This window comes from Agaricicola taiwanensis, assembly GCF_014635245.1.
In the GTDB taxonomy this organism is placed as follows: Bacteria; Pseudomonadota; Alphaproteobacteria; order Rhizobiales; family Methylopilaceae; genus Agaricicola; species Agaricicola taiwanensis.
Genome location: NZ_BMCP01000001.1, coordinates 1466073 through 1521795, shown reverse-complemented (window position 1 = coordinate 1521795; position 55723 = coordinate 1466073). Strand labels below are relative to the sequence as shown.

General features: G+C 60.9%; 57 protein-coding genes and 1 tRNA gene (2 of these 58 only partly in view). 22 read left to right on the top strand and 36 right to left on the bottom strand.

From position 1 onward, the window contains the following. Nucleotides 1-589: the 3' portion of a DMT family transporter gene (locus tag IEV58_RS07365; RefSeq protein WP_188409005.1), read on the top strand. It extends 275 nt beyond the left edge of the window; the window shows 589 of its 864 coding nt (coding positions 276-864); its start codon lies off the left edge, out of view; it ends in the stop codon at nt 587-589. A 51-nt stretch (nt 590-640) separates the two neighbouring features. After that, nucleotides 641-1036 (top strand): VOC family protein, encoded by a 396-nt coding sequence (locus IEV58_RS07360; protein WP_188409004.1) that lies wholly within the window; start codon nt 641-643, stop codon nt 1034-1036. 146 nt (nt 1037-1182) lie between these two features. Here IEV58_RS07360 and IEV58_RS07355 read toward each other — a convergent pair whose 3' ends face one another. Together IEV58_RS07355 and IEV58_RS07350 are read right to left on the bottom strand one after the other, a co-directional pair. Further along, on the bottom strand, nt 1183-2262 hold the full coding sequence (locus tag IEV58_RS07355; protein ID WP_188409003.1) for an alkene reductase: 1080 nt from the start codon (nt 2260-2262) through the stop codon (nt 1183-1185). Nucleotides 2263-2302: 40 nt separating this feature from the next. Then, nucleotides 2303-2950, bottom strand: a complete 648-nt coding sequence (locus IEV58_RS07350; protein WP_188409002.1) for a DsbA family oxidoreductase — start codon at nt 2948-2950, stop codon at nt 2303-2305. A 145-nt stretch (nt 2951-3095) separates the two neighbouring features. Here IEV58_RS07350 and IEV58_RS07345 point away from each other — a divergent pair, with 145 nt between their 5' ends. Then, nucleotides 3096-3428, top strand: a complete 333-nt coding sequence (locus tag IEV58_RS07345; RefSeq protein WP_188409001.1) for a four-helix bundle copper-binding protein — start codon at nt 3096-3098, stop codon at nt 3426-3428. Nucleotides 3429-3496: 68 nt separating this feature from the next. After that, a complete protein-coding gene (locus IEV58_RS07340; RefSeq protein ID WP_188409000.1) occupies nt 3497-4189 on the top strand; it encodes a protein-L-isoaspartate(D-aspartate) O-methyltransferase in 693 nt (230 codons plus the stop codon). 156 nt (nt 4190-4345) lie between these two features. On the opposite strand, the gene IEV58_RS07335 is transcribed toward IEV58_RS07340, so the two are convergent. Beyond that, complete coding sequence (locus IEV58_RS07335; protein ID WP_188408999.1) at nt 4346-4948, bottom strand: GntR family transcriptional regulator; 603 nt, start codon at nt 4946-4948, stop codon at nt 4346-4348. Between the two features lie 253 nt (nt 4949-5201). Beyond that, a complete protein-coding gene (locus IEV58_RS07330; protein WP_188408998.1) occupies nt 5202-6632 on the bottom strand; it encodes an amidohydrolase family protein in 1431 nt (476 codons plus the stop codon). Nucleotides 6633-6961: 329 nt separating this feature from the next. Here IEV58_RS07330 and IEV58_RS07325 point away from each other — a divergent pair, with 329 nt between their 5' ends. The 5 genes from IEV58_RS07325 (at nt 6962) to IEV58_RS07305 (ending at nt 12780) form a co-directional block, all read left to right on the top strand. Continuing rightward, nucleotides 6962-7861 carry an oxygen-binding di-iron domain-containing protein gene (locus IEV58_RS07325; RefSeq protein ID WP_188408997.1) on the top strand — a complete coding sequence of 300 codons (900 nt, stop codon included), beginning with the start codon at nt 6962-6964 and terminating at the stop codon, nt 7859-7861. Between the two features lie 16 nt (nt 7862-7877). After that, on the top strand, nt 7878-8720 hold the full coding sequence (locus IEV58_RS07320) for an oxygen-binding di-iron domain-containing protein (RefSeq protein WP_188408996.1): 843 nt from the start codon (nt 7878-7880) through the stop codon (nt 8718-8720). Nucleotides 8721-8835: 115 nt separating this feature from the next. Next, nucleotides 8836-9906 carry an ABC transporter ATP-binding protein gene (locus IEV58_RS07315; RefSeq protein WP_188408995.1) on the top strand — a complete coding sequence of 357 codons (1071 nt, stop codon included), beginning with the start codon at nt 8836-8838 and terminating at the stop codon, nt 9904-9906. Between the two features lies 1 nt (nt 9907). After that, complete coding sequence (locus IEV58_RS07310) at nt 9908-11668, top strand: ABC transporter permease (RefSeq protein WP_188408994.1); 1761 nt, start codon at nt 9908-9910, stop codon at nt 11666-11668. After that, on the top strand, nt 11665-12780 hold the full coding sequence (locus IEV58_RS07305; RefSeq protein ID WP_188408993.1) for an ABC transporter substrate-binding protein: 1116 nt from the start codon (nt 11665-11667) through the stop codon (nt 12778-12780). The genes IEV58_RS07310 and IEV58_RS07305 overlap by 4 nt, the downstream gene beginning before the upstream one ends. Before the next feature lie 204 nt (nt 12781-12984). Here IEV58_RS07305 and IEV58_RS18330 read toward each other — a convergent pair whose 3' ends face one another. After that, nucleotides 12985-13119, bottom strand: a complete 135-nt coding sequence (locus IEV58_RS18330; protein WP_268235569.1) for a hypothetical protein — start codon at nt 13117-13119, stop codon at nt 12985-12987. On the opposite strand from IEV58_RS18330, the gene IEV58_RS07300 reads away from it, so the two are divergent. Continuing rightward, nucleotides 13070-14308, top strand: a complete 1239-nt coding sequence (locus tag IEV58_RS07300) for an MFS transporter (protein WP_229729264.1) — start codon at nt 13070-13072, stop codon at nt 14306-14308. The two genes, IEV58_RS18330 and IEV58_RS07300, sit on opposite strands and share 50 nt — an antisense overlap. Nucleotides 14309-14359: 51 nt before the next feature. Here the strand turns inward: IEV58_RS07300 and IEV58_RS07295 are convergent, their stop codons facing one another. From IEV58_RS07295 to IEV58_RS07265, 6 genes are all read right to left on the bottom strand, one after another. After that, nucleotides 14360-15355 carry an asparaginase gene (locus IEV58_RS07295; RefSeq protein WP_188408991.1) on the bottom strand — a complete coding sequence of 332 codons (996 nt, stop codon included), beginning with the start codon at nt 15353-15355 and terminating at the stop codon, nt 14360-14362. 36 nt (nt 15356-15391) lie between these two features. After that, nucleotides 15392-16918: a tripartite tricarboxylate transporter permease gene (locus IEV58_RS07290; protein ID WP_188408990.1), complete on the bottom strand. Its 1527-nt coding sequence runs from the start codon at nt 16916-16918 to the stop codon at nt 15392-15394. A gap of 14 nt (nt 16919-16932) precedes the next feature. After that, entirely contained in the window at nt 16933-17403 is a 471-nt protein-coding gene (locus tag IEV58_RS07285) for a tripartite tricarboxylate transporter TctB family protein (protein ID WP_188408989.1), read from the bottom strand. Further along, nucleotides 17400-18392 carry a Bug family tripartite tricarboxylate transporter substrate binding protein gene (locus IEV58_RS07280; RefSeq protein WP_188408988.1) on the bottom strand — a complete coding sequence of 331 codons (993 nt, stop codon included), beginning with the start codon at nt 18390-18392 and terminating at the stop codon, nt 17400-17402. Before IEV58_RS07280 ends, IEV58_RS07285 begins: the two co-directional genes overlap by 4 nt. Before the next feature lie 426 nt (nt 18393-18818). Then, nucleotides 18819-19211 (bottom strand): hypothetical protein, encoded by a 393-nt coding sequence (locus tag IEV58_RS07270; RefSeq protein ID WP_188408986.1) that lies wholly within the window; start codon nt 19209-19211, stop codon nt 18819-18821. A 125-nt stretch (nt 19212-19336) separates the two neighbouring features. Next, complete coding sequence (locus IEV58_RS07265) at nt 19337-19843, bottom strand: AAC(3)-I family aminoglycoside N-acetyltransferase (protein WP_188408985.1); 507 nt, start codon at nt 19841-19843, stop codon at nt 19337-19339. A gap of 120 nt (nt 19844-19963) precedes the next feature. Between IEV58_RS07265 and IEV58_RS07260 the strand changes: the two genes are divergently transcribed. Next, nucleotides 19964-20284, top strand: coding sequence for a LysR substrate-binding domain-containing protein (locus IEV58_RS07260; protein WP_229729231.1), 321 nt, complete (start codon nt 19964-19966; stop codon nt 20282-20284). Between the two features lie 187 nt (nt 20285-20471). Here IEV58_RS07260 and IEV58_RS07255 read toward each other — a convergent pair whose 3' ends face one another. The 4 genes from IEV58_RS07255 to IEV58_RS07240 are packed head-to-tail and all read right to left on the bottom strand — an operon-like array spanning nt 20472 to nt 24921. Further along, nucleotides 20472-21533, bottom strand: a complete 1062-nt coding sequence (locus IEV58_RS07255; RefSeq protein WP_229729230.1) for a radical SAM/SPASM domain-containing protein — start codon at nt 21531-21533, stop codon at nt 20472-20474. Next, nucleotides 21511-21897, bottom strand: a complete 387-nt coding sequence (locus tag IEV58_RS07250; RefSeq protein ID WP_229729229.1) for a hypothetical protein — start codon at nt 21895-21897, stop codon at nt 21511-21513. Before IEV58_RS07250 ends, IEV58_RS07255 begins: the two co-directional genes overlap by 23 nt. A 1-nt stretch (nt 21898) precedes the next feature. Continuing rightward, nucleotides 21899-22264 (bottom strand): hypothetical protein, encoded by a 366-nt coding sequence (locus IEV58_RS07245; protein WP_188408982.1) that lies wholly within the window; start codon nt 22262-22264, stop codon nt 21899-21901. Next, nucleotides 22261-24921 carry an SMEK domain-containing protein gene (locus tag IEV58_RS07240; protein WP_188408981.1) on the bottom strand — a complete coding sequence of 887 codons (2661 nt, stop codon included), beginning with the start codon at nt 24919-24921 and terminating at the stop codon, nt 22261-22263. The genes IEV58_RS07245 and IEV58_RS07240 overlap by 4 nt, the downstream gene beginning before the upstream one ends. Nucleotides 24922-25275: 354 nt before the next feature. Here IEV58_RS07240 and trhO point away from each other — a divergent pair, with 354 nt between their 5' ends. Continuing rightward, nucleotides 25276-26172 carry an oxygen-dependent tRNA uridine(34) hydroxylase TrhO gene (gene trhO / locus IEV58_RS07235; protein ID WP_188408980.1) on the top strand — a complete coding sequence of 299 codons (897 nt, stop codon included), beginning with the start codon at nt 25276-25278 and terminating at the stop codon, nt 26170-26172. Between the two features lie 322 nt (nt 26173-26494). Continuing rightward, nucleotides 26495-26845: a EutQ-related cupin domain-containing protein gene (locus tag IEV58_RS07230; protein ID WP_188408979.1), complete on the top strand. Its 351-nt coding sequence runs from the start codon at nt 26495-26497 to the stop codon at nt 26843-26845. 69 nt (nt 26846-26914) lie between these two features. Here IEV58_RS07230 and IEV58_RS07225 read toward each other — a convergent pair whose 3' ends face one another. From IEV58_RS07225 to guaB, 6 genes are read right to left on the bottom strand one after another with little or no spacing between them, the layout of a single operon-like run. After that, complete coding sequence (locus IEV58_RS07225; RefSeq protein ID WP_188408978.1) at nt 26915-27259, bottom strand: DUF2322 family protein; 345 nt, start codon at nt 27257-27259, stop codon at nt 26915-26917. Nucleotides 27260-27264: 5 nt separating this feature from the next. Further along, nucleotides 27265-28827, bottom strand: coding sequence for a glutamine-hydrolyzing GMP synthase (gene guaA / locus IEV58_RS07220; RefSeq protein ID WP_188408977.1), 1563 nt, complete (start codon nt 28825-28827; stop codon nt 27265-27267). Between the two features lie 41 nt (nt 28828-28868). Then, nucleotides 28869-29567, bottom strand: a complete 699-nt coding sequence (locus IEV58_RS07215; RefSeq protein WP_188408976.1) for a 5'-methylthioadenosine/S-adenosylhomocysteine nucleosidase — start codon at nt 29565-29567, stop codon at nt 28869-28871. Continuing rightward, nucleotides 29567-30862 (bottom strand): RsmB/NOP family class I SAM-dependent RNA methyltransferase, encoded by a 1296-nt coding sequence (locus IEV58_RS07210; RefSeq protein ID WP_188408975.1) that lies wholly within the window; start codon nt 30860-30862, stop codon nt 29567-29569. The genes IEV58_RS07215 and IEV58_RS07210 overlap by 1 nt, the downstream gene beginning before the upstream one ends. Next, nucleotides 30862-31284 carry an MAPEG family protein gene (locus IEV58_RS07205; RefSeq protein WP_188408974.1) on the bottom strand — a complete coding sequence of 141 codons (423 nt, stop codon included), beginning with the start codon at nt 31282-31284 and terminating at the stop codon, nt 30862-30864. The genes IEV58_RS07210 and IEV58_RS07205 overlap by 1 nt, the downstream gene beginning before the upstream one ends. 36 nt (nt 31285-31320) lie before the next feature. Beyond that, a complete protein-coding gene (guaB, locus tag IEV58_RS07200; protein ID WP_188408973.1) occupies nt 31321-32817 on the bottom strand; it encodes an IMP dehydrogenase in 1497 nt (498 codons plus the stop codon). Between the two features lie 307 nt (nt 32818-33124). Between guaB and IEV58_RS07195 the strand changes: the two genes are divergently transcribed. Further along, nucleotides 33125-33892, top strand: a complete 768-nt coding sequence (locus IEV58_RS07195; protein WP_188408972.1) for a lytic transglycosylase domain-containing protein — start codon at nt 33125-33127, stop codon at nt 33890-33892. Nucleotides 33893-34004: 112 nt separating this feature from the next. On the opposite strand, the gene IEV58_RS07190 is transcribed toward IEV58_RS07195, so the two are convergent. The 4 genes from IEV58_RS07190 to IEV58_RS18215 all read right to left on the bottom strand — a co-directional run bounded on the left by IEV58_RS07190 (nt 34005) and on the right by IEV58_RS18215 (nt 37966). Continuing rightward, nucleotides 34005-35510: a sensor domain-containing diguanylate cyclase gene (locus IEV58_RS07190; protein WP_188408971.1), complete on the bottom strand. Its 1506-nt coding sequence runs from the start codon at nt 35508-35510 to the stop codon at nt 34005-34007. Between the two features lie 34 nt (nt 35511-35544). Beyond that, nucleotides 35545-36249 (bottom strand): RlmE family RNA methyltransferase, encoded by a 705-nt coding sequence (locus IEV58_RS07185; protein ID WP_188408970.1) that lies wholly within the window; start codon nt 36247-36249, stop codon nt 35545-35547. Next, nucleotides 36246-37361, bottom strand: a complete 1116-nt coding sequence (locus IEV58_RS07180; RefSeq protein WP_229729227.1) for a Ppx/GppA phosphatase family protein — start codon at nt 37359-37361, stop codon at nt 36246-36248. The genes IEV58_RS07185 and IEV58_RS07180 overlap by 4 nt, the downstream gene beginning before the upstream one ends. A gap of 107 nt (nt 37362-37468) precedes the next feature. After that, complete coding sequence (locus tag IEV58_RS18215) at nt 37469-37966, bottom strand: response regulator (protein WP_229729226.1); 498 nt, start codon at nt 37964-37966, stop codon at nt 37469-37471. A 206-nt stretch (nt 37967-38172) separates the two neighbouring features. On the opposite strand from IEV58_RS18215, the gene IEV58_RS07175 reads away from it, so the two are divergent. The 4 genes from IEV58_RS07175 (at nt 38173) to IEV58_RS07160 (ending at nt 40205) form a co-directional block, all read left to right on the top strand. Continuing rightward, a tRNA-Gln gene (locus IEV58_RS07175) sits at nt 38173-38246 on the top strand. Between the two features lie 111 nt (nt 38247-38357). Beyond that, nucleotides 38358-38585 carry a DUF6538 domain-containing protein gene (locus IEV58_RS07170; protein WP_188408969.1) on the top strand — a complete coding sequence of 76 codons (228 nt, stop codon included), beginning with the start codon at nt 38358-38360 and terminating at the stop codon, nt 38583-38585. Nucleotides 38586-38656: 71 nt separating this feature from the next. Continuing rightward, a complete protein-coding gene (locus tag IEV58_RS07165; RefSeq protein WP_188408968.1) occupies nt 38657-39037 on the top strand; it encodes a RidA family protein in 381 nt (126 codons plus the stop codon). A gap of 211 nt (nt 39038-39248) precedes the next feature. Continuing rightward, nucleotides 39249-40205, top strand: coding sequence for a LysR substrate-binding domain-containing protein (locus IEV58_RS07160; protein ID WP_188408967.1), 957 nt, complete (start codon nt 39249-39251; stop codon nt 40203-40205). A gap of 38 nt (nt 40206-40243) precedes the next feature. Here IEV58_RS07160 and IEV58_RS07155 read toward each other — a convergent pair whose 3' ends face one another. The 10 genes from IEV58_RS07155 to IEV58_RS07110 are packed head-to-tail and all read right to left on the bottom strand — an operon-like array spanning nt 40244 to nt 50908. After that, complete coding sequence (locus IEV58_RS07155; protein ID WP_188408966.1) at nt 40244-41746, bottom strand: tripartite tricarboxylate transporter permease; 1503 nt, start codon at nt 41744-41746, stop codon at nt 40244-40246. Beyond that, nucleotides 41746-42189 carry a tripartite tricarboxylate transporter TctB family protein gene (locus IEV58_RS07150; protein WP_188408965.1) on the bottom strand — a complete coding sequence of 148 codons (444 nt, stop codon included), beginning with the start codon at nt 42187-42189 and terminating at the stop codon, nt 41746-41748. Before IEV58_RS07150 ends, IEV58_RS07155 begins: the two co-directional genes overlap by 1 nt. 48 nt (nt 42190-42237) lie before the next feature. Beyond that, nucleotides 42238-44856, bottom strand: coding sequence for an aconitate hydratase AcnA (acnA, locus tag IEV58_RS07145; protein ID WP_188409115.1), 2619 nt, complete (start codon nt 44854-44856; stop codon nt 42238-42240). Nucleotides 44857-44879: 23 nt separating this feature from the next. Then, the gene (locus tag IEV58_RS07140; RefSeq protein WP_188408964.1) at nt 44880-45851 is read right to left on the bottom strand and encodes a Bug family tripartite tricarboxylate transporter substrate binding protein; all 972 of its coding nucleotides are present in this window, start codon (nt 45849-45851) and stop codon (nt 44880-44882) included. Nucleotides 45852-45885: 34 nt separating this feature from the next. Further along, nucleotides 45886-47058, bottom strand: coding sequence for a mandelate racemase/muconate lactonizing enzyme family protein (locus IEV58_RS07135; protein ID WP_188408963.1), 1173 nt, complete (start codon nt 47056-47058; stop codon nt 45886-45888). Further along, a complete protein-coding gene (locus IEV58_RS07130) occupies nt 47055-47375 on the bottom strand; it encodes a hypothetical protein (protein WP_188408962.1) in 321 nt (106 codons plus the stop codon). Before IEV58_RS07130 ends, IEV58_RS07135 begins: the two co-directional genes overlap by 4 nt. Next, entirely contained in the window at nt 47362-47745 is a 384-nt protein-coding gene (locus IEV58_RS07125) for a hypothetical protein (RefSeq protein WP_188408961.1), read from the bottom strand. The genes IEV58_RS07130 and IEV58_RS07125 overlap by 14 nt, the downstream gene beginning before the upstream one ends. Next, nucleotides 47742-48440 carry a 2Fe-2S iron-sulfur cluster-binding protein gene (locus IEV58_RS07120; protein ID WP_188408960.1) on the bottom strand — a complete coding sequence of 233 codons (699 nt, stop codon included), beginning with the start codon at nt 48438-48440 and terminating at the stop codon, nt 47742-47744. Before IEV58_RS07120 ends, IEV58_RS07125 begins: the two co-directional genes overlap by 4 nt. Then, entirely contained in the window at nt 48437-50212 is a 1776-nt protein-coding gene (locus tag IEV58_RS07115) for an FAD-binding protein (protein WP_188408959.1), read from the bottom strand. Before IEV58_RS07115 ends, IEV58_RS07120 begins: the two co-directional genes overlap by 4 nt. A 9-nt stretch (nt 50213-50221) precedes the next feature. Next, the gene (locus tag IEV58_RS07110) at nt 50222-50908 is read right to left on the bottom strand and encodes a 4-carboxy-4-hydroxy-2-oxoadipate aldolase/oxaloacetate decarboxylase (RefSeq protein WP_188408958.1); all 687 of its coding nucleotides are present in this window, start codon (nt 50906-50908) and stop codon (nt 50222-50224) included. Nucleotides 50909-51243: 335 nt separating this feature from the next. On the opposite strand from IEV58_RS07110, the gene IEV58_RS07105 reads away from it, so the two are divergent. The 3 genes from IEV58_RS07105 (at nt 51244) to IEV58_RS07095 (ending at nt 53830) form a co-directional block, all read left to right on the top strand. After that, complete coding sequence (locus IEV58_RS07105) at nt 51244-51699, top strand: DUF3302 domain-containing protein (RefSeq protein ID WP_188408957.1); 456 nt, start codon at nt 51244-51246, stop codon at nt 51697-51699. 2 nt (nt 51700-51701) lie between these two features. Next, complete coding sequence (locus tag IEV58_RS07100; RefSeq protein ID WP_188408956.1) at nt 51702-52937, top strand: HlyD family secretion protein; 1236 nt, start codon at nt 51702-51704, stop codon at nt 52935-52937. Between the two features lie 170 nt (nt 52938-53107). After that, the gene (locus tag IEV58_RS07095) at nt 53108-53830 is read left to right on the top strand and encodes an isochorismatase family protein (RefSeq protein WP_188408955.1); all 723 of its coding nucleotides are present in this window, start codon (nt 53108-53110) and stop codon (nt 53828-53830) included. Between the two features lie 39 nt (nt 53831-53869). Here the strand turns inward: IEV58_RS07095 and IEV58_RS07090 are convergent, their stop codons facing one another. Then, the gene (locus tag IEV58_RS07090; RefSeq protein WP_188408954.1) at nt 53870-54931 is read right to left on the bottom strand and encodes an ABC transporter substrate-binding protein; all 1062 of its coding nucleotides are present in this window, start codon (nt 54929-54931) and stop codon (nt 53870-53872) included. A gap of 467 nt (nt 54932-55398) precedes the next feature. On the opposite strand from IEV58_RS07090, the gene exbB reads away from it, so the two are divergent. Next, nucleotides 55399-55723, top strand: partial view of a tonB-system energizer ExbB gene (exbB, locus tag IEV58_RS07085; protein ID WP_188408953.1) — the 5' end (the start) only. The gene runs 689 nt beyond the window's last position; only the first 325 of its 1014 coding nucleotides appear in the window; the start codon lies at nt 55399-55401; the stop codon falls past the right edge of the window.

Here is a 55723-nt window from a genome sequence, read left to right as displayed (position 1 = left end):
GGCAACGCTCAGCTCGGCCCAACCCCTGATCGTGACTTTTCTCGCCTGGCCGCTCCTGTCGCGCCGGCCCGCTCCCGTCCAGATCGCAGCCGCTTTCGCAGGCATGATCGGCGTTGCGCTGCTCGTACTTGATCCGAATGCGCGGCCCGATTTCATGGGCGCGCTTGCCGCTCTCGGCGCATCGGCCTCCATGGCTGTCGGCACGGTACTGACCGAACGATGGGGTCGCATGGGGACCGCCCTGCAGCTGGCAGCCTGGCAGCTGACATTGGGCGGTGCGCTTCTCATCCCGGTCGCCCTCGCCATGGAGGGGCTGCCGCCCGTCCCCGAACCGCAGAACCTTCTCGGAATGACTTACCTCGTTCTGGTCGGGACGGCTCTTGCCTATTGGCTGTGGGTGCGGGGGATTTCACGGCTCGGAGCCAACGTCGCCTTTCTCGGCCTGATCAGCCCGATCGTCGCCACCCTGCTCGGCGCGGCGATGCTGGGTGAATTTCTGACTGTCTTGCAGGCTTTGGGCATCGCTCTGGCTCTCGGCTCATGTTTCGTTGGAACGATGTTCGCCAAGCGCCCGCGCCCATCGAAGTAATTTTATCTGACGATCGATCAACGATGTTAAACCGCAGATGGGGGAGACGAGATGTTTGCTTATGCGATGCTTGGGACCAATGATCTTCCGAAGGCGCTCCGGTTCTATGACGCACTAATGGCGCTGCTCGGACAGGAACGATGCTGGACCGGAGAAAATGAGGCGTCCTGGGGCGCCCTCGACGCGCAGGGTGTTGGCTTTTGCGTCACGCGTCCCTTCGATGGCGAGGCCGCACGTGTCGGCAACGGAGTGATGCTCGCCTTCAAGACGCCGACGGCCGAACTGGTGAAGACCCTTCATGAGACGGCGCTTGAGATGGGCGGCACGAGCGAGGGAGCGCCAGGACTGCGTCCCCACTACGGAGATGGATTTTACGTCGCCTATGCCCGCGATCCTGATGGCAACAAGATCGCCTTTGTCTGCTATGACGCAACGGAAGGCGCTTGAAGATCTTTCGGTGTTCAGATCACGGCCACCCTTTTCTGGCGAACGGCAAGATCACAATGCGCGGGCCGGCACCTGTCCGGGTGTCGGCCGCGAAGGTCGTGAACTGAAACAGGCGGCGGCAAAATCTTAAGTTCGCCGGCCCTCTGTCACGCCATGACCGGATAATCCGTATAGCCCTCGGCGCCGCCGCCATAGAGCGTGGCTTTGTCGAGCTCGTTCAGCGACGCTTTGCGCTTCAGGCGTTCGACGAGATCCGGATTGGAGATGAAGTGCCGGCCGAAGGCGATGAGATCGGCACCGCCCGAGGCAATGGTCTCGGCCGCATTGGCGAGGTCGTAGCCGTTGTTGGCCATATAGGCATTGCTGAAGGCGCGCCGCAGCGAGGCATAGTCGAACGGAGCAATATCACGTGGGCCGCCCGTCGCCCCTTCGATCACGTGAAGATAGATGAGGCCGAGCCTGTCGAGCTCCTTCACGATGTGGTCGAACAGAGGCTGCGGATTGCTGTCGGAAATGCCGTTCGCCGGCGTCACGGGCGAGATGCGGATGCCGGTACGCTCGGGGCCGACCTCATCGGCAACAGCCTCCGCGACCTCCAGCATCAGCCGGGCACGGTTCTCGATCGAGCCGCCGTAGATATCGCTTCGCTTGTTGGCGCCATCCTTGGCGAACTGATCGAGAAGATAGCCATTGGCGCCATGGACTTCGACGCCGTCGAAGCCAGCCGCGATGGCATTGGCCGCGCCTTTGCGAAAGGCCTCGATGATGCCGGGAATTTCGTCGAGCTCCAGCGCGCGGGGCTCCGATGTTTCGACGAACTCATTGTCGACATAGGTCTTGGCCTCGGCGCGGATCGCGGAGGGCGCCACCGGCGCGCCACCCTGCGGCTGCAGCTTGGTGTGGGATATGCGGCCGACGTGCCAGAGCTGAAGGAAGATGCGGCCGCCGGCAGCATGGACGGCCTGTGTCACACTCTTCCAACCTTCCACCTGCGCATCCGAATAGATGCCGGGCGTGTCCTGATACCCCTGGCCTTGCTGGGAGACCTGCGTCGCCTCGGCAATGATCAGCCCCGCTGTGGCGCGCTGGGCATAATATTCCGCTGTGAGTGGTCCCGGCACAAAGCCCGGCTGCGCCCGATTGCGGGTGAGCGGCGCCATCACGATCCGGTTCTTGAGCGTGATCGGTCCAAGGTCAAAACTGTCGAACAGCCGTTCGTTGCTCATGGCTGAGCCTTTCTGATGGAAGACAGGAGGAGGTTGGGGATTACAGATCAGCGGCGATGCCGCGCAAGGCGCTTTCGAACGCCTCGGGCGGCTGACCGCCGGAGATCAGGTAACGTTCATTGATGACGATGGCCGGCACAGACTGAATGCCACGCGCCTGCCATAGATACTCGGCTTGCCGCACCTCTTCGGCGTAGCGGCCGGAGGACAGGACCTCACGTGCGGCCTCGCCATCGAGCCCGGCATTGGCGGCCGCCGCGACCAGCACATCATGATCGGACGGATCCAGGCCGTCAGTAAAATAGGCTTTGAACAGCCCGTGTTTCAGCTGCGGTTGCCGCTCCTGCAGCGCCGCCCAATGCAGCAGGCGGTGCGCGTCGAAGGTGTTGTAGATGCGGCTGTTCTCGTTCATCGCCATGACGAAGCCGACATCAGCCGCCCGCTCCCTGATCATCTGCCGGTTTGCCGCCGACTGCTCGGGCGAGGAGCCGTATTTCTCGCCGATATGCTCGGCGATGTTCTGCCCTTCCGGCGGCATGGCCGGGTTCAACTCAAACGGCTGGAAGATGATGTCGGCGGTGACGAGATCCGCCGTCCGGGAAAGCGCTTCTTCAAGCGATTTAAGGCCGATGATGCACCAGGGGCAGGAAACGTCGGAAACGAAATCGATTCTGATCGGTTTTGGCATCGGGTGACCCTCATTGCTGAGGCTGATGTAAGGAGGAAACTTCGGTTTCCTATACCTCTTTAGTCGTGGAGAGGCACCGGTGGAACAAGCGCGTTCGGATTGAGTTAGCCCTCACAGGCACAGTCCGACCACCCGGAGAAGCCCTATGCATCACATCGCACCCGAGATGAAAGCCTGCATCGATCAGTGTCTCGACTGCTATTCGACCTGTCTGTCGACCGCTATGGGCCATTGCCTGGAGATGGGCGGTCCACATACGGAAAAGGCCCATTTCACACTGATGATGGCCTGCGCGGAAATCTGTCGCACCTCTGCGCATTTCATGCTGATCGGAACGCCGCATCACAAGCATACCTGCGCCGAATGTGCTGAAATCTGCGCGGAATGCGCCAGCGACTGTGAACGGATCGGCGATATGGACGCCTGTGTCGACATCTGCCGACGCTGCGCGGACTCGTGCCGGAAAATGGCGGCCTGAACGGTCCCTACACGGAACGCGCTGGCGGAGAGACGCAGGAGACAGAGCGAGCAAAAGGTGGATCAGATATGCCGGATCAACCTCGCGCACGTCGGCAAATGGTGGAAGACCAGATCGCGCGGCGCGGCATCACGGATGTCCGTGTGCTGGATGCCATGCGATCCGTGCCACGGGAAGTGTTCGTCGAGCCCGGCTTTGAGGATTTTGCTTACGACGACGCGCCTCTGCCAATCGGGCACGGCCAAACCATCTCCCAACCCTATATCGTCGCATTGATGGCGGAGGCTGCGGAGATCAAACCCTCGGACCATGTCCTGGAGGTGGGTGCGGGATCCGGCTATGCGGCGGCGGTTCTCAGCCTCATGGCCAGGCAGGTCCATGCCATCGAGTGGCACAGGGGTTTGGGCGAGGCGGCTGAACGGCGGCTGCGCAAGCATGGCTTCAATAATGTCGAGTTGCGCGTCGGAGACGGCACCAGCGGCTGGCGCGAGGCTGCGCCCTTCGACGCGATCCTCGTGGCAGCCGGAGCACCTGCCGCGCCGGAGGCCCTGAAGAAGCAACTCAGGATCGGCGGACGTCTGATCATTCCAGTGGGCTCTGAGGAACGCGAACAAAGCCTGCTGAAGATCACCCGGATAGGGCCAGATGACTTTCAGCAGGATGATCTCGGCGAGGTGCGCTTTGTGCCGCTCGTCGGCGAGCAGGGTTGGGCGATCGGCAGTTCGACGCCTCTGTCTGGTTCGACAAAACGGAAGCCGTGACGCCCCTCGGGCCGCAGCATGCACGGAGCGGCCGGCGGAGACCTATCCCTTCAGGCTTTGACGCCTTTCGCCATCGGTTGGTTTCATGAGCACCAGCCACTTGCTCGGACCTCGCCTCCTTATCCGTGCCATTCCAGCGGGTAGGCAGGCAAAGCCCTAAGCCATCAGGCGCGCAGCTCCCGATGTGACGATCCTCTCGACGCATTCACGAGCGTCCTTGGGGTTCTTCGCTGCAAGCGCATCGTAAAGCCGCTGGTAATTGACCTCCAACGTCTCATCACGCGAGCTAAAGGCATAGAAAAGCCTGAAGGAAGGCGCGCACTGCAACCAGAGGCCTTCAATCACGCGCACCAGCGCCGGCATTTTCGATGCGGCGTAGACGCCGAACCGAAAGTCGCGACCAACACTCATGGTTTTTCGGAGCTCATTCGCCTTTGAAGCAGCCAGGAAGGTCGTCAGACAACGCTCAAGCTTGGCCAAATCGCGCTTCGTCGCATTCAGGGCTGCGCGTTCCGCGGCAAGACCTTCCACAGCGACACGGATATCGCACAGCTCACGATAGCGAACCGGGTCGAACAAAGGCACCCGGGCGATCTGTCCAGGAATCAGTTCAAAGGCGTGTTCTGCTGCCAGGCGCGACAGTGCTTCCCTGACAGGCGTGACGCTTGTGCCCAATGTCGCGGCCAGCGAACTCAAGGAGATCCGGTCACCCGGCCCGAACCTTCCATCCAAGAGAGACATGCGGATTTGCCGCTCCACCTGCGTGGAAAGGTTCTCCCGCGCACTTCGCTTGAGACGGTCAACGGGAACCAGCTGGATTTCACCAAGCGTACTTATATGGCCCATCAGCCCTCACCTTCTCTCCTGCAACGGAGGCAGCTCATCGAAGCAAAAGCACCAGTCACGGGCGCCATCATCACCTGGACGTTCCAGAGGCGAAGATGCGATTGCCATTGGAAGCTGCATATCTGCTACCACTCGCTAGGGTAAGAAGACCCGGTTATTTATCTGTTCAACTCAACGCACGACCGTTAATGGTTGCATCTGAAATCTTCCGATGCAGGTATTGGCCTGCTCCAGCTTTGCCCCTCATCTCCCCCTTATCGACGACGACGCTGCCCCGCAGCACCGTCAGGCAGGGCCAGACTGCCACCTCGAAATCCTCCCAGGGCGAGTAATCGCTCTCGTGCATTTCCGCTGCTTTGAGCCGCCGCCGCAACGCCGGATCCAGAACCACTATATCGGCGTCGCTGCCAGGTGCGAGAACGCCCTTTCGCGGGTAAAGGCCCAGTATCTTGGCGGCGTTGGTCGATATGAGATCGGCAAATTTCGATAAAGCATAACCCCGTCGCTCTACCATTTCCGTGTACATCACGGAAATGCGTGGCTCTACGCCAGCATTGCCGCCCGTGGTATCGTCGATGCGGGATCCCTGGAGCTTCTTCTGGAGGGAGCAGCAGAGTTCATCGGTTGCGATGGTATCGATTGTTCCATCATCCAGCCCCGTCCAGAGGGCAAGCCGGTCCCCCTCCGACTTGAGCGAGGGGTAGGTGTGATAGATCTGACCGTTTGCCCTTTTGTAGTCCTCGTCACTATACATGACATACTGATGCAATGTTTCGCCATATATCGGCAATCCATTGCCTCTGGCGCTTCGAATAGCCTCAACGCCGGTTCCGGCGCTTACATGCATCATATAAAGAGCCGTGCCCGGGGTCTGCTGTGCCAGACGAATGATGCGCCGGAACGACAGGTCTTCCGACAACGCATTGTGCACCTCGGACAAAAACTGGAAATGCGTGCGGTTCTCTCTAAAGAGCTTGTCATACATATGCATGACAATGTCGTTGTCCTCGGCATGAATGACGCCAAGTCCACCCTCACGGGATAAAACCTTGAATATCTCCCATATACTTCCGTAATCGACCATTCTTCCACGACGGCTGGGTGTTATGTCCGTGGTGAATATTTTTATCGTTGGATATCCAGCCTGTATGGCCTCCGCGACCTCTAATGGAAGGTGCGGCGGCAGCTTGCCCTCCACCATGATGTGGTAGGAATAGTCGCAATAGCATTCTCCCACCCATTCGCGATCACGCTGTTCAATAGTTTTCTGGATGGTTTGATCTGCTACGCGTCTTGCAAAATCGATAATTGTCGTCGTCCCGCCATGCAGCGCCGCGCGACTGACGACCGCGGGGGGGTCGGAAAGGCCAGCGGTGCCGTCCGGATTCGGGATAAACCAGGAACAATGGACATGCGGATCTATTCCACCGGGCAGTACGATTTTACCGGTGGCGTCTATGAAGCGAATGCAGTCGCTTTCGTTGATCGAACCTGAAGCTCCCACCGCAGCGATGGTCTCTCCCTTGATTGCAATATCGAAGGCGCCGGTTCCATGCGCGGTAACGGCACAATCAGTTCGAATTACGAGATCGAACACAACATCCTCCGACCCATGACCAGGATGTCTTAAGCCTAGCTCCAATCCGCTGCGCCAACAATCTCGTATATAGGAGACGATCTCATCTAAGGGCCACACCGCTTGCTTTTCTATGTTTAACTAACTGATTTATATGTGCAAAAAGTATGCACACTGTAAAAAGTCGGATATACGATATATCGACTGTTGACAATCTGGCGGACCTCACCAATGCTCAGTTGCAACAAAGGGGCGCGGGTTTTCTAGCCGCAGATCCAACGACTAAAGTCGGTGAGGTCGCCTGACCTACACGGCTACGACGGGGACAATAAAACCGTAGGAGATCACGTATGGATGTACGTGAGCCGGCTGCAGGGCCGTGCCAAGGTGCAGCAACCGATGTCACCGCACTGCCCGGACACAGGGGCGGCACCGAGGTATTCTCCTTTGCTGATCCGACGCTTTTCCGCCTCGGCGATACCGTGCCGCTCGACGGCAGGATCAGTTGGGCGCCGCGGATAGAGGGGCACTTCCAACCGATCAACTGCTACTTGGTAAAAGAGGGAAGTGTCGGATATCTGATCGATACCGGTGTGGCCGCTCACCGGCAAAGGATTATCGATCAGCTTCGGCGTGTAGACAGCGACATAAAAGAGATAAGCATATTCTTCACGAGAGCGGAGCTTGACTGCTCGGGCAACTTTGCAAGTCTGTATAAGACCTTCAACGTCACCGAGGTCATATCTGGCGCAATTCGAAATCCTTTCGATTCCTACGATGAACTTTCCAAGCTGTCCAACACCGAGATAAGACGTCAAAACCTGCCTTTATCAGGCGTTGAGGACATGCAGATTGGTTCGTCCTCCCGGCTGCGCTTGATCCCCGCACATATCCGGATGCTCACGACCTACTGGGCTTACGACAGCGTGTCCAAGACGCTGTTTTCTTCCGACGTGTTCGGCCACACCTCTTGCAAGGGTGAGCAGGACTCCATCATCCTGGATGAAGAGGCGGCGGATCACACAACAATCAACTCCGTCGGCGCTCACCTGTTGGAGAAATTCGGTTGGATGGCTCTCGCCGACAACAGGTATATGCGCAACTGGGTCGAGAAACTGTTCGCAGACTACGACATCGAACACATCGCTCCGACGCATGGATGCATAATATCCGGAAAGCGATCGGTGATGAAGCACTTATCATATCTGATGGATGCTCTTGACCAGATCGGTCTCAAGGAACAGCACTGATTAGCGGGAGGTGCGAATGGGTGGCGTGCATCACAACTATCCTCGAGAGATAAACGAGAACTTCGCCTGGTTAGGCGCTTGTCTTGAGACGGTTTTCCATGGCCAACAATACCATCTTCATATGGGAGTTTACCTTCTCGTTGGCCAACAAAAGACAATGCTCATCGACACCGGGACGCCAACTTACTGGCCCGCGATATCCGCACAAATCGAAACGGTAATCGGCGATCGGCCGATCGATTTTGTGTTTCCCACCCATCCGGAAATTCCTCATTCGGCTGCCCTCCCCCTGCTGCTTCGCAAGTATGAGAAAGCGCAGGTTCTGTGTGATGCCAGGGATTACCACCTCCTTTATCCTGAGTTCAGCCAAAGGATCATACATACGGAGCCTGGTGATGAGGTCGATCTTGGCGACTTGAAAGTAGAATTTCTCCCCGCCCTGATCAAAGACCTTCCGAACACGCTCTGGGCGTTCGAACATAAGCACAAGATCATGTTCGTCTCTGACGGATTCTCGTTTCTTCACCGAGGATCACGCCCGCTCGACGAGGATGCCGGTCACAAGGAGGGCGAGTGCACAATGCTGACCTCCGAGTTCGGCGAGCCGCTGAACCCGCAAAATGCGACGTATCTGCTGCAGGCGGCATTGTACTGGACCAAGTTCGTAAATGTATCAAAGCTATTTGGGCCAATAGACGAGCTGATGGAAAAGTATCAGCCAAGATATATCGCACCGGCGCATGGCAACCTCATCGATGATGGATCTGAGGTTGCCCCCGTTATACGGCAGATGCACAAAAATACCTATGATAACGCAAAAAAGAACAGACTAGAGACATCAGTCACATACGCTGTCTAGCGTTCGCCAGTACTTTTAGCGCGCCAATTGTCGTTCCGCGATCGCTGCTCGCGACCGGACGTCCGTCCTGCTCAGAGAAGGAAGAGGTGATCACGTGCGTAAGAGCTGCAACATTATGAACCTGCAGAAAAATTTCGGCAGTTTCACTGCTGTCGCTGATCTCACGCTCGACATCGATGAAGGTGAGTTCATCGTCATGCTGGGACCGAGCGGCTGCGGAAAGACGACGACGCTCCGCCTGATCGCGGGACTTGAGAAGCCGGATGCGGGATCGATCACCATCAACGGCCAGGAAATGTTCAATGGGGCGCGCAAGACCTTCGTTCCCCCGGAACGTCGCGGCATCGGCATGATGTTCCAGTCCTACGCGATCTGGCCGCACATGACCGTGTTCGAGAACGTGGCCTACCCTCTCCGGGTGCGCAGGCTCCCGAAAAGCGAGATTGAGGAGCGCGTCAAGGGCGCGCTTCGGGTCGTTGGGTTGGAAACGGCGATGGAGCGCTCCGCGACATTGCTCTCCGGCGGCCAGATGCAACGGGTGGCGCTGGCACGGGCGATTGTCTTCGAGCCGCAGTTGCTTCTCTTCGACGAGCCGCTGTCCAATCTTGATCTGAAACTGCGGGAGCGGCTGCGCCTTGAACTGAAGGATCTGGTCAGACGGACCGGCCTCACCAGCATCTATGTGACGCATGATCAGCTGGAAGCGACCGAATTGGCGGATCGGATCGTGGTGATGGATGGCGGTCATGTGGTGCAGGTCGGCACCCCCGCCGAGCTATACAGAACGCCGAAGACCCGGTTTGTCGCCGAATTCATCTCGTCGGCCAACATCTTCCCGGCGACCATCTCCTCAAAGGCGGCCGACGGTCTGCAGCAGGCATCAACGTCCTGCGGGCGCATTCTGACCGGAAGCGCCGAAAGATCCCTACCAGTCGGGCAAAACGTGGATGTCGTCATTCATCCCGAAGACTGCGAACTTTCCAAAACCGCCACCTCCGAGCGATGCGTGGAGGTCAAGATATCGACGGTCCGCTATCAGGGGACGGCGACCCGCTACTGCGTGGATTGGCAGGGCAGCCCCTTTGAGGTCGCGGCTCAAGGGACAGTCAGTGGTTTTGCAGACGGCGAGCGCGCCTATCTTCATCTGCCGCCGGTGAACGCACGCTTCATTCCAGCGGAGTTGTGAAATGTCTGTTGCAACTCGTCTTCGGACCGAGCCGGATGGGTCAACCGGAACGCTTTCCCTCCGACTGACACCGGCGAGCATTGCCCAATGGGTTCTGCTGCCCCTGTTTCTCCTCGTATTGGCCGTTCTTATCCTGCTTCCGGTTCTTGTTCTGGTGGTCGGATCTTTTCTGGCAGAGCCGCCGCGCGCATTTCAATTCGACCTGAGCACCGCCAGTCTGGCGAACTATTACGAAGTTCTCCGGGATCCGGAGTTTGCCGAGATGGTGTACAACACTATCGTTGCGGCCATTATCGGGACTGTGGGAGCGGTCCTCGTTGGCCTGAGCCTCGCCTGGGTGTCTTCCAGAACCAACACGCCGGGACGGAAATTCATCGAATATTCTGCCGTTCTTCCCATGATGGTTCCACCGCTCGTTGGCGCTTTTGCCTGGGACATATTAGGATCGCCGCAAAGCGGCATGCTGAACGTCCTGCTGAGATCGGCAGGCATCGATATGGGGTTCAGCATCTACACGATGTGGGGCATCTGCCTCGTATTCGTGATCTACTATTCCCCTTATGTCTTTCTTTTCACAAATGCCGCATTAAAGAACGCCGATGCCAGCCTTGAAGAGGCTGCCTCCATGTGCGGCGCCAGCCGGCTTCGCGTCATCCTGCAGATCACCCTGCCGCTCGTGCTGCCGGCGATTCTTTCCGCGGCGCTCATGGTTCTGGTGCTGCTGATCGAAATCTTCGCCATACCTGCGGTGTTGGCCGAGACCGCCAACATCAAGTTCATCTCCGTGCAAATCTGGAAGATGATCGGTTTCGCGCCGCCCAAGGTCAATCAAGCGTCAGCGCTCGGTGTGATGCTCATCACCATCACCGTTGTCCTAGTTCTGATCCAGCAGAAACTGACAAGCAAACAAAGCTTTGTGACGGTTTCCGGAAAAGGCTCACGGCCGCGTGTCATGGAGTTCGGCTGGACGAAGTGGATCTTCACGATCCTGTCGCTGACCTATATCTTCATCGCCGTCGTTCTTCCGCTGATTTCCCTGCTCTATGTCTCCGTCAAGGGAAGCCTCTTCTTCTCATCCGCGGAGCAGATGCTCGACACGTCGGATTTCACGACCACCTACTACTCCGACGTCCTTGCCGATCCGGTGATTTCGCATTCGATGATCAACACGCTTCTGGTCTGCGGCGGCACCGTAGGACTTGGCGTCTTTCTCTATTTCGCGGTCGCCTACCTCATTCACAAAACCAACCTCAAAGGCAGGCGGATGCTGGACATCATCTCTGTCCTGCCGGTCGCGGTCCCGGGGATGATTATCGGTCTCGGCTATCTCTGGTCCTGGATCAGCATTCCCATAGGTCTCTATGGGACGCTGATGATCATTATTCTCGCCTACATATCCCAGTTCACGCCGCAGGGCTCGCGAGCGATCGGTGCCTCCCTGGTCCAGATTCACAGGGAGCTCGAGGAGAGCTCGCGGATGTCAGGCGCGGGTTTCACCTATACGCTGCGGCGCATCGTATTTCCGCTCGCGCTTCCGGGGATCTTCGCGGCCATCACGCTGTTGCTCGTGCTGTCATTCCGCGAACTGGCGACCGCCCTATTCCTCTACACAGCTAAAACGCAGGTCTTCTCTCTGGTGATGCTGGATTTGTGGCTAAGGGGATCCACGAACTATGTCGCCGTTCTTGCAATACTACAGGTGTGCGTTCTGCTTGTAATTTATGTATTGGGCAACGCCCTCAAACATAAATACGAGAGATGAGCATTTGTTTCTTTCTCTACCCCCCTCGAACTCCGCGAGAAGGACAAGTCATGACATTCAAACGACTGCAGAAATTTACAATGACCGCCGTTCTGGCCGCGGCCCTTCCAGGTTACGGCTTTGCACAGGAGGCAGATGCTCTCAACGTTGACGGCGAGATGATCGGGACGCCCGAGCTCATGGCCGCCGCCTGCAAGGAGGGTGAAGTTGTCTACTATACCGCTCAATCCGATGGAGACGAGCGTCAGATCGTCAAGACTTTTCAAGAACGCTTTCCTTGCATAAGCGTCTCGGTGGTGTCCGCCGCGACGGGCCGGCTCTATGAGCGCGTAAAAACCGAGGCGCAGGCCAAACAGACCTTCGGCGATGTGCTGATCCTTTCCGACGAAGTGCTGGCCCAGAACCTCGTCGATGCCGGTCTCGTCCGCGACTGGACCCCGCCATCCGCCGCCAAATACGATGAAACCTTCAAGGTGGAAGGGAAATGGTACTCGGGCTCAGGTCAGTTGATGTACCCTGTCTACAACAAAAACCTGGTGAAGGGCGACGATATTCCCAAAAGCTGGAAGGATCTTGCCAATCCGAAGTTCAAGGACAAGTTCGCATTCTTCCCCATATCTGTCGGAGGCACATCATGGATGGTCTACGCCTTCCTCCTCGATCACTATGGTGAAGACTTCCTGAAGGAGCTGAATACGCAGTCTCCCAAGATGTTCACGACCTATAACACGGTGATGCTGAACGTGGCGCGCGGGGAATCCGAGATCGGCGTATCTTCGTCGGTCAATGAGTATGTCGTACGCGTCAAGCAAAAGGCGCCGGTCGTTCCGATCTATCCCGCCGAGGGCGTGCCTTTCGTGAAATTCCCGATGATGCTTTTGGAGGGCGGGCAGAACCCCAGTGCTGCCGAACTGTTCGGGAACTGGTATCTCTCCAAAGAAGGACAGACCGCTCTCGTCAACGTTCGCGGAGCAAACTCAGCGCGTCCTGACGTGGAGTCAGCCCCTGAGAACCCGCCGCTGTCGGAGGTGAAGATCTGGGGACTGTCGAATAAAGTACTGAGAGAGCGTTATGACGGCGTCATCTCTCAGGTGCAGAAAATCATCAACTGATCCTCACTCGCCATTGGTATCGGCCCTCATCTCATGCATGGGGGCCGATGCCTGCTCGACAACCGTCGCTCCGATAACCCAACGGCCCCGCCGGATATCAAGATCATCGGTGATCATGCAGCCAAGATCAGATGCGATGGGTGCCGGTTCCGCCGAAGGCCACCTTCAATCGCTCGACCAGACGGCCGCGGAGAACCCCGCCGATCACAGGCGCCATGCCATGGCAACCCTGATGACAGGGCTTGCCGCGGTGACCCTGGACACGGCAATGGTGTCCTCATCCCTGCCGATGCTTGCACGGGATTTCGGGATAGCTGCCGACACCGTCGTCTTCGCCATGAGTGCCTATCAGGCCGCCATGGTCGCGGCCCTCATTCCCCTCGCGACCCTGGCGGACAAGGTCGGACATCGCCGGATTTACATGGCGGGGATGCTTGTGTTCGTTCTCGGCGGGCTGCTTTGCGCGCTCTCTTCTTCCTTCTCGATGCTCATCATGGCCCGGGGATTCCAGGGCCTGGGCGCGGCAGGCATCATGAGCGTCAGCATCGCGCTGGTCAGGCGGGTCTATCCTGTTGCGCGGATGGGGCGTGGCATGGGCATCAATGCCCTCACGGTGTCCGCCTGCCTCTCCATAGGCCCGAGCCTTGCCATGCTGATCGAGCAACATGCGTCGTGGCACTGGCTGTTCATCTTCAATCTTATGATTGGAGTTGCAGCTTTCACAGCGGCGATGCGAACCTTGCCTGCTTCGGCGAAAGCCGCGGTTCCGATCAAACTCCGTTCGCTGCTGCTGGTCTTCTGCGCGCTTTCGATGCTGGCCATCATCGTCAGCGGCGCGATCGGCAACATCCTGCTGAACCTGACGATGGCAGCAGTTGCTTTGGGCCTTCTCGCGGCGACCGCCCGGATGGATATCCTCGAGAGCGCTCCAATCCTCGCAACCGATCTTTTCCGATGCCGATCGTTTCGCCTGTCCTCCATGACAGCGGTAATGGCCTTTGCCGTTCACGGCGTCTCGCTGGTCGCCCTACCCTTTCTGCTGCAAGAGCGCCTGGCGGGACAGCCCGAGATCGCTGGGTTGATCCTGGGGCTCTGGCCGGCTTGCATGGCGATTGCAGCCCCGGTTGCCGGGTCCTTGTCGGATCGCATTCGCCCGGCCATCATCGGAAGCGGCGGGCTCTGCATCCTGGCGCTGGGATTGGCGGCGGTGGCCCTGTCCCCGCTGGATATCACCGCCCTGGACTTTGCGTGGAGGATCGCGCTTTGCGGCCTTGGCTTCGGCCTGTTTCAATCCCCCAACCTGCGCGCCCTGATGCACAGTGCGCCGCTTGCAAGGAGCGGCGCCGCGAGCGGCATCGTCGCAGGAAGCCGCCTTCTGGGGCAGTTGAGCGGCGCTGGGCTGTGTTCCTATTTCTTCGCCGTGCAGATGAGCGGCGTTGCAATGATTTTCTGGATCAGCGTGGGACTGACCATCGTAGGCTTAATGCTGAGCCTGGCCCGGCTTGCATCCACGCCCCGCACGCGTTGAGGTCGGACAAACATCCGGCGGCTGTGCCGGCCGCCGGATGTCTCCCTTCCCTCAATGTGTTTGGAAGAGGCGCTGGATTTCGTCGGGATCGTTTGTCTTCGTCAGCGCGAGCGACAGCAGCACCCTTGCCTTCTGCGGATTGAGGTTGTCCGCTCCGACCATGGCCTTGTCTTTCAGATAGGTCCTTCGCGCGACGCGTCCGCTTCCGGCGCGGTTTGACTGCACGACGACCACGCCGCTCTTTGCAGCCTGTTCAAAGGCGATGCGCTCGACGGGCGAGGTCAGGCCGGGAGCCATGCCTGCGGAAACCAGTCCCTTAGCTCCCGCTGCGACGAAGGCATCCACCGCAACTCCGTCACAGCCGGCATAGGAATAGACGATGTCGACGCGGGGGAGTGAGGTGATGTCCTTGATGTCAAAGGCCGATGCGTGGGTGTGCGCGCGCAGAGGCTGGCGGTACCAATAGACGCCGTCTCCATCCACATGGCCGAGGAGGCCGAAGTCCCGGCTCTGGAAGGTCTGCAGCCTATATGTCGAGGTCTTGGTGGCATCGCGGGCGCTGTGGATCTCGTCGTTGAGCACCACGAGAACGCCTTTTCCGCGGGCGTCCTCGCTGCAGGCGGTGCGAACGGCCGAGACCACATTCATGCCCACGTCCGTGCTCAACGCACTGGCGGGGCGCTGGGCACCCACGACGACGACAGGCGTGTCGACCTTCAGCACGAGGTGGAGGAAGTAGGCGGTTTCCTCCAGCGTCGCGGTGCCATGGAGAATGACGAAACCATCCATCTCGGCCGCGTTCGTCTTGATGAGGTTGGCGAGCTCGATCCAGTCCTGCGGCCCGATCTTGGTGCTGCCGACAGCGCGGAACGGAAGCGGTGTCAGGTCCGCGAACTGCGCGGCCTCCGGCACCCGCTCGATGGCCTCGTCAGGCTCCATCTTCCGGCTGACTTCGGGATAGTCCAAGACCTCAAGCGAATGGGTGCCGAGCGATGATATGGTCCCGCCGGTGCCGATGATCGCGATCCGAGGTTTGGTGGTACTCATGTGTCGTCCCTTTCAGAGATGCAGCAGCGTCTAATACTAATCGGCGTTGTCGAAGGCCGGCGTCCTGATCTTGATGCCGAAAACCCGTTCCAGCAGCGCGCGTTGCAGCCCAATGGTCACGATCAGCAGGACCGCGATCCATATGCCGACGGCGATGGGGCTGGTGTAGAACACCGAGATATCGCCGAGGCTCATGAACAGGGCTTCCCGCATATGTTTTTCCATGAGCGGCCCGAGCACGAAGCCGACGACCATGGGAGCGAGCTGAAAATCGAACTTGCGCAGGATGTAGCCGACGCCACTGAGGATCAGGAGCAGGTAGACGTCGAGCATGCTGTTGCGCACGCTGTATGAACCGATCACCACCAGCACCAGGATCATGGGCAGAAAGATGTGATAGGGGATCCGCAGCAGGCTGACCCAGATGCTGATCAACGGGATGTTGAGGACGAGCAGCATCACGTTGCCGATCAGCATGGACGCGATCACGCCCCAGAAGATGTCCGGATGATTGGTCAGGAGAAGCGGGCCTGGCTCGATGCCGTGCACCATCAGGGCCGCCAACATCAGCGCGGTGGTCGCGCCGAAGGGAATGCCAAGCGCCAGCAAAGGCGCCATGCCGGAGGTGGCCGCCGCATTGTTCGCGGTCTCCGGCCCCGCAACGCCTTCAATGGCGCCCTCGCCGATTTCGTGGCGGTATTTGGATACCGATTTCTCAAGCTTGTAGCTGGCGAAGCTTGAGAGCGTCGCCGACGGCCCGGGCAGCATCCCGAAGACGAAACCGATGATCGTGCCGCGCCCATAGGGCGCCCAGGACCGGCGCATTTCCTCGCGGGTGGGAAGCATCTCGCGAAGACTGACGGGCTGCGGCTTCATCTGCCGGCGCAGCTTTTCCACCATGTCCATGATCTCGGCCACGCCGTAGAGGCCGACTACCAGCGCGACGAGTTCGATCCCCTGCCTCATGTTGTTGAAGCCGAAGGTGAAGCGGTTTTGCGCCGTGACCGGCTCCTCGCCGATGGTGCTGATGACGAGGCCCAGCGCCATGGGCAGGATGCCGGCGGCAAAAGAGCCGCCAGAAATGCGTGACAGGATGAGAAGCCCGCCCGCCGTCAGCGCGAAGAATTCCGCCGGCCCGAACAGGATGCCGAAGTCGGCCATGATCGGCGAGAACAGCATCACGCCGACGACGGAGACCGTGCCACCGATGAAGGAGCCGAGCGCGACGATGGAGAGGACACCCCCTGCCCGCCCCTTCTTCGTCAGCTTGTAACCGTCGATGCATGTCATCACCGAGGTGGATTCGCCCGGCATATTGATCAGGATCGCGGTCGTGGAGCTGCCGTACTGCGAGCCGTAGTAGATGCCGGCCATCATGATCAGGCCAGCCGTCGGATCGAGTGAGAAGGTGATCGGCAGGAGCAGGGCGACGCCGGCGACAGGTCCGAGGCCGGGCAGCACGCCGATGGCGGTCCCGAGAAAGGCCCCGATCAGCGCCGCCAGCAAATTCTGAAGAGTGAAAACAACGCTGAGCCCGAAGCCCAGACCTTCAACCGCGGTCATCTCAACAGCCTCTGTTAGAGAAAGATTCCTCTAGGCATCGGCAAGCCCAGCAAATGTACGAAAATATAATAGACCGGCACCATCATGATGACTGATCTGATGACGATCCCGACAAGCGACAGCTTCGACAGCATCTTCATGAGGACGATGCAGAACAATATGCTGGCGATGAGCTGGCCCAGCCATGAGAGGGCTATGAGATAGCCGATGAGGGCCGCGATCAGCGCCAGGAGACGCCAGAGATCATCGCCGATGGGCAGTTCCGCCGTCTCCGTCGGCTCCATCCGCCAGCCTTCCCAGACCGCGGAGATGCTGCCGATCAACAGCAGGCTCCCGGCGATCAGAGGAAAGATGGCGGCGCCGGGGCTGTTCAGGTGGCCCATGGGAAGCTGAAGCGAGAGGCTGAGATAACCGGCGGCGAGGAAAATGCCCACGCCGCCGATCACCAGATAGCTCCTGCGCTTCTGAATTGAAGCGACAGTCATTTTCCAGCCTTGGCCTCTTTCTCGTCCATCCACTTCAGGAGGCCGGTCATTTCAACCGACAGGTCCTTGAGCTCGGCCCTGGCGTCATCCGGGCCCTTCGGATCGAGCACGAAGCCGCTCTTTGCCGCGAATTCCTTCATCTCCGGCGTCTCGATCGCCTCCTTGGAGGCCGCCGCCAGCTTGTCGAGGACATCCTTGGGAAGATCCTTGGGCGCGATGATCGTGTAGCTTGCGGGGATATAGGCCGCGAAGCCCGCATCATCCGGAACCGAGATGGCATCGGGCACAGGCGGATAGTCGCCCTTGGCGAAGACCGCGAGAACCTTCAGCTTGCCGGCATTGACCTGCGCGATGGTGTTCCCGCCATAGCCGATCGCGGCCTCGATCCGGCCGCCCATGACGGCCAGAAGCGCCTCACCGCCGCCGCCCGTGAAGGGCACGGTGGCGATATCGACATCGGCGGCGCGGTTCAGCTGCTGCACGACGAGATCGGAAATGGACCGTACGCCCGACACGCCGGCGCGCAGCTTGCCCGGGTTCTTGCGGGCATCCTCCAGGAACTCCTCGAAGGTGTTCCACTTCGCATCGGCCTTCACCACAAGCATGCCGGGCACGTCTGCGAGCTTGGTGATGACCGTGTAATCGTCGGTGCTGTTGTATTCGAGGTTCTTGTTGACCATGGGCTGGTAGATCAGCGCCGCGCTGTCGCCGAGGCCGATGGTGTAGCCATCGGGAGCGGCGGTCACGACGAGGTTCGTGCCGATGGTCGCCGATCCGCCCGCCCGGTTCTCGACGTTGATATTGCCCTTGAGCGTCTTCTCCAGCTGGGCGGCAAAGGCGCGCGACAGCGGATCAGACGAGCCACCCGGATTGAAAGGAACGATGAAGGTGATATCGCGCGAGGGATAATCCTGCGCCTGGACCGGAGCGGCAACCGCCAGCGTTAGAGCCGCGGCTATTCCGGCCATGAAATATTTCTTGATGGTCATGTTTCTTCTCTCCAATTCAATTGCCCGCATTGAACAGCAATACGGCAATCGCCCCTTATTGAAGTGTTTGCTAAGCTTAGCGTATTCACGCTCACGCCCGCACGGCACCCCTCCGGCTCCGCTTTTTTATTTTAAGGAGCCAAAATTTTCCTGCATTGATCCGGAGCCTAAGCGCCCGCCGATTGCATTGTCAACAGTATATCGTATATCGGAAGGACTTATCCCTTCCCTGGCTTTTCAACGCGCACCACACCACCATAAACTGCTCAATAATGAAGAAAAAAGCGCTTCAATCGGTGTGTAAAAGAACCTGTGCCAATCAGCCATTCCGACGGATTTTGTCGGCAGGATCGACCATCATGAAGGGTATCATGATCTCTGCCGCGGCGCGCAACAAGCCCCTTGCAGCAAGGCGATTTCAGCCCGCTAGTTCGAGGAGGCGAGGCATGGGTCCAGCATGATCCGGCGCTCGCCCGCCCTGATGTAGCCGCCTGCGAACATCACCCGGTTTCCGACCTCACGGCCTTCCTTGCTGTAGGTGACGCACATCACCTGGACGCCAGGCTCATCGCACATGATGAGATAGGCCAGAACGCCGTCCCAGTGGACGGCGACCAGCGCGCCCTCGATGGCAAAGCTCACGCGGTCGTCGGTCGCAGGTGCATGATCGATCCAGTGCCTCGCCGTCTCGCAGGTTGCCGGCACCTCCGGATGCGCTTCCCCCATGGTGAAGGGGCTGTCCGGCCGCTTCCATTCCTCCGCAAGCGCCGGGGAAAGCGGCAGAGCGGCCACGGCCGCCAGCACAACGGCGGATATCATTCGGGTTCCTCCGCCCGTGGCATTCCCCCGACACCTGGCCGCCATCACGATACCCTCGCGTTTCACCGGCACCATCGAAGCCGAACATTGCGCCCAAGCTGAGGAAGGTGCCCGAGATTGGCCTTTCAGCCCTGCCGGCGCGGCGGATGCCCGCTCCCGGAGCCCTCTCCAACGGCAATGTCGTAGTGATAGACCTCTTCCCGTGTCCCCAGGCCCTCGTAGAGCGCCACCGCGGGTGCATCCGGCGGGTCGGCCTGGACGAAGATGACATAGGCTCCGCGCTCCGAGGCGATGCGCTGCAAAGCCTCGATCAACCCCGTGGCCACACCCCTGCGCCTGTGGTTCTCGGCAACCGCGAGGTCATAGATGTAGATCTCGCTGCGCTCCCGCTCGAATTTCATGAGCTCATAAGCGGCGAGGCCGCCCACGACATCGTCGCCCGATATGGCGGTGAGCGCGATGAACTGCGATCCAGCCAGCAGCCGAGCGAGATAGCCATCGGACGGAACAGCATCCTGATAGGTGGGAAGGTCGTCGAAAGCCTCGCCGAACAGCCGCAGCAGAGCCTTGAACAGCGTCAGGTCGTCTTCCGACAGCTGGTGAAATGTATATCCAGGAGCTGTGTCGGTCACGATGATCCCTCTCGTCGCGATGCCATTCTGTGACGATGTCGGCGGTGCTGTCACCTCGCTATCGGTGAGCCGAAGCGGAGAGCCTCGTCGGCCGCATCTTCCCGCGCGACCGTGGTGGTGGTGGCAAGCCCCACTCTTCCCCGCCTATCGCCAGGCGAGACGGTGCGCTCGCTGGCCGATGCCCGCCCCTGGACCGGGACGACATCAGAGGGCCGCAAAACCTTGGCCATCGAGCCCGTGCTCGCCCTCTCCTCCCTCATCATGGTGCGCGACGCCGCCCGCACCGGCCTCGGCGCCGCCCGCCTCCCCATCTCACTGGTCAGCCACGACCTTGCGGCGGGCACGCTGGCCCACTGGGGCGACATCGACGCGCCGGAGATCACCCTGTGGACGCTCTACCCCTCGCGGCGGCTGCTGAGCGCGGGTCTCGGCGTTTCTTGAGTATCTGCGGGAGGTGTTTCCGACCAGGACGGCGGAGGAGTTGGCTGGGTTTGTTGGGAGGTGAGTCTAATCGAACAGGGGCAATCTATGGGCCGATTGCAGACTGGCCGCTTGTGACAACATAGCGGTAGAAAGTGGACAACCGGATGACCATATCGTTAGCCTTGGATCGTACCGCCGACGTGGCCTATCTGTTCCCGCAAACGACCAGATCATCAAAGAGGGGACACCCGTTCATGCAGGTTGTCCTATGAGAACAGCCGCCGCAACGGTCCGATGCAAAATAGCGCCTGAACGAGCGGACATTTTCAGATCGGTGCCAGATGTCGAGAAGCGACCTATCGTCGCTCAACATGTCCCCCTCCACAAGGCCACTTTGAAAAGAGCAAGGGTACACTTTCATGTCTTCCGCGACATAAAGCGAAAAGCGGCCAGCATCGCATGCATCGACGAGCGCGGTGCTGGCGTTGGTTCGGGCAAAGACACCACTCACACAACAAGCATCGAAGCCGACCTTCAATTTGACGTCGGTGGAGGTAGCCAATTCGAAGAACTCATCGAGCCTATCGCTGTGCCGGAGCAGCTTTTCCTCGAAGACCTTCCGCCCGGAAGGCTTGTAGTTGAGGAATATCAGCGCGTTGATGCCCGTAAGAAATTCCGGAGGTTCGCGGAGCCAGTCGATCGCAGTATTGACGCTCTCGCTGTCGATGATGAAATGCACATTGGTCTTGATGCTGTTGCCAGTCAGAAGGCGAATCGTCTCTGCCGTTTCGCGATAAGGAGGGTAAGCAGACACTGCCACTGCGCCGCAATTCCTCAGCGTCGCCGCCAGTATGTCGTCCGTCAGTCCGCGCCCGTTCGTCGTGTAATTCGGCACGATGCCCTTTGACCAGGTATAGTCAAGAATCTCTATGAAATCGGGATGCTGGTTCGGGTTGCCGCCGCCGAGCGCCACTTGAAAGGTGCCCATGCCGGCAGCCTCGTCGATCACTCGCTTATAGTCAGCGAGCGCCATGTGCGACCCGTGGCGGGTCGAGGATTTGTAACAGAAAACGCAGCCTTTGTCGCACCAGTTGGTGATGGAGATATCCATCAGCTCCGGACCATGCGGAGACCAGAATGGCTCGCGTTTGCCGGGCTCAGGAACGCGCGCGAAAAAGCCGGTACGCGCATTGAAGAAGGTCGAATATCCTAGATCTTTATAGCGATTGACTCGAAGATCAGCTTCACCAGTAATTTTCATAGGCATTGATAAAGAACCTTTCGGATTCGATTTCAAAAATTTCAGTGCAAAGGGTCATCTCGGCCAGATTATTCTCGCTGCTGAACCTACCGATTGTGACAGTCTGACCCTGCTCCAAGGCCTTCTTCATACGTCCGACGACTTCGCTTGTGAGTCGCTCCCGATTATCGAGACTATCGATGTCTTCCACACTCGTTAGGCTTTCGCCCTGCTCGATCCGCTCCATCAGCTCATGGAACATGCCCTCGAACAGCGAGGCAACAGGGCTGTCCGCACCGACTCCGGCCGCGGCCAAAAAGTCCTGCTTCGATAGCATATCCCGCGCGATATAGACGAAAGAGGTCGACGAGCTGTTCGAGACAAAGTCCATCTTAACTTTCATGGCCACCCTCTAACTTCTTTATGCAGTCAACAACTCTATTCATGACATTTTCATCATAGTCTTCATCCAGCACACCGCCGGGTGACTTGATCTTCAGAATATGTGTTTTTCCAATCTCTGCTGGATCAAGGTAAATTTCGTGCGCCAACTCAAGATAATTCGCGAACGTCGGATACTCCACGCAATAATATCTCTCGTATTCTACGCGCAAATCCTCCGACCAAGAAAAAAACTGATTGTAAACCGCCGTGAAGAGCTGGGCAGCGAAGCTCGCCGGTTTAATGTGAAGAATGTCGAGGAATTCTTTCACCGAGGGAATGCGGCTCGTTGGCAGGATGAGGTCCCTGTCGCTCATTGCCCAACATCCTCCACGGACTCGATATCCGCCAGCAGAACCCGCATCGTCTCAGTCCGCGCCGGGCGGACCATTTCAACGGCGTCACGGCAATTCGTTGCGTCCATCGCCTTGCGGAACATTGTCGAAACGCGTTCCCGCTCCGACCAGTTCGCTAGGGATGATACGTGCAGGAAGAAGGCCAGCCACTCGGGATCGTATCGCGCCAGTTTCTCCTCGGCTTCTGCAACATCATGTATGAGCCCGTGGAGACGTTGCTGCCACTCATTTCTCTCGTAATCGTAGCGGCGAGCGAACATCGCGCCGACAAACTTTGCGTGGTCCGCCGTTTCCAGCCCATTGAGATGATCGCGAAGAATTGAGATATTCAACGCTTCAGTAGTATCTTGACGATGCACTAGGAACCCGGCGGCGCGGCGCAACCGCTCGGGCGCAGAACTGTCAGCCAATAGCGCTTTCACCCGCTCAACATCGTCGCGGGTCTGCACGCTTGGCGGCAAAAGGTGCACGTTCAGGCTGAAATGCTCGACGAAATCCGAACTACTCTCGCAGGCTGCGATAGCCGCAGCATAGTTCGACTTGCGAGCAAGCAGGTACACATAGCGGTAGACCCCTTCGTAGATCGGTCGTCCCGGCAGCGTGACCAATGCCGCTTTCAAGGCCCTCGTATCGCCAGTGGCATCACCGAGGACCAGCTTATAGGCGATTACGAAATCTCGGAGTTCATCATAAGTGAACGATATTGCGAGGTCTCCAAGGGTGGAGAGGCCCTCTGCCCCAATTTCTTGACGCAGTATGACGTCGTCTTCGACGAAGCGTCGAACAACCTTCTGTTCCTCGGCGGTGAAACTACGGACTGAGAGCTTCGCAAAGTCGTCTGTATCGAGCATCTCAGTAACGATGCGGTACAAGGTAGGCAGCGCCTTCACCTGCAGGTGCTGCGGGAATGATTTGATCTTCTTGAGCAGATATTGCTCGAACAAGTCGCCTTTGTAGATGTCGGCCACATAGCCAACATTACTTCCCTCATACCGCTCGCAGAATATGCGAAGAAGCAGTAGATCACTCTTAAGGAAGTTCTTCGCGAGCTTGGAAAACTGTCCCTTGATACTAAAATATGAAAAATACGACGTCAGGAGCCTATTTTTACTCCGCTCAGTCATCTTCAATCGCAGATCGTTGATGCGATGGATATGAGCCGCAAACGGCTCGTCGAGTATCGACGCATATTTCTCGTCGAAGAATTCGCTTCGGCACGTGATAATGACCTTGACCCAGTCATACTGGCAGGCGGCGTTGCAAAAAGCCTTCAGCTCGTCGCTAAATGCGTTCAAGTCTGCAACCTCGTTGATGCCGTCGATGACGATCAGGAACGGCTTGTTGGTTGCGAGGGCGACATTATTGAACAAATCCAGATACTCGTGGATCTTCGTGACATCCGGGGAGTATCGGTTGTTGGAAATGTACTCGAACAGGCGCTTACCCGGGGTGTAGCTGTTCAATTCGCGGGCGGGAATGAACAGGCAAGGAATCGCAAATGACCGGAACTGATTCTCGACTAAGTCGCAGACAAAGTTGGTTTTCCCCTGTCCCGCCATGCTGGTCACCAAGAAGATTTTCTTCCGGATCAGACCGATCAGACCAAGTGCGTCCTGCAAACGCGAGGTCAGGCCACTAGCCACACTCTCTGCCGGGAAGCGGACGATCTCCCATTCGGGCGTATTCCCATTGACTGGTTGGTACGGCTCCTCGCCTTCATCACGCCGCCATGACAACGGGCGTACCTTCGCAAGTTCGCGAGCGACTGCTTCGCCCACACGGTCCAGCCAGTCTTTCAGTTCCGCAAAGGTCGATGGCGTTTCGGTTAGCAGCGCCTGGTCGAGGTCGAGAACAAACTCGGGCTCTCGTGCAATTCTCATCCGCGAATTGAGATGGCTGTAATCGAGTCTGAGCAAATTATCCTGGATCTTGCGGTAGAAAAACAACGGATTGGCGAACAGGCGGACCTCCTCCTTGGTAGAGTGGGTCTCGACAAAGATCGAGGGGATGTATTTCCGAGACCTCTTTTCCAACTCGATTTTGTTCGTCGAAAATTTCAGGAATTTGTCCAGTTGTTCTCGAAAGCGCACGTTCCGGTCACGCTCGGCCCACCCCGACGCCAGATAGGCATCGATGCGTTCGAGATCGCTCGTGTCCAAGCGCCGAGTTTGGGAAAGGAGATCGGTGACGTCGATGATGTGCTCGGTTGGATTAAAGGGGATCGTCAGGTCTGCAATCGAGCAGGCCAGCGCGCCTGCCTTGTAGGCGGACTGCTTCTCGGTCAGGGCGAGGATGTAGACGCAGTTAAACAGCTTATCCAGATCGTGCTCGTGAAACTTCTTCAGTGTTTTCTCGACCTTGCCGCTTGAAGCGTCGGTGGTGACTTGGAAGGAGATCCGGGTAGTGCGACATCCAAGATCCACTGCCGGAAAATTCATTAGAATCTCATTTTGATTCCGCAAATCCGGGCAGGTGAACGCGACCTTCAAAACCGGGATGAGAAAGTCCTCAGCGACGGAATTGATGTCGAAGCGTCCAATCGCGTTGAGCGCCCGTATCTCGTGCGTCAACCGCCCGAAATGTTTGGCGATATTGTTGAGATGGTCGTCTCTATTCATCGTTGCCCAGTCGTGCCGTGGATATCGCAGGCTCTGCAAGCCTCGTAGCACATCTGTCCGCCTGTCACACAAATTCGTACCGCTCAAAGGCTGCGCGGACCCCGCTGTATATGGACAGATAAACTATACATGGTCTGGCGCGCTGCCCGATCACCAGCATTGGTCGGTGGCGTCGACGTATCTAGCGACTGGCAGCTTCAGGCTTCCGCGGTGGCAGGATCTCCGTCAAGAATGGGGCGCTAAAGCTGCCATGCCATATGCGCTTTCACACGCAACAGCTCTGGCAGTTTTTCTCTCCCCATTCTACTGAAGACGGAACGCATAGGTGTCGCTTCTCAACACTGAATATTGATCATGCTTGAAGTCGTTGCTCTTTATCGCTTTGTGCCACTCGACGGGCTTGAAACCTTGCGCGCCGAGTTGCTGCGCCTGTGCCGCGCCCATGGCCTGCGCGGCACGATCCTGCTTGCGCGCGAGGGCATCAATGGCACGGTGGCCGGGTCCTCCTCCGGGGTTGCGGCGCTGCTCTCGGCGCTCGAGGGAATCTGCGGGATCGCGCAGGGCGAGGTCAAGCATTCGCAGGCGGAGGAATGGCCGTTCAACCGGATGAAGGTGCGCATCCGCGAGGAGATCATCACGCTGCGGGCGCCGGAGGCTGACCCGTCCCGCCAGGCGGGGACCTATGTGGCGCCGGCGGAGTGGAACGACCTCATCGCGGCGGAGGACGTGCTCGTGCTCGACACGCGCAACCGCTACGAGACGAAGGTCGGCACCTTCGAGGGGGCGGTCGATCCCGGCATCGACAGCTTCACCGACTTCAAGGACTTCGTGGAGACGCGCCTGGACCCCGCCGTGCACCGCAAGGTGGCCATGTTCTGCACCGGCGGCATCCGCTGCGAGAAGGCCTCCAGCTACATGCTGTCGAAGGGGTTCGAAAGCGTCTTCCACCTCAAGGGCGGGATCCTGAAGTATCTGGAAGAGGTCTCGCCGCAGGACTCGCGCTGGAACGGCGAGTGCTATGTCTTCGACAAGCGCGTGGCGGTGGGGCATGGCCTCAGCCCCGGCACATGGATCGCCTGCCATGGCTGCGGCGCGCCGCTGAATGAGGCGGAGGCGCGGTCGGAGGCCTATGAGGCGGGCGTGTCCTGCCCTTACTGCATCGACGGGCTGACGGAGGAGCGGGCGCGGGATTTGCGGCAGCGGCATGCCGCTTTCGGGGCGGGGACGGCTGTTCCTGACGTGGAGGGGTGAGCGCTTTGCCTTCGCGTTGTTGCAAGGCGCGCGCCTCGGGATCGCCGTGTTGGCCGCGCCTCTCCGCAAAGGAAGGAACTCGTGGATGACAAGACCAAGTCTTGTCATGACGCGAGTGGAGGCGGTGGTGCCTCGTTCCCGGTCTTACTCCACCACAAGCACCGCTAAGGCGTGGATACCCGCCACAAGGGCGGGCATGACGCATGCGGGGGACCTGGGGCTTAAACCCATCCCATGGCCGCCTCGTGTTGAACCGGGCGCCTGCCTCGGGCGTTGATCGTTTTCCGCCCATCAAATGCGCCATGCAGGACGAGGAGTGCCCGTGAAGGTTCAGAAAATCACCATGACCGACGCTTCGTTCGAGCGCTCACCCGGACAGGATGGCGAGGTGTTCGCGGGAAACGTGATCGACCAGCGCCACGGTGGCCCGATCACCATCGGCTACGGCCGGTATGGACCAAACCAGAGCATCGACGAGACGCTGGCCGTTGACGACGTCATGGTGGTGCTGGAGGGCCGGCTTTCGATTTCGACAGAGGCCGGCACGGTCAGCGCCGGTCCGGGCGAGATCGTCTACATGCCCAAGGGCGAGCGCGTCACCATCCGCTCGCATGAGGAAGGGGCGGTCACCGCTTACGTCACCTATCCGCACTGGCAGGAAGCGCTCGCCTGAGCCGCCTCGTTTCACTCGATCGTGCAGTCACGCCATTTTCCGCGCAAGGCAGTTCCGGGTTAGCCGAGATCAGCGGCTGGCGGCGACGATCCCGATGGTGAGCGGCGCGCCGCCGGCGGCGATTTCCAGAAGCCGGTCGACGTTGGGATGCGCGCCCGGGCGGCTCTTTGCGTCCGCCGTGTGCTCGGCGAAGACGGCAAGCCCGTGCTCGGCGGCTTCGGCATTCAGCGTGCCGAAGGCGAGCTTCAGGTATTGGTAGACCGCCAGCGAGCCCTGCTTGCCCGGCTGGTTCTCGATGCTGGCGACGACAGCGCTCGCCTGGTCCATGAGGTCGATGCGCTCCACGTCATCGATCGGCGGCAGCTGGCGGAGATTGTCCTTGAAGGTCGCGCCCGGATGAATTTTTGCCTGCATGGCGTTCACTCCCACTCGATGGTGCCGGGCGGCTTTGACGTCACGTCATAGACCACGCGGTTGATGCCGCGCACCTCGTTGATGATCCGTGTCGCGGTGCGGCCGAGGAAGTTCATGTCGTAGGGGTAGAAGTCGGCCGTCATGCCGTCCACCGAGGTGACGGCGCGCAGCGCCAGAACGTGGTCGTAGGTGCGGCCGTCGCCCATGACGCCGACGCTGCGCACCGGCAGCAGCACGGCGAAGGCCTGCCAGATGACGTCGTAGAGGCCGGCCTTGCGGATCTCGTCGAGATAGATGGCATCGGCCTGGCGCAGGATGTCGAGCTTTTCGCGGGTGATGCCGCCGGGGCAGCGGATGGCGAGGCCCGGGCCGGGGAACGGGTGGCGGCCGACGAAGGCCTCGGGAAGCCCGAGCTCGCGGCCGAGCGCCCTCACCTCGTCCTTGAAGAGCTCGCGCAGCGGCTCCACCAGCTTCATGTTCATGCGCTCGGGCAGGCCGCCGACGTTGTGGTGGCTCTTGATGGTGACGGAGGGGCCACCGGTGAAGGAGACGCTCTCGATGACATCAGGATAGAGCGTGCCCTGGGCGAGGAACGCCGCGCCGCCGATCTTCTTGGCCTCGGCCTCGAAGACGTCGATGAAGAGCTTGCCGATGGTCTTGCGCTTGACCTCCGGATCGTCCACGCCCTCAAGCGCGCCGAGGAAGGTATCGGAGGCATCCACATGGACGAGCGGGATGTTGTAGTGGCCGCGGAACAGGGAGACGACCTCGTCGGCCTCGCCCTGGCGCATCAACCCGTGGTCGACGAAGACGCAGGTGAGCTGCTCGCCGATGGCCTCATGGATGAGGACGGCAGCCACGGCGCTGTCGACGCCGCCGGAAAGGCCGCAGATGACGCGGCCCTTGCCCACCTGGGCGCGGATGCGCTCGATGGCCTCCTCGCGGTAGGCGGCCATGGTCCAGTCGCCCTCGCAGCCCACGATCTCACGCACGAAGTTGCGAAGCAAGCGCGCGCCATCGGGCGTGTGCACCACTTCCGGGTGGAACTGCACGGCATAGAAGCGACGGGCCTCATCGGCGATGGCGGCGAAGGGCGCGCCCTCGGACACGGCGATGGCCTTGAAGCCCTGCGGCAGCGCGGTGACGCGGTCGCCGTGGCTCATCCAGACCTGATAGCGCTTACCCTCGTCCCAGACGCCGTCGAAGAGCTTGGAGGGCGAGACCACCTCGATCTCGGCGCGGCCGAACTCGCGGTGGTGACCCGCTTCCACGCCGCCGCCCAGCTGCTCCACCATGGTCTGCTCGCCGTAGCAGATGCCGAGCACCGGCACGTCGGCATCGAACACCGCCTGCGGCGCGCGGGGGGTGCCCATCTCCGTCACCGAGGCGGGGCCGCCGGAGAGGATGACGCCCTTAGCGCCGAATTTGGGGAAGATCTCATCGGCCTTGTTGAAGGGCACGACCTCGCAATAGACGCCCTGCTCGCGCACGCGGCGGGCGATGAGCTGCGTCACCTGCGAGCCGAAATCGATGATGAGAATGCGATCGTGGGATTGGGGCGCGGTCATGGGGTCTCGGGGGCTTTCGGGCGTTGGCGTGTTCTGCGGGCTCAGGCGGGGCGGGTCAAGCCATCCGTTCGGGCAGGTCCTTGATGCGGGTTGATAACAGCGGATGCGCCATGGCGCTCGGCATGGATGGTGAGGAGATCGAGTGCCTCGGCGAGCCTCTCATCCACGACGTGGAGGTACTCGCGCCAGTCATGGGCGCCGGTCAATTCGCTGCGGCCGTCGCTGACGCCGCGCAACCCGATCAGCGGCAGGCTGTAGCGCTGCGCGGCGCGCAGGACCGCATAGGTTTCCATATCCACCATGTCGGCCTCGATGAGGTCGTAGGCCGCGCCCGAAATCACCGCGCCGCCGGTGGAGAGGCTGGCGGCGGGAATGCCCGGCACATGGGCCGGCAGCGGCACCACGGCGGGCAGGTCGAGGAAGGGCACCCTGCCCTTTTCGACGCCGAGGGCGCTTGCGTCCATATCACGGTAGGAGACCTGGGCGATCTGATACACGGCGGCATGCTCCAGATTGCGCGATCCGGCCGAGCCGAGGGAGATGATGGCATCGGGCAGAGCATCCTGCTGATGCAGGCTGGCGAGCGCCGCCGTGGTGGCGACAGCCGCTTCCACCGGGCCGATGCCCGTGATCAGCGGCGTGATGCGGCGGGCGAGATGGTCACCATACTCCAGCTCGGTCGCCATGACGCAGAGCGCCGTGAGAGGGCCGAAACGCGTGATGTGCCGCCGATATTCCATCAGGCCTTTCGCTTCATGACCGAGATGAAGAAACCGTCAGTGCCGCTGCGGCGGGGGCTGAGGAGGATGGCGTCGCCGGCGGTATTGGCGAATTGGGCGACCGTGGGCAGGCCCGCCGCGATGGCGGCCTGGGCGGGGCTTACCGGCTCGAACTCCGGCTGTGCGGCGCGGAAGGCTTCGAGCCGGTCCTCGTTCTCCTCTGCCAGCGCGGAACAGGTGATGTAAACGAGCCGTCCGCCTGATTTCACCAGCCGGGCGGCACCGGCCAGTACGGCGTCCTGCTCGCTCTGGCGCTGTTCCAGCGCGCTTTCCCGCATGCGCCATTTGGCATCGGGGTTGCGGCGCCAGGTGCCCGTGCCCGTGCAGGGCGCGTCGACCAGCACCAGATCGGCCTTGGCCTCCATGTCGGCCATGACATCGGCGTCGCCCCTGGGGGCGCGCATCTGGAGATTACGGACACCGGCGCGCGTCGCCCGGTCATGCAGCGGCGCGAGGCGGCGGATGTCGCTGTCGTGGGCATAGATCTGGCCCTTGTTGGCCATGCTGGCGGCGAGCGCGAGAGTTTTTCCGCCGGCTCCGGCGCAATAGTCGACTACCTGCTCGCCCGGCGCGGCGGTGGCCAGCATGGCGGCGATCTGCGAGCCCTCATCCTGCACCTCGACGAGGCCCTTCAGGAAGGCAGGCTCCGACTGGACGGGCGGGCCGCGCCCGTCGGACAGCAGCGGAACGCGCAGGCCGAGCGGCGACAGCGGCGTTTCCGCCGCCTTCAAATGTTCGAGTCCTCTCAGGGCCTTGTCGCGGTTTCCTTTGAGGGCGTTTGCACGCAGGTCCAGCGGCGCCCGTTCCGATTGAGCGGCGCCCTCGGCGGCGCGGTCGTCTCCGAACACGCGGGCGAAATGGCGGTCGAGCCACTCAGGGTAATCACCCAGCACCCAGGCCGGCGCGCCGTCGAGCGTTGCCGACAGGAGGCGCTTTGCCTCGCCTTCCGTCGGCGCGTCGGGCGCATGGGGGCTGGCGGCGAAGGAGGCCGTCATGGCATCGGGCGCCATGCCCCTGACAAAGCCGAGCGCGCCGAGCACGAGGGCGCGCGGCGTATCGGCGCCCATGCGCCAGGCGATCGAGGCACGCTGGCGCAGCGCGTCATAGACGATGCTGGCGATGGCGGCGCGGTCGCGCGAGCCGGCGAAGCGGTGCGACAGGCCCCAGTCCTTGATGGCATTGGCCGCCGGGCGCGGGCGTGCCTCCATCTCGGCGAGGATCTCGATGGCGGCGAGGGCGTGGGCGGCGGGCTGCATCAGAAGGCCAGAAGAATGCGCAAGGCATAGATGATCCACATCACCATCAGCAGCACGGCACCGACGACAAAGACCTTCATGCGCAGCGGAACCCGATTCGAGGTGCAGTGGACCCAGGCATGCACCAGCCGTGTGATCACGAAGATCCAGGCTAGGATGACGAAGAGGATGTCGTCCTTCTGGCTGACGATCGCGAGGACCGTCAGCACATAGAAGAGAACGGGCAGCTCGAACTGGTTGTGGTAGGCGTTGCTCGCCTGCTGGGCGCGGGCGGGCCAGACCCGCTCGCCGAGGGCCATGTCGCGGATCTGGAGTTCGCCGGCCCGGATTGCGCCGACGCGCATGCGCCCCATCCAAATCATAAGTGCGAAGGTCAACCCGACCTGGACAAAGAGAGGCAGCAAAGCAGCCTGTATGGTCATTTTGATGCGTCTCGCTTCGTCTGGTGCGGCTGATGATCAGCCGCGGCTGGGGTAGTTCGGGCTTTCGCGGGTGATGGTCACGTCATGGACATGGCTTTCACGCAAGGATGCCCCGGAGATGCGGACGAATTCCGCCTTCTCCTGGAATTCCGGCAGCGTGGCCGCGCCGACATAGCCCATGGCGGCACGAAGGCCGCCGGCGAGCTGATGCAGCACCGAGGACAGCGGTCCCTTGTACGGCACCTGGCCCTCGATGCCCTCGGGCACCAGCTTCAATGCGTCCTTGATGTCCTGCTGGAAGTAGCGGTCGGCCGAGCCGCGCGCCATGGCGCCCACGGAACCCATGCCGCGGTAGGCCTTGTAGGAGCGGCCCTGGTAGAGGAAAACCTCGCCGGGGCTCTCGTCAACGCCGGCCAAAAGCGAGCCGACCATGACGCAATCCGCCCCTGCGGCCAAGGCCTTGGCCAGATCTCCTGAGTATTTGATTCCGCCATCGGCGATGACGGGAATGTCCTGCTTCTTGGCGGCTTCCACCGCGTTCATGATGGCGGTCAGCTGGGGCACGCCGACGCCCGCGACGATGCGGGTGGTGCAGATGGAGCCCGGGCCGATGCCGACCTTCACCGCATCCGCGCCGGCATCGATCAGCGCCTGCGCACCAGCGGCGGTGGCGATGTTGCCGGCCACCACCTGAACGGAGTTGGACAGCTTCTTCACGCGGGATACGGCCTCGAGCACCTTGATCGAGTGGCCATGTGCCGTATCGACCACTAGCACATCGACGCCGGCGTCGATCAGCACCTCGGACCGGACAAAGCCCGCTTCGCCCACGGTGGTCGCCGCCGCCACCCGAAGGCGGCCCCGCTCATCCTTGTTGGCATTGGGATTGGCGACCGCCTTTTCGATGTCCTTGACCGTGATGAGGCCGACGCAGCGATAGTCGCCGTCCACCACCAGAAGCTTCTCGATGCGGTGTTGATGCAGAAGCTTCTTGGCCTCCTCCTGGCTGACGCCCTCGCCCACCGTGATGAGGCGCTCCTTGGTCATCAGTTCGGAGACGCGCTGCTGCGGATTGTTGGCAAAGCGCACGTCGCGGTTGGTCAGGATGCCCACCAGCTTGCCGGAGCGGCCGTTGGAGCCCCCCTCCACCACCGGAATGCCGGAGATGCCGTGGCGCTGCATCAGCTCGAAGGCATCGGCGAGGGTCGCATCCGGGCCGATGGTGACAGGGTTTACCACCATGCCGCTTTCAAACTTCTTCACCTGCCGGACGTGATCGGCCTGCGCCTCGGGCTCCATATTGCGATGAAGCACCCCGATGCCGCCCGCCTGCGCCATGGCGATGGCAAGCCGCCCTTCGGTGACGGTGTCCATGGCCGAGGAGATGATGGGCAGGTTGAGCGAGATGCTGCGGGTCAGCCGCGAGCGGATGTCGACGTCGCCAGGCATGACCTCGCTCGGCCCCGGCTGCAGCAAGACATCGTCGAAAGTGAAAGCTTCGCGGGCGAGCGCCGCGTCGGTCAGCCGTGCCATGCCAACATCCTATGTCATTCCGGCGGCAAACCATCATGCCGCATCGGGGAGTTGGCGGCGGTCATTAACATGCGGAGTGGTCGCGGGAAAGCGCAATTCGACGATATTTCGACAGCTCCAGCGGCGATAAATATCGATTACATTTGCAACTGTATTCAGACAGAAAATGCGCAGTCACGGAACCTTGCCAGGACTAAATATTTATTTAATACTGCTCATAAGCGTTCAGCGTCATAAAATCCTTAAGCAGATGGGTTTGGTTACGCGTTGACGAAGTCTGTGTGCAGCGCATGGAGAGGAAATTGCTATGGAAGCACCTCCGGTAGAAACGGTTAACCCGGCAAGCAACGGCTGGCTTGAGGTTTACAACGATCGCCTCGAGCGGATGAACAGCGCCGAGGACGAAGCCCTGCGCGCGCATTTCGAGGCCGAGGTCAATCTGATCAAACTGACCCTCGCACAGATGGGGATCACACCGGAGGGGACGCCGCCCGGTTCCAACGGCGCCGAGATTACGGAAGGCGAGGAAGATCCGCTCGATCCTCCATACGAGCCGCCGGGCCGTAAACCGCCCAATGACGAAACCTACGGCGGCGGGGGAGAGTTCAGCGGCACCTTCCCGCCTGTCCTTGAGCCCTACCGCGACATCATCATGGAAGCGGCCGCCCAGACCGGTGTGCCTCCGGAGCTCCTGGCTGCGCAGATCCTGCAGGAATCAGGCGGCGACCCCAATGCCGTTTCCATCAACCCGCAGATGGGAACGACCGACCGCGGGTTGATGCAGGTCAGCGAGGCGGTGTTCGAGGGGCTCAAGCAGACCTATCCGGAAATCTTCGGCAACCGCAGCCATGACGAGATCAGCACCGATCCTGAACTCGCCATCATGGCCGGCGCCTACCACATGAAGGACCTGTACGAGCAGTTTGGCGACTGGGACGTGGCGCTACGCGGCTATGTCTCCGGCACCAACGGGATCAACGTCAATGATGCCCACGATAGTTCCTACAGCCCCGGCACCGACCCCAATTATGTGACCCTGGTCAATCAGAAGCTGGCTGCGATAGAAGGCGCCTGACCGCCCGGAAGCCACATCGTGCAAAGAGGTGAACGCGCACCTCCAAAGCGACTAAGATCGGGCGCCCTGCTTCTGCGCGGCGCCCTCCTCTTGCTCGCGAAGTCAGCAAATATCAGGCTGCGCCGATCTCGCGCAGGTTGTCGGTGTAAAAGACGACGCAGTTGCGGCCCTGCCGCTTGGCGGCATAAAGCGCCGTATCGGCGCGCGCGAGCGCGTCGGACAGGGTGTCTTCCGATACGTCGATCCCTGATATGCCGATGCTGACGCTGAGAGGCATGTTGCCCGCGCCTTCGATTTGCAGTGCGCTGACAGAAGATCGAAGTCGCTCAGCGACAGCCACGGCGGCGAGTTCATCGGTTTCGGGGAGCAGGATGGCAAACTCCTCGGCTCCGAAGCGGGCCACGGAATCCTGCTGCCGCAGGCACTCGCGGCACAGCCTGGCGAAGGCGCTCAACACCCAGTCGCCCGTCATATGGCCATAGGTGTCGTTGATCTTCTTGAAGTGGTCGATATCGACCATCAGCAGACTGACCGTCCGCCCATAGCGTCGCGACCGCTCCATCTCCACCTCGGCCACATGAGTGAAGTGACCGCGATTGGAGAGACCCGTCAGTGAGTCCGTCGTTGCCAGTTGCTCCAGGCGGCGTTCGAGAGCCTTGCGGCTGCTGATGTCGACGGCACTTGCGATCACCGCGCCATGTCCGGCGTAATTCACCGGTGCGGCGGACAGCAGGACATCCCTTGTCGATCCATCGGCAAGCCGGACGGCCGTTTCGAAGCCGGAGACCCTCCCCTGTTCGGCGAGTTCATTGAGGAATTTCGTTCGGGCGTCGGGCTCCACATAAAGGTCGCGCACATAAGTCAGGTCGCCCCCTTCCTTGCCGAAGTAGGTTTTGGCGGCGTCGTTGAACTTCAGGAGTTTTCCGTCCTTCCGGGAGGTAACCAACAGGGGCACCGGCACCGCCATGAACATCTTCTCGAACATGGCGCGGCTCTCCGCAAGTTCGTCCTTGAGGCGGCGTTCTGCCTGGGTCGCCGCCCATTCCATGCGCCGAAGCCGGTTCGAGCGCGACACCACGAGGATCAGAGCCACGTTGAGCATCAGCATGGCCAGGATGAGCCCCGGCGCGGTGGGACTATCGGGCTCCGGCAGCAGAAAGCCGGCCAGCATCATGAGGCTGCAGCCGATGCCCGAAATCAGTGTCCAGCGGAAAGAGGTCGGTACGGCGAGGTAGAAGATCGCCGGCAGCACCACCACGACGAAGAGCGCGATCTCGCTGTGCGATGAAACAAGCAAGCCCACTGATGCGCCGCTGATCACCTGCCAGAGAACCATGACGCGCTGGGCCTGCCGGAACGACGCGGTTCGCGCGACCAGGGCAAGACAAAGAAGCGATATGGCGACCACGGCCGACCGCGCCGGGCCCGCGATCCAGAAATGAGGGTCCCCGTAGAAGCGCCAGTCACTCAGAAAGAAGAGAGTGTTGAGAACGGCGGATGCCAGGAACAGTAGCCTGGCATGCCGAAGCGTTTCGGGAAAGCGCTCCTCTTGGAAGGCTTTCTCGGTCGCAGGGCATGTAAACTCGCCGCCAAGGGAAGAGAGACGGAAGGGCTGCATGCGCAAGTCATATAAAACTTAAGTGAGCGGCGCGTTAATGCTGATCCACTTGTTCCTGTCCCTTGAAACCAAGCGCAAGAACATAGAGTTCGGAAGAATCAGCCCGGCTTGCTGACGGCTTTACGTGCTTTACCGTGCGATAGTGCTGCTTCAACAGGGTGAGGAGCTCGTTCTGAGTGCCTCCCTGCAGCACCTTTGCCAGAAAGACGCCTCCAGGCGCGGTGATTTCGATGGCAAAAGCCAAGGCGGCTTCGACCAGACCCATGGTTCTGAGATGATCGGTCTGCCTGTGCCCTGTCGTATTGGCGGCCATGTCAGACAGCACAATATCCGCCTTGCCGCCCAATGCCGATTTCAACTTCTCGGGCGCGTCTTCATCCAAGAAGTCGAGGTGGAAGAGCTCAACCCCCGGGATAGGTTCCATCTCCAACCGGTCAATCCCGACAACGCGGCCTTTACCCTCTACCGATTGACATCGCGCAGCGGCGATCTGGCTCCAGCCGCCGGGGGCGGCCCCCAGATCGACCACCCTCTGACCCGATTTCAGGATGCGGTGCTTCTCGTCGATCTCCAGAAGTTTGTATGCCGCGCGGGACCGATAGCCCTCGCGCTTGGCGCGGCTGACATAGGGATCGTTGAGTTGCCTCTCCAGCCACTTCTGCGAGGAGGTGGTGCGCTTCTTCGCGGTCTTGAGCCGCACGCCCAGCGGCCTGGACTCGCCGATCTTGTCCTTGGTCACGCCGCATCCGTCCCGCGGATGAGCCGCCAGGCACCGTCGGCCCTCATCAGCTCCAAGAGAATACCTTCACGAAGGCCCCTGTCAGCCACGCGCAGCCTTGCGCAGGGAAAGGCGCGCCGGATGGCCTCGAGAATCGCACAGCCCGCGAGCACCAGATCTGCCCGTTCCTTGCCGATGCAGGGGCTGGCAATTCGCTCCTCATAGCTCATCCGCTGCAGATCAGAGACCACATCGGTGATGGCGGGATCATCGAGCCAGATGCCATCCACCTTGCCGCGCTCATAGCGCTCAAGGCCGAGATGAATGCCGGCAATGGTTGTAACGGTACCGGAGGTGCCAAGAAGATGCAGCCGCGAAGCGGCCTCTGCCAAGGTCAGGCGCTCGGGGAAGGAGGCGATCAGAAGCGTCACCTCCTCCACCATGGCCTTGAACACATCGGGAGTGACCTGGATCCCGCCGTAGCGTTCGGCCAGCGTGACTACCCCTGCAGGAAGCGACACCCAGGACCTGATCCGCGGCGATCCCATTGGCGCATGGCGGCGCACACGGTCGACCCAGACGAGTTCGGTGGAGCCACCGCCGATGTCGAACAGCACCACGCCATCGGCCTGCGGATCCACGAGCGGAAAACACCCGCAGGCTGCGAGCCGCGCCTCGGTGGCCCGGTCGACGATATCCAGTTCGAGGCCGGTCTCTTCCTTCACCCGAGCGACGAAATCCGGACCATCCTCGGCCAGCCGGCAGGCTTCCGTCGCGATGTAGCGTCCACGAATGACGCCGCGCGCAGCGATCTTGTCGGCACAGATGCGCAGAGCCTCGATGGCACGATCGGCCGCGGCTTCACCAAGCCGGCCGTTCGAGCAAACGCCCTCGCCCAGCCGGACAATCCGTGAGAAAGCATCAACAACGCGAAAACCACCGGCCGCGGGGCGCGCGATCAGCAATCGACAATTATTGGTACCGAGATCCAGCGCCGCATAGACCCTGGAAGAAAACCCGCGACGGGGAATGGCGATCGCGCCTGCGTCAGCATTGCCCGGCTCGACATGACGGCCGAAGGCGCCACGCTGCGGCAAAGCGGGACCAGGCGCCGATCCGCGTGTCGGGCGCAAGCAATCGTCCACCGTTACAACCTCTTGTGCGATGTCCGCTCCACGTGGAAGCGCACCGCTTTGTTCGCAAGCAGTGTAACAGGCTATACGGGCGCGGCAAACTCTCTTCAGCCGGCGGCGGTATCCAGTCGGGGAAAGGCACCCGCTGCGCGCGCCGCATTTTCGCGTGGCAGCGGCCCGAAATAACCGCCGATCTGGATGAAAGGACGCGGCCGCGCGACGACCGATTCAAGCCGTTGCAACAGGTCCTTAGCGGAAAACGGCTTGACGATGATCTCGTTGACGCCCGCCTGAATGGCCGCATGGATCTGATAGCGCTGGGTATGCGCGGTCATGACGATGATGGGCACGGTGGCGAAAGGCGATGTCTTGGGATTGCGGATCAGGCGCACCATCTCCTCGCCGTTCAGCATCGGCATTTCCCATTCGGTGAGGATCGCATCGGGACGAAACTGATGGACCATCTCCAGGCCCTGGGCACCATCGCTTGCTTCATAGACGCGGCCGACCGGAAAGCCGGTCAGCAGGCCGCGCGCGATCTTCCGCATATGCGGATCGTTGTCGATCACGAGGATGGAAAGTCGTGCGAAAGGACCCGACGCCACTGCTGCCTCTCTACGCATGCCACAAGGCACGAGCGCTCAGCCTAACGTGGCATCGGTTGAGAATCTGTCACCGGATCCATAAAAATTACATCGAAAGCGGTGGTCCGTGCCGTCGTGGCAGATTTGACGCATTTGCCCCTTGCCCTTCCCGGCGCACCTCGCTATGTGAACGTGCGTTGCGCAGGCGCTGGCCTGCCCACCTCTGTTGGGGAATAGTTCAACGGTAGAACTGCGGACTCTGACTCCGTCAATCTAGGTTCGAATCCTAGTTCCCCAGCCATTCACTTCCAAGCCATTGAGATCGCGCAAGCCCCTTGCAAAATCAAGGGATTCATTGCAATACTCTGTCCCGTTCAGGTGTCCCATTTGGCACCCCAGCCGGGGGCATCACATGGCGCTGAACACCTATCTCAAACGTCGCGGATCAATCTACTATGCGCGCATGGTGGTGCCGACCGATTTACGGGCCATCATCGACAAGAACGAACTCGCCGAGTCGTTAGGCACCCGCGACCAGAGAGAGGCAAAGTGCCTCCTCGGCCGCTCAGGGAGGCCTGGGAGCGATTTCGACGAATTCGTGCTCGGCGGGAAATCAGCGCTGCTGAAGGTCATCCACTGATTAGGATTGAGAGCCCCTGTGGCATCGAGCGCCGCTTAATCAAATTACACACAAGGAACGGAAGACATAGAATGAAACAGGATACTGCGGTTACGACGAAGTCAAAGAGCTTCAACACCCCGGGTTTCCGGGCAGGCGATTGGATCGCGATCTCAGGTCAGACCGGACGCATCGGTGAAACTCTTGTTCCCGGGGGCTTCGAAGCAGAGTGCAGGCAGGCCTTTCAGAACATCGCCGATATCCTGGAGCGCAACGGCTTGCCGCTGACTTCGATCGCCAAAGTCAACGTCTATTTGGCCGATATGGCGGACCGCGATGCGCTCAACACCATCTATATGGATTTCTTCAAGGGGCATCTTCCTGCCCGCACCACGGTGGGAGTGAATCAACTCTCGCGCAACGCCCGCGTCGAAATCGAAGGATGGGCTTACGCTGGCCAGCCTTCAGCCTGAACCGCACCTATTCCGTGAGTCTTGCAGTTTTCTAATAAGTGTTCGGATCGTGTTTGCGATACGATCTTCCCGGTGGGTTCTTACATCGGAGCGCGCCGCTTGCTACATCAAAGGGCAGCCGCCTAGAATGACAACCCGATGAGCAGAACCCACGCTCGGATGAGCCCCCCGCTCATCCGAGAATCCTGACGATGGTCAGCTGACGGCATTCATGAATCTCAGATCACTGGAAAGTCTCTGCAAAGTGGTCGATTGTGGCTTGAGCATCTCGGACGCTTCGGACAAGCTCAACCGCTCCCAGCCTACAGTGTCCCGCCAGATCCAAGAGATTGAGCGCGACGTTGGTGTAAAGATCTTCGATCGGCAGCGTAACCGGCTCCTGCGGCTCACCCGCGAGGGCGAGCAGATCGTCGAGATCGCGCGGCGACTGCTTCGCGACCAGCAGAGTCTTCAGCGGATCGGTGAAGATGCGCGGCACGGCAATATCGGTGAACTGACGGTCGCGACCACGCACACGCAGGCGTGCTACAGTCTGCCCCCGGTGGTACGCAATTTCATGGCGAACTACCCGCAGGTCAATCTGACACTGCGCCAGGGCGATCCGGTGCAATGTCACGAGCTGGTCGCGCAGGGGCTGGCTGATCTCGCCGTCTGCACCGAAGCACGTGATCCTCCCGACGGCGTGATCTTCATTCCCTGCTTTCGCCTCAACCGCAGCATCGTCACGCAGAAGGACCACCCGCTGACCAGGACCGGCGGGCTGACGCTGGAAAAGGTGTCCAAGTATCCCCTCATCACCTACGGCGAGGCCTTTAGCGGCCGCGACGCCATGGAACGAGCCTTTGCCTCGAAGGGCCTCACCCCGAAAGTTGTGATGAGCGCGGTCGATGCCGACGTCAGCAAGGCCTATGTCGGATTTGGGCTCGGCATCGCCATTCTCGCGACAATCGCATTTGATCCTGCCCGCGATACCGAACTGAAGCGGCTCGATGCACGCCATATCATTCCGTCCAGCGCGCTCGGCATCGTCGTGCCCAAAGCGAGTTATCTCAGACAATACATGACCGACTTCATCATCGGCTTTGCCCCGCATGTCACGGAGCGCCGTCTCAGGCGCATATTGCTCGACGGCAAGAATATCGCGGTGGGCGACTGCCCCGAGATCTGAAACAGGCTGCGCGCCTTGGAACTCACATCATCCGTCGCTCAGGCCTCAAGTATCGCGCGTTCCTTCTGGCTTCGAAGGCTCGGGATCGTCAGGACCAGCATGATCAGGAACATAAAGACCAGGAAGCCGAGGCTGATCGGACTGGTGAAGAACACGGACGGATCGCCGCGCGACATCAGCATGGCGCGGCGGAAGTTCTCTTCGATCATTGGACCAAGCACAAAGCCGAGGATGAACGGCGCCGGCTCACAATCCAGTTTGACGAAGATATAGCCCGCCAGCCCGAACAGCGCGACGAGCCAGATATCGACCTCGTTGAACTTGAGCGAGAAGACGCCGATGCAGCACAGGACGAGAATGCCCGGAAACAGCACCCGATAGGGGATGCGCAGCATGCTGGTCCAGACACCCACCAGGGGAAGGTTGAGGACGACGAGCAGAAGATTGCCGATCCACATGCTGGCGATGAGGCCCCAGAACAGCGAGGGATGGCTGGTGATCACCTGGGGACCGGGCACAATCCCTTGAATCATAAGGGCGCCGAGCACGAGGGCCATGGTCGCGCTGCCGGGAATGCCAAGCGTCAGCGTCGGAATGAAGGATGTCTGCGCCGAAGCGTTGTTGGCGGCCTCTGGAGCCGCAACGCCCTCGACGGCACCCTGACCGAAGCGTGACGGGTCCTTCGCGATTCTCTTCTCAAGCATATAGGCGGCAAAGGTCGCGATGGTCTGCCCTGCACCCGGCAGCACTCCGAAGAATGAGCCAACAAGCGTGCCGCGCATGATCGGCTTCACCGCCTGCCTCATTTCATCCCGGTTCGGCATCAGCCCTGAGATCCTGCCCGTGAAGACCTCGCGTTTCTCGACCGTCTCGAGATTCTTGACGATCTCGGCAATGGCGAACAGGCCCATGGCCGCGACGGCAAACTCGATGCCCTCCACAAGCCCGGATGAACCGAAGGTGAAGCGGCGCACGCCGGTGTTGATGTCGACGCCGGCAAGCCCCACCAGTATGCCGAAAAGCGCCATCAACACGCCCTTTGCCATCGAGCCGTGCACAAGGGCGGATGTGAAGACCAGCGCCATCAGCATCAGCGAGAAGTATTCGACAGGGCCAAACTCTAGGGCGATCTTGGTGAGAGGCGGGCCCGCCACCACGATCAACGCGGTGCCGAAGCAGCCGGCGACGAAGGAACCGATGGCGCAAAGCGCCAGCGCGGCCCCTGCGCGCCCCTTGCGTGCCATCTGATAGCCGTCGATGCAGGTGACGACCGAGGAGGATTCTCCCGGCAGATTGACGAGGATTGCGGTTGTCGAGCCGCCGTAGGCCGCACCGTAATAAATGCCAGCCAGCATGATCAGCGCGCCCTCCGACGGCAAACCGAAGGTTAGCGGCAGCAGCATGGCGATGGTGACGACCGGACCGACGCCGGGAAGAACGCCAATGAAGGTGCCGAGCGTTACCCCGATCAGGCAGTAGAGCAGGTTCCAGGGGTCGGCCGCCACGCTGAAGCCGAGGGCGAGGTTCGACAGAATGTCCATCAGATCGGCCCCAGTTCGATGTTCAGGCCAAGGCCGTAGATGAAGATCCCGACGCAGACGGCGGCAAGGATCAGCGACATGACCACGGTCTCCAGCCACCCGCCGTCGGAATTGGCAAGGCGGCTGATCCCCACAAGAAGGAAAATGGCTGGGATGAGCCCTAGCGGCCGGATCGCGAGGCCAAAGCTAACGATGGCGGCGAGAACGGCGATCAGCGGGCGAAAATGGAACCGTTCGATCGGCGCGGATGCGTCTGACGCCATGAGGGACCGGACGGCGACAAAAGCGCCCCCCGCTGCGATGGCCACGTTGAGCATCGCCGGAAACATGCCAGGTCCCATCTGGGCGAGCGTTCCCATTCGGTAGGAGGTGCTGATGATGAGCCCGCCAAGTCCGAGCAGCGTAAACAGCACGCCCGACGCCAGATCCTTGCTGATGTGCATTGCTTCCTCCCTCAACCCGATTGGTCCGTTTGACGGACGCACTTCTGTCTAGCGGACGAGAAACGGCATGATGCCGCCCGCACGCGCATAGAGAATTTCTCGGTCCGTCTCGATCTGGAGCCGGACCGGAATCCTATCCTCGCCTCTGGACGAGCGGATGCAGAGCTCCAGTTCGACTCCGGGAGCGAGATCCTCGCGTATGCCCCCGATCGTGAAGGTCTCCGTGCCTGCTAGAGCAAGCGAAACAGCCGACACTCCGGCGGGAAGCACGAAAGGCAGCACTCCCATTCCGACGAGGTTGGTACGATGGATGCGCTCAAAGCTCGACGCGATGACCGCGCGGACGCCCAGAAGCCGCGTGACTTTCGCCGCCCAGTCCCGCGCGCTCCCGGTGCCGTATTCCGCGCCAGCGAGGATGACCAGTGGCACCTTCTCGGCGGCGTAGCGTTCGGCGGCTTCGAAGATCGACATCACCTCGCCGGATGGCTGGTGGGCCGTGATGCCACCCCCGGCGCCGACCATCAGGTTGCGCAGCCGGGCGTTGGAAAACCCACCGCGCACCATCACATCATGGTTCATGCGGCGCGCGCCGTAGTTGACGAAGTCCTTTGGAGCAACCCCGAAGGAGGCCAGATATTTCCCGGCTGGCGAGGAGGCCGCGATGACGCCAACCGGTGAGATATGATCCGTGGTGATGCTGTCACCGAAAAGGGCGAGCGGGCGTGCATCGACTATGTGTGTCAGCGCCGACCGGCGGAACGGCTCATCAAGGAAAGGCGGTTCCTTGAGGTTGGTGGACGCGGGATCCCAGCTGAAAAGATCACCTTTCGGCGCTTCAATGCGCTTCCAGAGAGGACTGACCTCCTTCGCCATCTGATCATAGGCGTCCGCGTAGCGCGCAGGTGTCACCCATTCCGAGATCATCGCCTCTATGTCACGGCGGCTCGGCCAGATATCGCGAAGGAAGACAGGCTGGCCGTCGGAGCTTGTTCCCAGCGGCTCTTTTTCGAGATCGATATCGGCCCGTCCGGCAAGGGCCATGGCAACCACAAGCGGAGGGCTCATCAGGAAACCCAGCTTCACCTTAGGATGAATGCGCCCTTCGAAATTGCGGTTGCCGGAGAGGGCTGCCGCAACAACGAGCTCACTTGTCTCAAGCGTGCTCTCGACCTCCGGCAGGAGGGGCCCGGAATTTCCGATGCAGGTCGTGCAGCCAAAGCCGATCAGGGAGAAGCCGAGCCGGTCGAGATGGCGTTGAAGTCCGCTCGCCTCGAGATAGCCGCTGACCGCGCGCGATCCTGGTGCAAGCGATGTCTTTACCCACGGCCTGGCTGAAAGGCCCTTGGCTACGGCGTTCTTTGCGAGAAGACCCGCCGCGATCATCACCTCAGGGTTGGACGTGTTCGTGCAGGAGGTGATCGCGGCAATAACAAGAGAGCCGTCCGAAAGCCCCATCGTCTTGACCGGCGGGCGGGAAATCGCCTCCGCCACGGTCGGCTTGAGCTGACGGAGCGGCACCTTGTCCTGCGGGCGCTTGGGGCCGGCGACGACCGGTTCGATCTCGGAAAGGTTGAGCGTCAGAACGCGGCTGTAATCGACATCGCCCGGCTTCGGTACGCCGAAACAATCCTGTGCGCGGTAATAGGCTTCGACCGCCGCGACCTCTTCCGGCGAGCGGCCGGTCATCCGCATATAGGCGAGCGTCCTCTGATCGACCGGAAAGAACCCGACCGTGGCGCCATATTCAGGCGCCATATTGGCGATGGTCGCGCGGTCAGGGACGGACAGCTCGTTGAGCCCCTCACCGAAGAACTCCACGAACTCACCGACGACCTTGTTCTGGCGCAGCCAATTGGTGACGTGAAGAACGAGGTCGGTGGCCGTGACGCCGTCCTGCAAGATTCCCGCGACGTCAACGCCGGTGACTTCGGGCGCACGCAGCACCACCGGCTCGCCCAGTATGGCGGCCTGCGCCTCGATACCGCCCACGCCCCAGCCAAGCACGCCCAGCCCCGTGATCATGCAGGTGTGGCTGTCCGTGCCGACAAGGCTGTCGGGGAAAACATCGCCGTTGCGGGAGAGGATTCCCCTGCTGAAGCGCTCAAGATTGATCTGGTGAAGAATTCCGAAGCCGGGCGGCACAATCTCGATGCCCGGCATCGCCTGCATCGCCCATTTAACGAAACGGAACCGCTCTTCATTGCGCGCGATCTCAATTTCGAGATTGCGCTCGGACGCATCGGGATGACCGTGATGGTCGACCGCCAAGGTGTGGTCGATCACCATGGAGACGGGAATGCGGGGAGCCAACGCATCGGGCTCGCGGCCGGTCCGTGCGAAGTGAGCGCGCATCGCCGCCATGTCACCCAGCAAGGGAATCCCGGCGATGTCCTGGAGGACAAGACGCCCGGCATAGAAGGGCATCTCGGTCTCGCGCTTCTCCTGGGGCTGCCAGCGGGCCAGCGCATCAAGGCTGTCCAGGCTGGCGTCTTCGGTTGCCGCATGCCGAAGCAGGGCTTCGAGGATAACGCGCAGCGAGCGCGGCATCCGTGCGATGCCGGCGTAGCCAAGCCCCGCCAGGGTCGGAAGCGACCAGAAATGCCCTGAGTTACCTGGCGCCGCAAAAGGACGCCGGGTAACCTGGAGGCTCTCACGCGTGAGACGCATCGCAGGCACCAGACGTTCAGAGATCATTGAGCCTTGGCGCCGGAATCCTCGACGACCTTCGCCCACTTCTCAGCCTCGCTCCCGATGTAGGCTTCGAACTCGGCGGGAGTGCTGCCGACCGGCTCCGCGCCGTCGCTCCTGATGCGCTCGATGACGTCAGGCATCTTCAGGACCTTGGCGATCTCCTGCTGGAGATAATCGCGAACACTGTCGGGCGTACCGGCGGGAGCGAGGATGCCGTACCAGCCACTCACCTCGTAGCCGGGAAAACCCTTTTCCGCGATGGTAGGCACGTCAGGCATCAGCGGCGAGCGCTCAAGGCTCGTCACGGCAAGCGCGCGGACATTACCCTGGGCCGCCTGCGGACCGCCTGACACAATAGTTGGGAAGAAGGCATCAACCCGGCCACCGATCGTGTCGGTGAGAGCGGGCCCGGCACCCTGATAGGGAATATGCGTGCCCTTGAAGCCGGCGCTCGTCTTCAACAGCTCCATGCCGAGATGGCCCAGAAGACCAACACCCGAAGAGGCATAATTGATGCCGTTCTTCTGCTCCTTGGCGTAGGTGATAAACTCCTCGAATGTCTTGGCCGGTGACTTGTTCGGAACGACGAGCAGATAGGGTTGGCTCGTCAGTTGTGTGATCGGAACAAGATCCTTGAAGCTGTCGTAGGGGATGTCGTCGAGAAGGCTCGGATTGGTCGCATGAGCCGCGGTCACCGCGGCCAGGGTGTAGCCGTCCGGCGCCGCCTTCGCGACCAGTTCGCCGGCGATCGTACCGCCGGCGCCCGGGCGATTGTCGACGATGATCTGCTGGCCGACGGAATCCTTCAGCTTGTCGGCGATGATGCGAACGATGGTGTCCGTGCCGCCACCGGGCGTGACCGGAAGAATGATGGTGATGGGTTTTGTCGGGTAAGAACCCTGAGCCAGGGCGGATGTCGAAACCGCGCCAACAAATCCTACTCCAAGTATAGCTGCCAATATCTTGTTCATTTTACGCCTCCCCTTGATTGTTTTGTGCTGGCTTTTACGTCTGCACGATCTCGCTATGCAGCGTGTGATGTCGTAGTCGTTCTTCATCAATCGCGACACCAAGCCCCGGCCCTGTCGGTACGGTGACTTGCCCATTCTTCACGACGAAATCCGTCTCCGCGACCAGGGGATCGGGTGCCGTGGTATTGAGGCCGAACAGGAACTCGGCCCCGCCCATCGTCCGCTTCAGCGGGATGCTGGCTCCGAAATGAGCGCCGGCTGCAGCCTCAAGCTGCGACTGGATGGCAAGACCGCCGCAGTTGAGGCGGATATCGGATGCCTCGGCAATGGCTGCCACTTTCCGCGCGACGCTGATGCCGCCCATCTTGTAGGGCTTGATGCAGAAGACGTCGGCGGCGCCGGCACGAGCGATCGCATAGGCGTCTTCGACCGACATCAATGCCTCATCAGCCATTATCGGAATGCCGGCGGCAACGCGGCGCAGCTCCGCCATTGCTTCAAGATTGCGGCGCGCGACCGGCTGCTCGATGTAGGCGACGTCAAGCTCACCAAGGGCAAGGATGGCCGCTGCACTGTCGTACACGCTCCAGCCCGCATTGGGATCGACGCCGATCTCGACGTCCGGTCCCACCGCCGTGCGCACGGCTTCGAAATTCGTCACATCTTGCCGCCAGCCGCGGCGGTCGGCCGCCTTGATGCAGAGCACGCGGATGCCGAACTCGTCGACAGCGCGCCGGGCCTCGGCAACCATCACGGCCGGCTCGTCCGCAAGGCTGACCGACCATTCCAGCGGCAGCACCGGCTGACAGCAGCCGCCAAGCAGCGTGTGGACCGGAACCCCGAGCGCTTTGCCGACCCAGTCATGGAGCGCGATGTCGATGACGGCACGGGCCGCGGGATTGGCGGCGAGGCGGCTGTCGAACAGCTCGGAAAGATGGCCGATATTGAAGGCCGATTGCCCAAGCATTATCGGCCCGAAGATGTCCCGGATGGCAGCAACGACGCTCATCGTCGTGTCCGGCACGAAATGGCCGGGAGAGATCGCGCGGATCTGTGCCATGCCGACGATGCCGTCTGCGTGGATCTTCACGAGGACAGGCTTGCCAAGCAGCTGGCCGGGCGCGCCGGTGTCATAGTTTCCGCTCGAAAAGATCCGCCGCACCCGCGTCGGCAGATCGGTGACGAAAATCTCGATCCGCTCGATCATCTGACGTGCTCGAGCAGGCTGTAGAGCACGAGGCCGCCGAAGACGAGCACGGCCGCGGTCCATGCCGATGCAGCGGCGCCGGCAAGGACCGCCTTCTGGCCGCGCGGCGCAATGCGGCGCAGGCCGCTGTAGCCATGGACGAGAATGATCAGCAGCAGAAGGCCGAGCATCACCGGATGGCGTGACCAGGAGACACCCCAGACATGCAGCAGCACGAGCGGAGCCAGAAGCAGCCCGGATGCGCGTTGTGCCAGCCAGAGCCATACCGGCGTGACGCGGAACGGGCGCCCATAGACGATGCGTTCAGAGGCCGGCATAGCGTGAGATCTCCCGAAGGGCGAAGAGGGCCGAAATACCGGTGATGACATAGAAGGAGGTCCGGTAATGCGTGGTGTATCCGAGGTCACCTGCGATCAGCTTGAGGCTATAAAGCGTATGGAACGCGATGCTGAAGTAGAGCACGGCGTGAACCAGCGGCACGTTCTGGATTGAATAGAGCCAGGTGTGCTGACTGTAGGTTTCCCGCCAGCCCTCCACATGCAGCAGCGCCTGTACCACCACATGGATGAGAACAAAGCCGATGATCACAATGCCCGAAAAACGGTTCGTCAGGCGGGACATGCGGCCATAGAGCAGCGTGTCGGCCTGATGCGTTCCGTTGCGCGGGAGGGTGGCGCGGCGACTCATGCGGTCCTCCCGGTTCCGAAGATCATGTCCTTGCGGAACTCGCGGATGGCCTCGGCAGGGCTGAGGTCGGCGGGGCAGAGTTGAGTGCAGAGATCACAACCAAAGCACTCGACCATGCCGGCGCCGACGGCCTGCTGGAGGCGATCCTTGTCGTCAGATGGATGGATCGCCATCTGGCGCAGCTTCAGCATGAAGGCAGGGCCATCGAACGCCCGCTCCTCGACGGCGGGACAGGAGGAGACGCAGACCATGCAGGCAAGGCAGGAGTCGAGTTGGCAGATGTCTCCGGCAAGCTCCGGGTCAATCGCATCCGGCGTGCCCTCGTGCTCCGTGGCGCGCTGCGGCGTCAGCGCCAGCGCGGCATAGCGCGCCTCAACCTCGGTGCGGTCGATGACGAGGTCCCGCAGGACGGGGAACGGCTGCAGCGGCTCGATCTTCATGTGCGGTTTGCACTGCTCCTGGCAGGCAAGAACCGAGACGCCATTCACCCGCACCGCGCAGGTGCCGCAGCGACCGATGCGGCAGGCGAACTGATAGGCAAGGTCGCCTGCCTGGTTTTCATAAATGGAGCGGATGACATCAAGCACCCGCATGTTCTCCATACCTTCCACCTCAAAGGTGTCGTAGTGGGCAGGCTCGCCACTAGATGGGTCATGGCGGCGGATTTCGGCTGTAACGGTTACGGTTCTTGTCATTGGGCAGGCACCAGGGAGGATTGGGTTGCCGGTTTGGGCGCAAGCGTGGTGTCGACCTCTTGCGTGCGAACTTCAAAGACCTGCCCGACGCGGCGGATGCAGATGTTCCGCTGCCAAGCCGGATCGATGTCTGGATGATCCTGCCGATAATGTGCGCCGCGCGTTTCCCTGCGATGCAGGGCGGCGGTTGCCATGAGCTCGGCCACGTCGAGCATGTTTTCAAGCTCCAGCGCCTCCATCCACTCACGGTTGAGCACCCGGTGGCGGCTGGTCACGCGGACGCGCGGCATCACCTCGCGGCGAAGATTGGCGAAGACGTCGAGCGCCGCCTCAAGCTTGGGGCCGTTGCGGACAAGGCCGACATCATCCCACATCAGCTTCTGGATGCGTTTCTTGACCTCGATCGGACGGATGCCCTCGCCGGGCTGGAGGGCGCTCTCAAGCCTTCCGGCTGCGCGACGGGCGGCATCGAGCCCTTCGTTTTGATCGAGCCCCCTGCCCTCGGCATAGCCTGCGGCCGCCACGCCGGCGCGACGGCCGAACACCTGAATGTCCGGCATGGAGCTGCCGCCGAGACGGTTGGCACCGTGCACGCCGCCGGCGGCCTCGCCCGCCGCATAGAGGCCCGGAACGGCAGACCGGCACCAAGGGTCGATCTTCACGCCGCCAAGCGTGTAGAGGGCGCTCGGCATGACCTGGATGGGAGCTTCGAAGCGGGCCTGGGGCTCGCCGTAATTCTCCAGAAGGCGCTTCACATAGATCGGCCGCTCATGAAGGAAGTGGTCGAACACCTGCGGGTCCGGCACCATGAGAACGCCGCCTTCCGGCGTACCGCGTCCCTCCAGGATTTCGAGCATGATCGCACGGGCAAGAACGTCGCGCGTGCTGCCTTCCTTGCGCACGGGATCATGCTTCAACACGAAGCGCTCACCCTGCGTGTTGAGGAGATGCGCGGCATCGGCCTTCGGATCGTAATGCCGCATGCCGTAGTGAGCCGGCTCGGTCAGCGTGTAGCCGCGAATACTTGGCGGATAGACGAACGAGATCGGGATGAACTGCATAAATTCGATGTCGACCATCTCGGCGCCGGCGCGCAGGGCGATCCCGATGCCATCGCCTGTGTTGATGGCCGGCCCAGAGCTGGTCTCGTAGAGCTGCGAGGTTCCCCCGGTGGCGATGACGAGCGACTTGCAGGCGATGTAGCGCCAGCAGCCACGCGCAAGATCCAGCACAAGGCCGCCTGTAACCTCACCCTTGTCGTTCTGGACGACCTCGGCAAGCATGTGGAAGTCACAGATCCGGACGCCGCGCTTGTGCAGCTGGTGGACCATGACTTCGGTGATGCCGATTCCCTCGTCCGTCGATCCGATGGTGCGGACGTAGGTTCCGCCACCGGTCATCGAGAGATTATAGCGGGTTGCTTCCTTGCGGTCCCAGGTGAGTCCATAGTCTTCGAGGTCGTAAGCACGATCCATCGCCTCATAGGCAAGGATCCTCGCTAGCTCATGATTGTTGATGTAGGCGCCGGACTCCAGGGTGTCCTGGAAGAAGGCATCGGGCGAATCCTGAGGGTTGAGCCCCGAGACCGTGTTGTAACGACCACCCGACATGCGGGTGTGGTTCGCGCGATGAGGGCCCTTTGCCAGAACAACGACGCGCTGGCCGGCGTCGTGGGCCGCAATCGCGGCACGCATGCCCGCGGCACCACTCCCGGCGATCAGCACATCGGTAGATTCAAGATGAAGATCGACACTGTCCGAATCGACCGGCATGGCTTTCTCCTAATCGACGTAACGGACTTTTCCTTCGAGCTCCTTGTCGATCCAGCTGTCGCCATAAAGGATCTCAAGGGGCTTCTTGCCGGCACGGATATCGGCGGCCTGCTGGTATTCCATCTCCATCCGCTTCTGCGCGATGTCGAGAATTTCAGCGACGCGCTCGAAGGGGATGACTGCGACGCCGTCGTCATCGGCAACGATCACATCACCAGGGGCAACAACGATGCCGCCAACAGTGACCGGTACATTGATGGAGCCTGGGGTGTTCTTCTGCGCGGAGCGGGGGTTCACGCCGCGTGAGAACACCGGAAACTTCTCTTCGCGCAGCAGACGCACGTCGCGGATGCAGCCGCTGGTCACGAGCCCGACGACACCACGGGCCCGCGCCTGCAGCGACATATTATGGCCGAAGGAGCCGACCCGCGCCTCGGCACCCTCGTCAATGACCAGAATATCGCCCGGCTGGGCCATGAGAATGGCCTTGTGGGTCGTGATATTGTCATTGGGGTAGTTGGAAACAGTCAGGGCGGAACCGATGAAGCGGGCGCCTTCGTAGATCGGTTTGATGTCTGGATTCATGACCCCGTGCCGCCCCATGCTGTCGCAAAGGGTCGAGGTCCAGATTTCCTCAAACTTCGCCAGAACATCCGACGGTGTGCGTCGCGTATGTGCTTTGATGGTGGCGTACACCACACCCCTCCCATGACTTGATCTTCACTGGAGTGATAAGCAACGATGATTGCAGGGTAAAACTCGTATTCTTCAGATAGCATACGAAAAATGCATACTGGGATCGTGGCGCCGCGCGAACGAGCTCCTGGGTGGCGCCTCCCCGCCTAAGCCGCCTGAAGTAGTGGACAAGCTCGACGGTATATCCGTCCCGTGGCATGATCGGTTGGTAAGGCTTGGCGTTGCATCCCGTCCTGGGAGGTTGGTCATGGCCATGTTCTCGCAGTCCCAGCTTGGTACGCATTCCTTCCCCGGAATAGCGGCGCACCCATGACCTGAAATCCGAGGGGCGAAACATGGCCGCGTCGCTGCACCCCGCCGCACCCCATCATCTGCCGGCCTTCATCGCCGGCCCAGGCGAAACCGACGTGTTGATGACCACGATGGCCGTTTTCCTGCTCGTCACCGTCATGGGCGTCGGCATCCTTTTCCTGCGTCTGCACACCCTGCCCGAGCGCATCGCCCACAAGTCGAAGAAGATCCAGTTCGAGATCGTGGCCGTGCTCGGCCTGCTCGCCCTGTTCACGCATATGCACATCTTCTGGGTCGCAGGGCTTCTTCTGGCACTGATCGACATCCCGGATTTCGGATGGACATTCAACCGGATGGCCGGGTCGCTGGAGAAAATAGCCAGGATACCGCCAGGCAGGGGAGCCGCCGGCGTGCCCGATGACCCCGTAGCGGCGGACGCTCCGGAAGAGCCTGAGAAACCGCCAACGTCGCAGTTCGTCACCGCTGTCGGGGAGAGATAGTCATGCTCGAACTTCTTCTCTGCTCGCTCGTGACGATCGTTCCGGACTACCTCTACCGCCGATACAGGCAGGGAAAGCGGTTTGGACGCGAGATTACCCTCTATTCCGTATTCTTTGAGCTCCGGTGGGGGATCACCACCTGCCTCATGCTGACCATCGGACTGATCACGGTGATCTTCTACAACCATCCGTCAACGACCAGCGCCACTCTCTATTTCCGGACCGTTCCGATCGTATCGGAGACAAACGGGCGGGTCGCCGAGATCTTCGTGGACGGCATCAGCCAATCGATGAAGCAAGGCGAACCGATCTTCCGGCTGGACAGTTCGGCACAGGACGCCGCCGTCGAGGGCGCCCGGCGCAAGATCGCCGAGGTCGAGGCAGCCCTCGTCGCGGCGAAGACGGATGTCGCCGCGGCGGATGGCAGGATGCGGGAAGCCAGAAGTGCGCACCAGCAGGCGCTGGACGAACTGGAAACGAAGCAGGAGCTGAACCAGCGCAACTCGGCGACCGTCGCGGCTCGCGAGATCGAGCGCCTCGAAAACCTCGTCGAGGGGCGCGAAGGCGCAATCGCCGCCGCGCAAGCAGCCAAGGAAGCCGCCGAGGTGCGAATCTCGACCCTCCTACCGGCCGAGATGGCGAGCGCCGAGGCCGCACTGGCACAGGCTCGGGTCGATCTCGACAAGACTGTCATCCGTGCCGGTGTCAGCGGCCGCGTGGAGCAGTTCACCCTCAGGGTCGGAGACATCGTCAATCCGTTCGCACGGCCGGCCGGAATCTTGATTCCGGAGGAAGCCGGCCGGCGCGCCATCGCGGCGGGTTTCGGGCAAATCGAGGCGCAGGTGATGAAGCCCGGGATGGTTGCCGAGGTGACCTGCATTTCCAAGCCCTGGACGGTAATTCCAATGGTGGTGACGAGCGTCCAGGATTTCATCGCCGCCGGCCAGTTCCGCGGTGGGGAACTGCTCGTGGACGCGCAGCAGGTGGTGCGGCCAGGCAGCATCATGGTGCTGCTGGAACCGCTTTACGAAGGCGGGCTCAAGGGCGTGACGCCGGGCTCAAGCTGCATCGCCAACGCCTACTCCAGCAACCATGACGTGATCGAATCCGGCGAAATCGGCTTCTGGCGCGGGCTTGCCTTGCACGGCGTGGACGCCGTTGGCCTCGTCCACGCAGCAATCCTGCGGATGCAGGCGCTGATCTTGCCCGTCCGGACCCTGGTGTTCAGCGGCCATTGAGGTGGAGCGCCGGAAGCGCACGATGAGGAGGCACACAGCTCACCGTCCGTGGGCTTTCTCCGACTCCTTGGTTTCTCCTGAACCTTTCTCCTTTACAGCACTGGAAGCCTTGGCCGAAACTGCCATGGGGCATGCCTCATGCCCTCATTCCAGAAAGGACGGTGCCGACAATGACCGAACGCGTATGGGACAAATATCTGACGGAGAAGGAACGGGCCTGGCTGAAGACGCGCCCGGTTCGTGATTTCACGCTGGGGAAGCGCGCCGCGCTTATCATGATCGATCTCTATCGCGGTGGATTCGGCGATAAGCCCGAGCCGTTGGAGGTATCACTTAAAACATGGCCCTGGAGCTGCGGCCTCAACGGCTGGAACGCGCTGCCCAGCGTCGTGCGGCTGCTGGAGACGGCCCGGGCGATCAAAATGCCGGTCATCCATATCAACATGCGCGATCCCAGCGACGGCCTGCTGGGCTGGATCGAGGCGCGGCAGAAGACGGGCCCGGGTGCCTTGACCAGTTCCGCGGCGGATGAAGACATGCGCTATCGCTCCACGCGCATCATCGATGAGGTTGCTCCTGGCCCGGGCGAGGCGGTGATCGCAAAGGCGGCACCGAGCGCCTTCTGGGGCACGCCGCTGGTCGCGCATTTGAGGCAGCTGGATGTGGACACGCTGGTGGTGGCCGGCATGACGACCAGTGGCTGCGTTCGTGCAACCGTGGTCGATGCGGCGGCCAATCGGCTGAATGTCGTGATCCCGGAGGAATGTGTGTTCGACCGGATCGAAGCCTCGCATGCCATCAGCCTGTTCGACATGCAGAGCCGCTTCGCCGATGTCGTTCCGGTGCAGCGCGTTCTGGAAGCGATGACCGGAAAGGTCGCGACCGCCGCGTAAGACCGATAAGCCCGGCGCGATGGCGCCGGGCTCAAAGCTTCAGCGCACGCCGAAGACCGTGCGCCAGTGGTTCACCACTTTCTTCTGCAGTTCGGGATTGATGATGCTCTCGCCGTCGACCATGACGTTCTTGAGATCCTTCGTTGCCGGCAGATGTTTTCGCGGCGGCGCATCCGGGTGCGTGACCGGCAGGCCGGCATGCTCCTGAAGCGCCGTCTGCCCCTCAAGCGACAGCAGCCAATTGCCAAGAACCTTGGCGGCATTGGGGTGCGGCGCGTGTTTGGCCACGAACATACGGTTCACCGACAGCGGGAAGCCTGAGTCCGGATAGACGAAGCCGAGCGGCGCTCCATCCTCAAGCATTCCATAGACAGAGAGGTCGGTCAGTTCGGCTATGGCGACGTCGCCACGCACGACCGCCTGGATGATGCCGGCGGATCCTTCGAAAAAGCGAACGTTGTTGTCCTTGAACATCTGCGCGGTGTCGCCCAGCTTCAGCTTGTCTTCCCAATAGACGATCAACTGCTGGGTGGGGATCGAGCGCCAGGGCGGATTCATCGCGACCTTGCCCTTCCACTTAGGATCGAACAAATCCTTCCATTCCTTTGGCTCCTCGCCGGGCTTCACCAGGTTGGTGTTCCAGATGATGACTTCGCGCAGCTGCTGCGTCGTGAAGAGCATGTCGTCGACGATCCATTCCGGCGCGTAGCTCTTGGCCTCGGGAGGAGACCATTTCTCGGCCCAGCCGGATTCGATGCCCTTGTAGAAGTTCTGGTCGGCGATGGTGATGACGACATCGGCAAGATGGCGGCCGGCGTTGTATTCCGTGCCGAAGCGCTCGTTCAGAGGATTACTGCCCAGACGGATGTGCTCCGTGCTGATATCTGGGTAGCGGGCGCGGAACTTCCGAAGGATCGGTTCGATGCCATCGGGCTGGAGGTTGTTGTAGAAAACGACCTTTCCTTCCTTTTTGGCGGCTGCAACCACCTCATCCCAATTCTCCTGCGCATGACCGTATCGGGCGGATTTCATCAGTGCCGCAAGCGACACCCCTCCCCCCGCGAGCCAGGACAAGAACGTGCGACGTGTGGATGCTGGCACTGTGACCTCCCTTGATCTGGACGCTGATTTCCGCGTCCCTTTTGCTGTTTACTATCGACAGCAACCATCTTCGGACAGGTGGTTGCGAACCGCAACAATTATAGGGGTTAGTGGACCCGCCTGCGGAGAGCAGAGCTGACTTTCCCCATCCTTGGCCCCATTTACGGGATGTTGACGCCAGGAGCGTGTCGGTGCCAGCTTCCGACCACACCCTTTGTCTTCGCCGAAAGTTGCAATATAGGGCGTAGTATATCCACCGCATAGGCTGTTTGGAATTCTTCTAATTCCAATAAAAGACTCTTTTATTGACGATCTTTTAGCAAGGGTTTAGGCCAACGGCGAACCATCACTGGAATGGTCCCGGCGTAGAACAGCCGCAAGCTTTAGCAGCCTGAGCATGAATGCTTTGGATGATGTTATTCGACTGACCGTCGAGCGGTTCGTCTGACTTCTGGAAAGGGTTTCGCATGCGTGCGAAAGGTCGTCTTCTCGGTTCGATCCTCGGTGCGATCATGGCGGCGGGCAGCTGCTCCGCCGTCGCTCAAGAGGTTACCCAACCGACACCGCCGGCCGCGCAGGTCAGTGAACCGCAAAATCCGCCGGCTGTGGCCGCTCCATCCGCTCCGGCGGCACAGGCACCTTCCCAGTCTCCCGCCGCTCCTGCCCCGGCACAGGATGTTGCGCCCACCGCCCAGACCGCCCAGCCCACCCCCGAGCCTGCGAACGCCACACCTGTGGAAACGCAGCCCGCACCCACTGCGCCGGCCGCATCCGGCATCGAAACAATCCCGG

Coding starts and splice junctions, on each gene's coding strand:
- IEV58_RS07115 (WP_188408959.1), bottom strand. CDS start 50,212: ATGCCGGTCGATTCGGACAGTGTCGATCTTCATCTTGAATCTACCGAT.
- guaA (WP_188408977.1), bottom strand. CDS start 28,827: ATGACCGCGCCCCAATCCCACGATCGCATTCTCATCATCGATTTCGGC.
- IEV58_RS07295 (WP_188408991.1), bottom strand. CDS start 15,355: ATGAGTACCACCAAACCTCGGATCGCGATCATCGGCACCGGCGGGACC.
- IEV58_RS07095 (WP_188408955.1), top strand. CDS start 53,108: ATGACCGAACGCGTATGGGACAAATATCTGACGGAGAAGGAACGGGCC.
- acnA (WP_188409115.1), bottom strand. CDS start 44,856: ATGCGTCTCACGCGTGAGAGCCTCCAGGTTACCCGGCGTCCTTTTGCG.
- IEV58_RS07105 (WP_188408957.1), top strand. CDS start 51,244: ATGGCCGCGTCGCTGCACCCCGCCGCACCCCATCATCTGCCGGCCTTC.
- IEV58_RS07205 (WP_188408974.1), bottom strand. CDS start 31,284: ATGACCATACAGGCTGCTTTGCTGCCTCTCTTTGTCCAGGTCGGGTTG.
- IEV58_RS18330 (WP_268235569.1), bottom strand. CDS start 13,119: ATGGCGAAGACGACGGTGTCGGCAGCTATCCCGAAATCCCGTGCAAGC.
- IEV58_RS07310 (WP_188408994.1), top strand. CDS start 9,908: ATGTCTGTTGCAACTCGTCTTCGGACCGAGCCGGATGGGTCAACCGGA.
- IEV58_RS07320 (WP_188408996.1), top strand. CDS start 7,878: ATGGGTGGCGTGCATCACAACTATCCTCGAGAGATAAACGAGAACTTC.
- IEV58_RS07160 (WP_188408967.1), top strand. CDS start 39,249: ATGAATCTCAGATCACTGGAAAGTCTCTGCAAAGTGGTCGATTGTGGC.
- IEV58_RS07190 (WP_188408971.1), bottom strand. CDS start 35,510: ATGCAGCCCTTCCGTCTCTCTTCCCTTGGCGGCGAGTTTACATGCCCT.
- IEV58_RS07290 (WP_188408990.1), bottom strand. CDS start 16,918: ATGACCGCGGTTGAAGGTCTGGGCTTCGGGCTCAGCGTTGTTTTCACT.
- IEV58_RS07255 (WP_229729230.1), bottom strand. CDS start 21,533: ATGCCTATGAAAATTACTGGTGAAGCTGATCTTCGAGTCAATCGCTAT.
- IEV58_RS07215 (WP_188408976.1), bottom strand. CDS start 29,567: ATGGAATATCGGCGGCACATCACGCGTTTCGGCCCTCTCACGGCGCTC.
- IEV58_RS07240 (WP_188408981.1), bottom strand. CDS start 24,921: ATGAATAGAGACGACCATCTCAACAATATCGCCAAACATTTCGGGCGG.
- IEV58_RS07345 (WP_188409001.1), top strand. CDS start 3,096: ATGCATCACATCGCACCCGAGATGAAAGCCTGCATCGATCAGTGTCTC.
- IEV58_RS07130 (WP_188408962.1), bottom strand. CDS start 47,375: ATGCCGGCCTCTGAACGCATCGTCTATGGGCGCCCGTTCCGCGTCACG.
- IEV58_RS07355 (WP_188409003.1), bottom strand. CDS start 2,262: ATGAGCAACGAACGGCTGTTCGACAGTTTTGACCTTGGACCGATCACG.
- IEV58_RS07150 (WP_188408965.1), bottom strand. CDS start 42,189: ATGCACATCAGCAAGGATCTGGCGTCGGGCGTGCTGTTTACGCTGCTC.
- IEV58_RS07315 (WP_188408995.1), top strand. CDS start 8,836: ATGAACCTGCAGAAAAATTTCGGCAGTTTCACTGCTGTCGCTGATCTC.
- IEV58_RS07270 (WP_188408986.1), bottom strand. CDS start 19,211: ATGATATCCGCCGTTGTGCTGGCGGCCGTGGCCGCTCTGCCGCTTTCC.
- IEV58_RS07350 (WP_188409002.1), bottom strand. CDS start 2,950: ATGCCAAAACCGATCAGAATCGATTTCGTTTCCGACGTTTCCTGCCCC.
- IEV58_RS07125 (WP_188408961.1), bottom strand. CDS start 47,745: ATGAGTCGCCGCGCCACCCTCCCGCGCAACGGAACGCATCAGGCCGAC.
- IEV58_RS07340 (WP_188409000.1), top strand. CDS start 3,497: ATGCCGGATCAACCTCGCGCACGTCGGCAAATGGTGGAAGACCAGATC.
- IEV58_RS07120 (WP_188408960.1), bottom strand. CDS start 48,440: ATGACAAGAACCGTAACCGTTACAGCCGAAATCCGCCGCCATGACCCA.
- IEV58_RS07170 (WP_188408969.1), top strand. CDS start 38,358: ATGGCGCTGAACACCTATCTCAAACGTCGCGGATCAATCTACTATGCG.
- IEV58_RS07135 (WP_188408963.1), bottom strand. CDS start 47,058: ATGATCGAGCGGATCGAGATTTTCGTCACCGATCTGCCGACGCGGGTG.
- IEV58_RS07360 (WP_188409004.1), top strand. CDS start 641: ATGTTTGCTTATGCGATGCTTGGGACCAATGATCTTCCGAAGGCGCTC.
- IEV58_RS07285 (WP_188408989.1), bottom strand. CDS start 17,403: ATGACTGTCGCTTCAATTCAGAAGCGCAGGAGCTATCTGGTGATCGGC.
- guaB (WP_188408973.1), bottom strand. CDS start 32,817: ATGGCACGGCTGACCGACGCGGCGCTCGCCCGCGAAGCTTTCACTTTC.
- IEV58_RS07140 (WP_188408964.1), bottom strand. CDS start 45,851: ATGAACAAGATATTGGCAGCTATACTTGGAGTAGGATTTGTTGGCGCG.
- trhO (WP_188408980.1), top strand. CDS start 25,276: ATGCTTGAAGTCGTTGCTCTTTATCGCTTTGTGCCACTCGACGGGCTT.
- IEV58_RS07250 (WP_229729229.1), bottom strand. CDS start 21,897: ATGGACTTTGTCTCGAACAGCTCGTCGACCTCTTTCGTCTATATCGCG.
- IEV58_RS07280 (WP_188408988.1), bottom strand. CDS start 18,392: ATGACCATCAAGAAATATTTCATGGCCGGAATAGCCGCGGCTCTAACG.
- IEV58_RS07210 (WP_188408975.1), bottom strand. CDS start 30,862: ATGCAGCCCGCCGCCCACGCCCTCGCCGCCATCGAGATCCTCGCCGAG.
- IEV58_RS07300 (WP_229729264.1), top strand. CDS start 13,070: ATGCTTGCACGGGATTTCGGGATAGCTGCCGACACCGTCGTCTTCGCC.
- IEV58_RS07325 (WP_188408997.1), top strand. CDS start 6,962: ATGGATGTACGTGAGCCGGCTGCAGGGCCGTGCCAAGGTGCAGCAACC.
- IEV58_RS07195 (WP_188408972.1), top strand. CDS start 33,125: ATGGAAGCACCTCCGGTAGAAACGGTTAACCCGGCAAGCAACGGCTGG.
- IEV58_RS07165 (WP_188408968.1), top strand. CDS start 38,657: ATGAAACAGGATACTGCGGTTACGACGAAGTCAAAGAGCTTCAACACC.
- IEV58_RS07245 (WP_188408982.1), bottom strand. CDS start 22,264: ATGAGCGACAGGGACCTCATCCTGCCAACGAGCCGCATTCCCTCGGTG.
- IEV58_RS07100 (WP_188408956.1), top strand. CDS start 51,702: ATGCTCGAACTTCTTCTCTGCTCGCTCGTGACGATCGTTCCGGACTAC.
- IEV58_RS07155 (WP_188408966.1), bottom strand. CDS start 41,746: ATGGACATTCTGTCGAACCTCGCCCTCGGCTTCAGCGTGGCGGCCGAC.
- IEV58_RS07305 (WP_188408993.1), top strand. CDS start 11,665: ATGAGCATTTGTTTCTTTCTCTACCCCCCTCGAACTCCGCGAGAAGGA.
- IEV58_RS07225 (WP_188408978.1), bottom strand. CDS start 27,259: ATGCAGGCAAAAATTCATCCGGGCGCGACCTTCAAGGACAATCTCCGC.